General features: G+C 66.2%; 56 protein-coding genes and 1 tRNA gene (2 of these 57 cut by a window edge). 37 read left to right on the top strand and 20 right to left on the bottom strand.

Annotated features, from left to right (window positions below; translation table 11 throughout):
- The 3 genes in view from AB0I14_RS27155 to xerD are tightly spaced (each overlapping or abutting the next) and all read left to right on the top strand, a layout consistent with a single transcriptional unit that may run on beyond the window.
- Positions 1 to 1,221 carry the 3' portion of a CTP synthase gene (locus tag AB0I14_RS27155; protein WP_358028454.1) on the top strand. The gene continues 555 nt to the left of window position 1, outside the view, so only the last 1,221 of its 1,776 coding nucleotides appear in the window; its start codon lies off the left edge, out of view; its stop codon occupies positions 1,219 to 1,221.
- Entirely contained in the window at positions 1,214 to 1,834 is a 621-nt protein-coding gene (locus tag AB0I14_RS27150; RefSeq protein ID WP_358028452.1) for an NUDIX hydrolase, read from the top strand. The genes AB0I14_RS27155 and AB0I14_RS27150 overlap by 8 nt, the downstream gene beginning before the upstream one ends.
- The gene (gene xerD / locus AB0I14_RS27145) at positions 1,831 to 2,787 is read left to right on the top strand and encodes a site-specific tyrosine recombinase XerD (protein WP_358028449.1); all 957 of its coding nucleotides are present in this window, start codon (positions 1,831 to 1,833) and stop codon (positions 2,785 to 2,787) included. Before AB0I14_RS27150 ends, xerD begins: the two co-directional genes overlap by 4 nt.
- On the opposite strand, the gene AB0I14_RS27140 is transcribed toward xerD, so the two are convergent.
- The gene (locus AB0I14_RS27140; RefSeq protein WP_358028448.1) at positions 2,784 to 3,536 is read right to left on the bottom strand and encodes a class I SAM-dependent methyltransferase; all 753 of its coding nucleotides are present in this window, start codon (positions 3,534 to 3,536) and stop codon (positions 2,784 to 2,786) included. The genes xerD and AB0I14_RS27140 overlap by 4 nt on opposite strands.
- Before the next feature lie 153 nt (positions 3,537 to 3,689).
- Here AB0I14_RS27140 and AB0I14_RS27135 point away from each other — a divergent pair, with 153 nt between their 5' ends.
- The 9 genes from AB0I14_RS27135 to AB0I14_RS27095 all read left to right on the top strand — a co-directional run bounded on the left by AB0I14_RS27135 (position 3,690) and on the right by AB0I14_RS27095 (position 11,222).
- A complete protein-coding gene (locus AB0I14_RS27135; protein WP_358028446.1) occupies positions 3,690 to 4,574 on the top strand; it encodes a ParA family protein in 885 nt (294 codons plus the stop codon).
- 8 nt (positions 4,575 to 4,582) lie between these two features.
- Positions 4,583 to 5,440 carry a segregation/condensation protein A gene (locus AB0I14_RS27130; RefSeq protein WP_358028510.1) on the top strand — a complete coding sequence of 286 codons (858 nt, stop codon included), beginning with the start codon at positions 4,583 to 4,585 and terminating at the stop codon, positions 5,438 to 5,440.
- An 8-nt stretch (positions 5,441 to 5,448) separates the two neighbouring features.
- Positions 5,449 to 6,186, top strand: a complete 738-nt coding sequence (scpB, locus tag AB0I14_RS27125; RefSeq protein WP_358028444.1) for an SMC-Scp complex subunit ScpB — start codon at positions 5,449 to 5,451, stop codon at positions 6,184 to 6,186.
- Between the two features lies 1 nt (position 6,187).
- Positions 6,188 to 6,928: a pseudouridine synthase gene (locus AB0I14_RS27120; protein WP_358028442.1), complete on the top strand. Its 741-nt coding sequence runs from the start codon at positions 6,188 to 6,190 to the stop codon at positions 6,926 to 6,928.
- Positions 6,925 to 7,611, top strand: coding sequence for a (d)CMP kinase (gene cmk, locus AB0I14_RS27115; protein ID WP_358028440.1), 687 nt, complete (start codon positions 6,925 to 6,927; stop codon positions 7,609 to 7,611). The genes AB0I14_RS27120 and cmk overlap by 4 nt, the downstream gene beginning before the upstream one ends.
- Positions 7,608 to 9,026, top strand: a complete 1,419-nt coding sequence (der, locus tag AB0I14_RS27110) for a ribosome biogenesis GTPase Der (RefSeq protein WP_358028437.1) — start codon at positions 7,608 to 7,610, stop codon at positions 9,024 to 9,026. Before cmk ends, der begins: the two co-directional genes overlap by 4 nt.
- Positions 9,027 to 9,100: 74 nt before the next feature.
- Positions 9,101 to 9,883, top strand: coding sequence for a sulfite exporter TauE/SafE family protein (locus tag AB0I14_RS27105; RefSeq protein ID WP_358028435.1), 783 nt, complete (start codon positions 9,101 to 9,103; stop codon positions 9,881 to 9,883).
- 243 nt (positions 9,884 to 10,126) lie between these two features.
- The gene (locus tag AB0I14_RS27100; RefSeq protein WP_358028432.1) at positions 10,127 to 11,068 is read left to right on the top strand and encodes a sulfite exporter TauE/SafE family protein; all 942 of its coding nucleotides are present in this window, start codon (positions 10,127 to 10,129) and stop codon (positions 11,066 to 11,068) included.
- Between the two features lie 80 nt (positions 11,069 to 11,148).
- A tRNA-Pro gene (locus tag AB0I14_RS27095) sits at positions 11,149 to 11,222 on the top strand.
- 107 nt (positions 11,223 to 11,329) lie between these two features.
- On the opposite strand, the gene AB0I14_RS27090 is transcribed toward AB0I14_RS27095, so the two are convergent.
- Entirely contained in the window at positions 11,330 to 11,563 is a 234-nt protein-coding gene (locus AB0I14_RS27090; RefSeq protein WP_358028429.1) for a hypothetical protein, read from the bottom strand.
- A gap of 9 nt (positions 11,564 to 11,572) precedes the next feature.
- Positions 11,573 to 11,971: an ester cyclase gene (locus AB0I14_RS27085; protein WP_358028427.1), complete on the bottom strand. Its 399-nt coding sequence runs from the start codon at positions 11,969 to 11,971 to the stop codon at positions 11,573 to 11,575.
- A gap of 154 nt (positions 11,972 to 12,125) precedes the next feature.
- On the opposite strand from AB0I14_RS27085, the gene AB0I14_RS27080 reads away from it, so the two are divergent.
- Positions 12,126 to 12,383, top strand: a complete 258-nt coding sequence (locus tag AB0I14_RS27080; RefSeq protein ID WP_358028424.1) for a DUF3297 family protein — start codon at positions 12,126 to 12,128, stop codon at positions 12,381 to 12,383.
- A 122-nt stretch (positions 12,384 to 12,505) separates the two neighbouring features.
- Here the strand turns inward: AB0I14_RS27080 and AB0I14_RS27075 are convergent, their stop codons facing one another.
- Together AB0I14_RS27075 and AB0I14_RS27070 are read right to left on the bottom strand one after the other, a co-directional pair.
- Positions 12,506 to 12,862, bottom strand: a complete 357-nt coding sequence (locus tag AB0I14_RS27075) for a hypothetical protein (protein WP_358028421.1) — start codon at positions 12,860 to 12,862, stop codon at positions 12,506 to 12,508.
- Entirely contained in the window at positions 12,859 to 13,596 is a 738-nt protein-coding gene (locus AB0I14_RS27070; RefSeq protein ID WP_358028418.1) for a hypothetical protein, read from the bottom strand. The genes AB0I14_RS27075 and AB0I14_RS27070 overlap by 4 nt, the downstream gene beginning before the upstream one ends.
- A 213-nt stretch (positions 13,597 to 13,809) precedes the next feature.
- On the opposite strand from AB0I14_RS27070, the gene AB0I14_RS27065 reads away from it, so the two are divergent.
- Both AB0I14_RS27065 and AB0I14_RS27060 read left to right on the top strand, forming a co-directional pair.
- Positions 13,810 to 14,109, top strand: coding sequence for a hypothetical protein (locus tag AB0I14_RS27065; RefSeq protein WP_358028415.1), 300 nt, complete (start codon positions 13,810 to 13,812; stop codon positions 14,107 to 14,109).
- 124 nt (positions 14,110 to 14,233) lie between these two features.
- Positions 14,234 to 14,710: a hypothetical protein gene (locus tag AB0I14_RS27060; RefSeq protein WP_358028412.1), complete on the top strand. Its 477-nt coding sequence runs from the start codon at positions 14,234 to 14,236 to the stop codon at positions 14,708 to 14,710.
- A gap of 6 nt (positions 14,711 to 14,716) precedes the next feature.
- Here the strand turns inward: AB0I14_RS27060 and AB0I14_RS27055 are convergent, their stop codons facing one another.
- The 3 genes from AB0I14_RS27055 to AB0I14_RS27045 form a co-directional block, all read right to left on the bottom strand.
- On the bottom strand, positions 14,717 to 17,602 hold the full coding sequence (locus AB0I14_RS27055; protein ID WP_358028410.1) for an MMPL family transporter: 2,886 nt from the start codon (positions 17,600 to 17,602) through the stop codon (positions 14,717 to 14,719).
- On the bottom strand, positions 17,599 to 18,045 hold the full coding sequence (locus AB0I14_RS27050) for an MmpS family transport accessory protein (protein ID WP_358028408.1): 447 nt from the start codon (positions 18,043 to 18,045) through the stop codon (positions 17,599 to 17,601). Before AB0I14_RS27050 ends, AB0I14_RS27055 begins: the two co-directional genes overlap by 4 nt.
- Before the next feature lie 174 nt (positions 18,046 to 18,219).
- The gene (locus AB0I14_RS27045) at positions 18,220 to 18,792 is read right to left on the bottom strand and encodes a hypothetical protein (protein WP_358028405.1); all 573 of its coding nucleotides are present in this window, start codon (positions 18,790 to 18,792) and stop codon (positions 18,220 to 18,222) included.
- Positions 18,793 to 19,221: 429 nt separating this feature from the next.
- Here AB0I14_RS27045 and AB0I14_RS27040 point away from each other — a divergent pair, with 429 nt between their 5' ends.
- The 5 genes from AB0I14_RS27040 (at position 19,222) to AB0I14_RS27020 (ending at position 25,286) form a co-directional block, all read left to right on the top strand.
- Entirely contained in the window at positions 19,222 to 20,586 is a 1,365-nt protein-coding gene (locus AB0I14_RS27040) for an FAD-dependent oxidoreductase (protein WP_358028402.1), read from the top strand.
- Positions 20,587 to 20,655: 69 nt separating this feature from the next.
- Entirely contained in the window at positions 20,656 to 21,963 is a 1,308-nt protein-coding gene (locus tag AB0I14_RS27035; protein ID WP_358028399.1) for a hypothetical protein, read from the top strand.
- Positions 21,963 to 22,901, top strand: coding sequence for a glutamate ABC transporter substrate-binding protein (locus AB0I14_RS27030; protein WP_358028396.1), 939 nt, complete (start codon positions 21,963 to 21,965; stop codon positions 22,899 to 22,901). The genes AB0I14_RS27035 and AB0I14_RS27030 overlap by 1 nt, the downstream gene beginning before the upstream one ends.
- 1 nt (position 22,902) lies before the next feature.
- Entirely contained in the window at positions 22,903 to 24,900 is a 1,998-nt protein-coding gene (locus AB0I14_RS27025) for a tetratricopeptide repeat protein (protein ID WP_358028394.1), read from the top strand.
- A 65-nt stretch (positions 24,901 to 24,965) separates the two neighbouring features.
- A complete protein-coding gene (locus AB0I14_RS27020; RefSeq protein ID WP_358028391.1) occupies positions 24,966 to 25,286 on the top strand; it encodes a DUF732 domain-containing protein in 321 nt (106 codons plus the stop codon).
- A gap of 1 nt (position 25,287) precedes the next feature.
- On the opposite strand, the gene AB0I14_RS27015 is transcribed toward AB0I14_RS27020, so the two are convergent.
- The gene (locus tag AB0I14_RS27015; RefSeq protein ID WP_358028388.1) at positions 25,288 to 25,926 is read right to left on the bottom strand and encodes a helix-turn-helix domain-containing protein; all 639 of its coding nucleotides are present in this window, start codon (positions 25,924 to 25,926) and stop codon (positions 25,288 to 25,290) included.
- 78 nt (positions 25,927 to 26,004) lie between these two features.
- Here AB0I14_RS27015 and AB0I14_RS27010 point away from each other — a divergent pair, with 78 nt between their 5' ends.
- The gene (locus AB0I14_RS27010; protein WP_358028386.1) at positions 26,005 to 27,219 is read left to right on the top strand and encodes an oxygenase MpaB family protein; all 1,215 of its coding nucleotides are present in this window, start codon (positions 26,005 to 26,007) and stop codon (positions 27,217 to 27,219) included.
- On the opposite strand, the gene AB0I14_RS27005 is transcribed toward AB0I14_RS27010, so the two are convergent.
- From AB0I14_RS27005 to AB0I14_RS26990, 4 genes are all read right to left on the bottom strand, one after another.
- On the bottom strand, positions 27,216 to 27,854 hold the full coding sequence (locus AB0I14_RS27005; protein WP_358028383.1) for a glycoside hydrolase: 639 nt from the start codon (positions 27,852 to 27,854) through the stop codon (positions 27,216 to 27,218). The two genes, AB0I14_RS27010 and AB0I14_RS27005, sit on opposite strands and share 4 nt — an antisense overlap.
- A gap of 72 nt (positions 27,855 to 27,926) precedes the next feature.
- On the bottom strand, positions 27,927 to 29,048 hold the full coding sequence (locus AB0I14_RS27000; protein ID WP_358028381.1) for a patatin-like phospholipase family protein: 1,122 nt from the start codon (positions 29,046 to 29,048) through the stop codon (positions 27,927 to 27,929).
- On the bottom strand, positions 29,045 to 30,151 hold the full coding sequence (locus AB0I14_RS26995; protein ID WP_358028379.1) for an MBL fold metallo-hydrolase: 1,107 nt from the start codon (positions 30,149 to 30,151) through the stop codon (positions 29,045 to 29,047). Before AB0I14_RS26995 ends, AB0I14_RS27000 begins: the two co-directional genes overlap by 4 nt.
- A 7-nt stretch (positions 30,152 to 30,158) precedes the next feature.
- Positions 30,159 to 32,042: a hypothetical protein gene (locus AB0I14_RS26990; protein WP_358028376.1), complete on the bottom strand. Its 1,884-nt coding sequence runs from the start codon at positions 32,040 to 32,042 to the stop codon at positions 30,159 to 30,161.
- A gap of 791 nt (positions 32,043 to 32,833) precedes the next feature.
- Here AB0I14_RS26990 and AB0I14_RS26985 point away from each other — a divergent pair.
- The 13 genes from AB0I14_RS26985 to AB0I14_RS26925 all read left to right on the top strand — a co-directional run bounded on the left by AB0I14_RS26985 (position 32,834) and on the right by AB0I14_RS26925 (position 46,366).
- Positions 32,834 to 33,598, top strand: a complete 765-nt coding sequence (locus tag AB0I14_RS26985) for an ABC transporter permease (RefSeq protein WP_358028373.1) — start codon at positions 32,834 to 32,836, stop codon at positions 33,596 to 33,598.
- A complete protein-coding gene (locus AB0I14_RS26980) occupies positions 33,595 to 34,437 on the top strand; it encodes an ABC transporter permease (RefSeq protein ID WP_358028371.1) in 843 nt (280 codons plus the stop codon). Before AB0I14_RS26985 ends, AB0I14_RS26980 begins: the two co-directional genes overlap by 4 nt.
- Positions 34,438 to 34,442: 5 nt before the next feature.
- Positions 34,443 to 35,765 (top strand): MCE family protein, encoded by a 1,323-nt coding sequence (locus AB0I14_RS26975; RefSeq protein ID WP_358028369.1) that lies wholly within the window; start codon positions 34,443 to 34,445, stop codon positions 35,763 to 35,765.
- Positions 35,762 to 36,790: an MCE family protein gene (locus AB0I14_RS26970; protein ID WP_358028366.1), complete on the top strand. Its 1,029-nt coding sequence runs from the start codon at positions 35,762 to 35,764 to the stop codon at positions 36,788 to 36,790. Before AB0I14_RS26975 ends, AB0I14_RS26970 begins: the two co-directional genes overlap by 4 nt.
- A gap of 11 nt (positions 36,791 to 36,801) precedes the next feature.
- Complete coding sequence (locus AB0I14_RS26965; protein ID WP_358028508.1) at positions 36,802 to 38,082, top strand: MCE family protein; 1,281 nt, start codon at positions 36,802 to 36,804, stop codon at positions 38,080 to 38,082.
- Positions 38,083 to 38,084: 2 nt separating this feature from the next.
- Positions 38,085 to 39,362, top strand: coding sequence for an MCE family protein (locus AB0I14_RS26960; RefSeq protein WP_358028363.1), 1,278 nt, complete (start codon positions 38,085 to 38,087; stop codon positions 39,360 to 39,362).
- Positions 39,359 to 40,480 carry an MCE family protein gene (locus AB0I14_RS26955; protein WP_358028360.1) on the top strand — a complete coding sequence of 374 codons (1,122 nt, stop codon included), beginning with the start codon at positions 39,359 to 39,361 and terminating at the stop codon, positions 40,478 to 40,480. Before AB0I14_RS26960 ends, AB0I14_RS26955 begins: the two co-directional genes overlap by 4 nt.
- Before the next feature lies 1 nt (position 40,481).
- On the top strand, positions 40,482 to 41,939 hold the full coding sequence (locus tag AB0I14_RS26950) for an MlaD family protein (RefSeq protein ID WP_358028357.1): 1,458 nt from the start codon (positions 40,482 to 40,484) through the stop codon (positions 41,937 to 41,939).
- Positions 41,906 to 42,442 carry an Mce protein gene (locus tag AB0I14_RS26945; RefSeq protein ID WP_358028354.1) on the top strand — a complete coding sequence of 179 codons (537 nt, stop codon included), beginning with the start codon at positions 41,906 to 41,908 and terminating at the stop codon, positions 42,440 to 42,442. The genes AB0I14_RS26950 and AB0I14_RS26945 overlap by 34 nt, the downstream gene beginning before the upstream one ends.
- 43 nt (positions 42,443 to 42,485) lie before the next feature.
- Positions 42,486 to 43,064: a hypothetical protein gene (locus AB0I14_RS26940; RefSeq protein WP_358028351.1), complete on the top strand. Its 579-nt coding sequence runs from the start codon at positions 42,486 to 42,488 to the stop codon at positions 43,062 to 43,064.
- Positions 43,034 to 43,534, top strand: coding sequence for a CAP domain-containing protein (locus AB0I14_RS26935; protein WP_358028348.1), 501 nt, complete (start codon positions 43,034 to 43,036; stop codon positions 43,532 to 43,534). Before AB0I14_RS26940 ends, AB0I14_RS26935 begins: the two co-directional genes overlap by 31 nt.
- Before the next feature lie 44 nt (positions 43,535 to 43,578).
- Entirely contained in the window at positions 43,579 to 44,880 is a 1,302-nt protein-coding gene (locus AB0I14_RS26930; protein ID WP_358028346.1) for an acyltransferase, read from the top strand.
- A gap of 85 nt (positions 44,881 to 44,965) precedes the next feature.
- A complete protein-coding gene (locus AB0I14_RS26925; protein ID WP_358028343.1) occupies positions 44,966 to 46,366 on the top strand; it encodes an HNH endonuclease signature motif containing protein in 1,401 nt (466 codons plus the stop codon).
- 228 nt (positions 46,367 to 46,594) lie between these two features.
- Here AB0I14_RS26925 and AB0I14_RS26920 read toward each other — a convergent pair whose 3' ends face one another.
- On the bottom strand, positions 46,595 to 46,900 hold the full coding sequence (locus AB0I14_RS26920) for a hypothetical protein (protein ID WP_358028340.1): 306 nt from the start codon (positions 46,898 to 46,900) through the stop codon (positions 46,595 to 46,597).
- Between the two features lie 187 nt (positions 46,901 to 47,087).
- On the bottom strand, positions 47,088 to 49,370 hold the full coding sequence (aceA, locus tag AB0I14_RS26915; protein WP_358028338.1) for an isocitrate lyase ICL2: 2,283 nt from the start codon (positions 49,368 to 49,370) through the stop codon (positions 47,088 to 47,090).
- Positions 49,371 to 49,586: 216 nt separating this feature from the next.
- Here aceA and AB0I14_RS26910 point away from each other — a divergent pair, with 216 nt between their 5' ends.
- Both AB0I14_RS26910 and AB0I14_RS26905 read left to right on the top strand, forming a co-directional pair.
- Positions 49,587 to 49,742 carry a hypothetical protein gene (locus AB0I14_RS26910; RefSeq protein WP_358028335.1) on the top strand — a complete coding sequence of 52 codons (156 nt, stop codon included), beginning with the start codon at positions 49,587 to 49,589 and terminating at the stop codon, positions 49,740 to 49,742.
- Between the two features lie 33 nt (positions 49,743 to 49,775).
- Positions 49,776 to 50,171 (top strand): DUF4267 domain-containing protein, encoded by a 396-nt coding sequence (locus AB0I14_RS26905; protein ID WP_358028333.1) that lies wholly within the window; start codon positions 49,776 to 49,778, stop codon positions 50,169 to 50,171.
- Between the two features lie 7 nt (positions 50,172 to 50,178).
- On the opposite strand, the gene AB0I14_RS26900 is transcribed toward AB0I14_RS26905, so the two are convergent.
- A complete protein-coding gene (locus AB0I14_RS26900; RefSeq protein WP_358028505.1) occupies positions 50,179 to 51,444 on the bottom strand; it encodes an MFS transporter in 1,266 nt (421 codons plus the stop codon).
- Positions 51,437 to 52,291 (bottom strand): SDR family oxidoreductase, encoded by an 855-nt coding sequence (locus tag AB0I14_RS26895; RefSeq protein WP_358028502.1) that lies wholly within the window; start codon positions 52,289 to 52,291, stop codon positions 51,437 to 51,439. The genes AB0I14_RS26900 and AB0I14_RS26895 overlap by 8 nt, the downstream gene beginning before the upstream one ends.
- A 174-nt stretch (positions 52,292 to 52,465) precedes the next feature.
- Here AB0I14_RS26895 and AB0I14_RS26890 point away from each other — a divergent pair, with 174 nt between their 5' ends.
- The gene (locus tag AB0I14_RS26890) at positions 52,466 to 53,392 is read left to right on the top strand and encodes a hypothetical protein (RefSeq protein ID WP_358028330.1); all 927 of its coding nucleotides are present in this window, start codon (positions 52,466 to 52,468) and stop codon (positions 53,390 to 53,392) included.
- A gap of 5 nt (positions 53,393 to 53,397) precedes the next feature.
- On the opposite strand, the gene AB0I14_RS26885 is transcribed toward AB0I14_RS26890, so the two are convergent.
- From AB0I14_RS26885 to AB0I14_RS26875, 3 genes are all read right to left on the bottom strand, one after another.
- Positions 53,398 to 54,711: a peroxidase gene (locus AB0I14_RS26885; RefSeq protein WP_358028327.1), complete on the bottom strand. Its 1,314-nt coding sequence runs from the start codon at positions 54,709 to 54,711 to the stop codon at positions 53,398 to 53,400.
- 6 nt (positions 54,712 to 54,717) lie between these two features.
- Positions 54,718 to 55,278: a hypothetical protein gene (locus AB0I14_RS26880; protein ID WP_358028325.1), complete on the bottom strand. Its 561-nt coding sequence runs from the start codon at positions 55,276 to 55,278 to the stop codon at positions 54,718 to 54,720.
- 181 nt (positions 55,279 to 55,459) lie between these two features.
- On the bottom strand, positions 55,460 to 56,563 hold the 3' portion of the coding sequence (locus AB0I14_RS26875; protein ID WP_358028323.1) for an AMP-binding protein. 405 nt of this gene lie beyond the right edge of the window; 1,104 of the gene's 1,509 nt are visible here — the last part of the coding sequence; its start codon lies beyond the right edge, outside the window — the gene reads right to left on this strand; its stop codon occupies positions 55,460 to 55,462.

Below are 56,563 nucleotides of genomic sequence, written 5' to 3'. Positions count from 1 at the left end.
TGCTTCTTCCTGCATGTGTCGCTGGTGCCCTACCTCGCCCCGTCCGGTGAGCTCAAGACCAAGCCGACCCAACACTCGGTGGCCGCGCTGCGCAGCATCGGCATCAGTCCCGATGCCCTGATCCTGCGGTGCGACCGGGATGTTCCCGAACCACTCAAGAACAAGATCGCGCTCATGTGCGACGTCGACATCGACGGCGTGATCTCCACCCCGGACGCGCCGTCGATCTACGACATTCCCAAGGTGCTGCATCGCGAGGAGCTCGACGCGTACGTGGTGCGCCGGCTCAACCTGCCGTTCCGCGACGTGGACTGGTCGGAGTGGGACGATCTGCTGCGCCGGGTGCACGACCCGCAGGAGACGGTCCGGATTGCCTTGGTGGGCAAGTACATCGACCTCTCGGATGCCTACCTGTCGGTGGCCGAGGCGCTGCGCGCCGGCGGTTTCAAACACCGCGCCAAGGTGGAGATCCGGTGGGTGGCCTCCGATGACTGCGAGACCGACGCCGGTGCGGCGGCCGCGCTGTCCGATGTCGACGGGGTGCTCATCCCCGGCGGGTTCGGCATCCGCGGTATCGAGGGCAAACTCGGGGCGATCTCCTTCGCCCGCAAGCGCGGCCTGCCGGTGCTCGGCCTGTGTCTGGGTCTGCAGTGCATCGTGATCGAGGCGGCCCGGTCGGTCGGCATCGCCGGCGCGAACTCCGCAGAGTTCGATCCGAAGACCCCTGACCCGGTGATCTCCACGATGGCCGACCAGGAGGACGCCGTTGCCGGCGAGGCCGACCTTGGCGGCACCATGCGGTTGGGTGCCTATCCCGCCGTGTTGGAGGCCGGATCGATTGTGGCGCAGGCCTACCAGGCCACCGAGGTATCCGAACGGCACCGGCACCGCTTCGAGGTCAACAACGCCTACCGGGACCGGATCGCCGAGAGTGGGCTGCGGTTCAGCGGCACCTCGCCGGACGGACACCTGGTGGAGTTCGTGGAGTACGACTCGAAGATCCACCCGTTCCTGGTCGGAACACAGGCTCACCCGGAGCTCAAGAGCCGGCCGACGCGGCCGCATCCGCTGTTCGCCGCGTTCATCGGCGCATCACTCGCCTACAAGGCGGAGGAGCGGCTGCCCGGAATGGAGCTTCCCGAACAGTTCGACGAGGACGGTCGGGAAGTGGAAGCCGGCGAAAGTCCTAAGGACGAAGCCGAAGCCGCTTCTCTTGGCTGAACACGACTTCGAGACCCTGGCCAGCGAAACCGTCTACGTCGGAAACATTTTCGCGCTGCGCGCGGACGAGGTCAGCATGCCCGGCGGCGGGTCGGCCCGGCGTGAGGTTGTCGAGCACTACGGCGCGGTCGCCGTGGTGGCCCTCGACGAGGACGGCAACGTGGTACTGGTGTACCAGTACCGTCACCCGCTGGGGCGTCGGCTCTGGGAACTGCCTGCCGGCCTCCTCGACCTGGGTGGGGAACCTCCCGAGGTGACCGCCGCACGGGAACTCGAGGAAGAAGTCGGCCTGGCTGCCGCGCACTGGCGGGTCCTGGTGGACCTCGATTCGACGCCAGGGTTCTCCGACGAGAGCGTCCGGATCTTCCTGGCCACGGGGTTGACCGACATCGGCCGTCCAGAGGCTGAGCACGAGGAAGCCGACATGGTGGTCGAGCGGGTGCCGCTGGGGGAGGCCGTGCGGCGGGTGTTCTCCGGCGACATCGTGAACGGCATTGCGGTGGCAGGCATTCTGGCCGCGCACGCGCTGCCCGACGCGGAGGCGTTACGACCGGTCGAAGCGGTGTGGACCGACCGGCCGACAGCGTTCAGGCGGCGCAAAGGTCTGTTATGACCACACCGTCGCCCCTCCGATCGGCCCTCGACGACCAAGTACAGGGCTACCTCGATCACCTGACGATCGAGCGGGGCGTGGCGGCCAACACCTTGAGTTCGTACCGGCGCGACCTGCGCCGCTACGCCGAACACCTGACCCAGCGGGGAATCGACGATCTGGCCGCGGTGGCCGAGTCCGATGTCAGCGACTTCCTGATCGCGCTGCGTCGGGGCGACCCGGAATCAGGAGTGACCGCGCTGTCGGCGGTTTCGGCGGCCAGGGCCGTCGTCGCAGTCCGCGGACTGCACCGGTTCGCCACGGCCGAGGGCATCACCCAACTCGACGTGGCCCGCGGGGTCAAACCGCCCACCCCCAGTCGTCGGCTGCCCAAGAGCCTCACCCTCGACGAGGTGCTCGCGTTGCTCGAGGCCGCCGGCGGGGACAGCGAGGCCGACGGCCCGCTGACGCTGCGCAACCGGGCACTGCTGGAACTGCTGTACTCCACCGGCGCCCGCATCTCCGAGGCTGTCGGGCTCGACGTCGACGACATCGACACGCACGCGCGTTCGGTGCTGCTGCGCGGCAAGGGCGGTAAGCAGCGGCTCGTACCCATCGGACGCCCGGCTGTCACTGCGCTCGACGCGTACCTGGTGCGGGGGCGTCCGGACCTGGCCCGCCGGGGCCGGGGCACCCCCGGAATCTTCCTCAACGCCCGCGGCGGCCGGCTTTCCCGCCAGAGTGCCTGGCAGGTGTTGCAGGATGCGGCCGCGCGGGCCGGGATCGCGTCGGCCGTCTCACCGCACACATTGCGGCACTCGTTCGCGACGCACCTGCTCGACGGCGGCGCCGACGTACGCGTCGTGCAGGAACTGCTGGGCCACGCCTCGGTGACCACCACGCAGATCTACACCATGGTCACCGTGCACACGCTGCGCGAGGTCTGGGCGGGCGCCCATCCACGGGCGCGTTAGTCGCCCAGGTACTCCGACTCCAGCACCAGATCGGGCAGCAGCGTCTGGTACTCGGCATGCGTCTTGTGATGGGTGGTGTCCCAGAGTGAGCCCTGATGCGCGCTCACGTAGGCCAGGTACTTCGGGGCTCCCGGCAGCTTCACGTTGTCGGCCACCACGATCGAGCCCCGGTGCAGCCAACCGCGGTCCAGCAGGCTCTGCAGGTCCGGCAGGTAGGCGTTCTTATCGTGATCGAGGAACACGAAATCCAAACCGCCGGTGTCGAACCCACTGGCCGCGAGGGCATCGAGCGTGCGACCGCCGTCGCCGATGGTCCCGACCACGCAGGTGATCCGGTCGGCCACCCCGGCGTGCGTCCAGATGCGTCGCGCGATGTCGGCGTTGGTGGGGGAGAACTCCACCGAGAACACCCGGGCAGCGGGCGCGGCGCGGGCGATGCGCATCGCCCCGTAACCGCAGTAGGTGCCCAGCTCGAGGGCCAGCCGCGGGTTGGCCCGGACGACTGCGGCGTCGAGCAGCGCACCCTTCTCGTCGCCGACGTTGATCAGGAACGACTTCTCGTAGGCGAACTTGTCGATGGTCGAGATGACGTCGTCGAGGTCGCCCGCGCGGGCATTGGCCACGACGTAGTCGGCCGCCGCGGCCTCCCGCCCGTCACCCCACTGCCCGGTGCGGGCGAAGTGTCTGGCGCCGATTCCCATCCGGATGAACGACCACCGCAACAGCGGCAGGCGCTGTTTGAGACTCATGACGCACACCATATGCGCCGGTTTGCCCGCGGGTCTGCCCGTTCTGGCTGCATACCGACGTTAAACTTGCCGAGATATGTGCGCCGAGACTGCGGGATACCTGACCAGGGGTGGTAGGGGTATGGCCGACGAGCACTTGCGCGAGGAGCCGACGTGACCGACGACGGCGGACATGACGGGCTGTTCGAACACAGTTCACCCGAACTCGGCCTGACCGGCCGGCCACCGCGAGACATCCCCGAACCGCCGGCCCGCTCGACGCATGGCCCGGCCAAGGTCATCGCGATGTGCAATCAGAAGGGCGGGGTCGGCAAGACCACCTCGACCATCAACCTTGGCGCCAGCCTGGCCGAGTACGGCCGCAGGGTGCTGCTGGTGGACCTGGATCCGCAGGGCGCGCTGTCAGCGGGCCTCGGGGTGCCGCACTACGAGCTCGAGCACACCGTGCACAACCTGCTGATCGAACCGCGGGTGTCCATCGATGACGTGGTGATCAAGACCCGGGTCAGCGGCATGGACCTGGTGCCCAGCAACATCGACCTGTCGGCCGCCGAGATCCAGTTGGTCAACGAGGTCGGCCGCGAGCAGTCCCTGGCCCGGGCCCTCTACCCGGTGCTCGACCGCTACGACTACGTGCTGATCGACTGCCAGCCCTCGCTGGGGCTGCTCACGGTCAACGGGCTGGCCTGCGCCGACGGTGTGATCATCCCCACCGAATGCGAATATTTCTCGCTGCGCGGGCTGGCGCTGCTGACCGACACCGTGGCCAAAGTGCATGACCGGTTGAACCCGAAGCTGTCCATCAGCGGCATCCTGGTGACCCGCTACGACCCGCGCACGGTCAACGCACGCGAGGTCATGGCCCGCGTGGTGGAGCGGTTCGGCGACCTGGTGTTCGACACCGTGATCACCCGGACCGTGCGTTTCCCGGAGACCAGCGTGGCCGGCGAGCCGATCACCACCTGGGCGCCCAAATCGGGCGGTGCCGTCGCCTACCGCTCGCTGGCGCGTGAAGTCATCGACCGGTTCGGCGCGTGAACGATGTCCTGAACAACCCGACCACCGATGGTGCCGAAGCGGATGCCGCGGTCGGGGAGGAGCCGACCACCGGTGATCAGCAGAATCGCTTCCAGGTTCGGCTCACCAACTTCGAGGGGCCGTTCGACCTGCTGTTGCAGCTGATCTTCGCGCACCGCCTTGATGTCACCGAGGTGGCATTGCACCAGGTCACCGACGACTTCATCGCCTACACCAAGGAGATCGGCGCCCGGCTCGAACTCGACGAGACCACGACGTTCCTGGTGATCGCGGCCACGCTGCTGGATTTGAAGGCGGCCCGGCTGCTGCCGTCGGGCGAGGTACACGACGAGGAAGATCTCGCCCTGCTCGAGGTCCGCGACCTCTTGTTCGCACGACTGCTGCAGTACCGGGCGTTCAAACACGTCGCGTTGATGTTCGCTGAGCTCGAGGCCGCGGCGCTGCGCAGCTATCCGCGCGCAGTGTCGCTGGAGGACCGCTTCTCGGACCTGCTGCCCGAGGTGATGCTCGGCGTCGACGCCGGCAAATTCGCCGAGATCGCGGCCGCCGCTTTCACCCCACGCCCGGTGCCCACGGTTGGCATCGATCACATCCATGCACCCAAGGTGTCGGTGCCCGAACAGGCCCACCGGATCATCGCCCTGCTTGAACAGCGCGGTATCGGCGAATGGGCAACTTTCTCCGAACTCGTGGCAGAGTGCACCGACGGACTCCAGATCGTCGGCCGCTTCCTGGCGCTGCTCGAACTGTTCCGGGCCAGGGCGGTAGCATTCGAGCAACCAGAAGCGCTTGGAGTGCTCCAGGTTTCGTGGACCGGAGATCGGCCGACCAGCGAACATCTGGCAACCGCAGATGCGGAAGAATAGCGAGAACAATGACTGACGAGATCTCCGATTCCGGAGAGCGGTCCGATGATGCCCCGGGTGATGTGATCCCGGTCGGAGATGACCTGGGCATCGATGTGGCGACGGTACCCGAGCTTGAAGACGGTGAACTGGGTGCCGTACTCGAAGCATTGTTGCTGGTGGTGGACACGCCGGTGACGGTTGATGCGCTGGCCTCGGTGACCGAACAGCCCGCCTATCGGGTGATGGCGAAGCTGCGGCTGATGGCCGAGGACTTCGCAGCCCGCGACAGCGGCATCGACCTGCGCGAGGCCGCGGGCGGCTGGCGGATGTACACCCGGGCGCGCTACGCCCCGTACGTCGAGCGGCTACTGCTCGATGGCGCCAGGTCCAAGCTGACCCGGGCGGCCCTGGAGACCCTGGCCGTGGTGGCCTACCGGCAGCCGGTGACCCGGGCGCGGGTGAGCGCGGTGCGCGGCGTCAACGTGGACGCGGTGATGCGGACGTTGGTGGCGCGCGGCCTGATCACCGAGGCGGGCGCCGATCCGGATTCGGGCGCGGCGGCATTCGCCACGACCGAATTGTTCCTGGAACGGCTGGGCCTGTCCTCGCTGACCGATCTGCCCGACATCGCGCCGCTGCTGCCCGATGTCGACGTGATCGACGATCTGAGCGAATCACTCGGCGATGAGCCGCGTTTCGCCAAACTCAACGGTGGCTCGCCCGGCGGCGATCGGCCGATGGCCTTCGATGTGGACAAGGACTGACATGGCTGAAGAAGGCGTACGGCTACAGAAAGTGTTGTCCCAGGCCGGAATTGCTTCCCGGCGGGTGGCCGAGCGGATGATCACCGACGGCCGCGTCGAGGTGGACGGCAGATTGGTGACCGAGCTCGGTACGCGGGTCGACCCGGCGGTGGCCGAGATCCGGGTGGACGGCTCACGGGTGGTCATCGATGACACGCTGGTCTACCTGGCGATCAACAAACCGATCGGCATGCTGTCCACGATGTCCGACGAACGTGGCCGGCCATGTGTCGGAGACCTGGTGGAGCACCGGGTTCGGGGTAACAAGAAGCTGTTCCACGTCGGCCGCCTCGACGCCGACACCGAGGGACTGCTGCTGCTGACCAACGACGGGGAGCTCGCCCACCGGCTGATGCACCCGTCGTATGAGATCCCGAAGACCTACGTGGCGACCGTGATCGGCACGGTGCCGCGCGGACTCGGCAAGAAGCTGCGCGCCGGCGTCGAGTTGGACGACGGCCCTGCTCACGTGGATGATTTCGCGGTGGTGGACACGGTTCCGGGGAAGACGCTGGTGAAGGTCACCCTGCACGAGGGCCGCAACCGCATCGTGCGGCGCATGCTGGCCGCGGTGGATTTCCCGGTGCAGGAGCTGGTCCGCACCGACATCGGTTCGGTGGCGCTGGGGGACCAGCGGCCGGGCAGTATCAGGGCGCTCAGCCGCAAGGAAATCGGCGAGCTTTATCAGGCGGTGGGAATGTGAGCGGATCTCTGGTGGTGGCGGTCGATGGACCAGCCGGGACCGGAAAGTCTTCGGTTTCAAGAGGTTTGGCACAAGCACTGGGTGCGAGCTACCTGGATACCGGTGCGATGTACCGCATCGTGACGCTGGCCGTGCTGCGCGCCGGGGCCGACCTGGACGATGCCGCGGCGATCGACGCGGTGGCATCGGGAGCGGTGATCGGTGTCGGTTCGGATCCCGGTGAGGACCGCGCGTACCTGGCGGGCGAAGACGTCTCGGACGAGATTCGCGGCGACGAGGTGACCCGCGCGGTGTCGGCGGTGTCGGCGGTTCCTGCGGTACGTACCCGGCTGGTCGATCTGCAGCGCGAGTTGGCGTCCTCGGGTGGACGCGTGGTGGTGGAGGGCCGCGACATCGGCACCGTCGTGCTGCCCAAGGCCGACGTCAAGATCTTCCTGACCGCCTCGGCCGAGGAACGTGCCCGGCGCCGCAACGCCCAGAACATCGCGAGCGGTCTGCCCGACGACTACGCGACGGTGCTCGCCGATGTGCAGCGCCGCGACCACCTGGATTCCACGCGTGCCGTTTCCCCGTTGCGGGCGGCCGAGGATGCACTGGTGGTCGACACGAGTGATATGGACCAAACACAGGTCGTGGCACACCTTCTCGACCTGGTGACCCAGCACGCGGGGGTGCGCCGATGAGCGATTCTGATGGTGACGGCACCTGGTCGGACGAGAGCGACTGGGAGTTCAGCGACGAGGTTGCCGAGGTTCTCGAGGAGGCCGCGGCGCCGCCTCCGGTGGTGGCCGTCGTCGGCCGGCCCAATGTCGGGAAATCGACTCTGGTGAACCGGATCCTGGGGCGGCGCGAAGCCGTCGTGCAGGACATTCCCGGGGTGACCCGTGACCGGGTGTCCTATGACGCGACCTGGCTGAACCGCCGGTTCATGGTGCAGGACACCGGGGGATGGGAGCCCGACGCCAAGGGCCTGCAGCAGCTGGTGGCCGATCAGGCGCTGGTGGCGATGCGCACTGCCGACGCGATCATCCTGGTCGTCGACGCAGTCGTCGGTGCAACATCGGCCGACGAGGCGGCGGCCCGCATGCTCCGTAAGTCGGGCAAGCCGGTTTTCTTGGCCGCCAACAAGGTTGACACGCAGCGCGGTGAGTCCGACGCCGCGGCACTGTGGTCACTGGGCATCGGCGAGCCGCACGCGATCAGCGCCATGCACGGTCGCGGCGTGGCCGATCTGCTCGACACGGTGATGGAGAAGCTGCCCGAGGTCTCGGAAGTGGGCGGCAGCGGTAGCGGTGGTCCGCGCCGAGTGGCACTGGTGGGCAAGCCGAACGTCGGCAAGAGCTCACTGCTGAACCGCCTGGCCGGCGACGAGCGTTCGGTGGTGCACGACGTCGCAGGCACGACAGTCGACCCCGTCGACTCGCTGATCGAATTGGGCGGCAAGACATGGCGTTTCGTCGACACCGCGGGTCTGCGTCGTAAGGTCGGGCAGGCCAGCGGACACGAGTTCTACGCCTCGGTGCGCACCCATGGCGCGATCGACGCGGCCGAAGTGGCGATTATGCTGATCGATGCCTCCCAGCCGCTGACCGAGCAGGACTTGCGGGTGCTGTCGATGGTGATCGAGGCCGGGCGTGCACTGGTCGTCGCGTTCAACAAATGGGACCTGGTCGACGAGGACCGGCGGTACCTGCTGGACAAAGAGATCGACCGTGAGCTGGCGCAGGTGCAGTGGGCGCCGCGGGTCAACATCTCGGCCATGACCGGCCGGGCGGTGCAGAAGCTGGTGCCGGCCCTGGAGACGTCACTGGCGTCCTGGGACAAGCGGATCTCGACCGGTCAGCTCAACAACTTCCTCAAAGAGATCGTGGCGGCAACGCCGCCGCCGGTGCGTGGCGGCAAGCAGCCCAAGATCCTGTTCGCCACCCAGGCGGCCACCCGGCCGCCGACCTTCGTGCTGTTCACGTCGGGGTTCCTGGAGGCCGGCTACCGCCGGTTCCTGGAGCGTCGCCTGCGTGAGCAGTTCGGTTTCGACGGCAGCCCGGTGCGGATCAATGTGCGGGTCCGCGAGAAGCGCGGGGCACCCAAGAGGCGCTAGCCCGTGATTTGGGTGCGTTCAGCGGCGGTGGGCGCCGGTAAACGCACCCAAACCGCGTGGGTAGGGTGGCCTGAGTGTCCGTCACCCACATGATCCTGATCGCGCTGGCCGGTGTCGGGGCGGGCGCGATCAACGCCATCGTCGGGTCCGGCACGCTGATCACCTTTCCCACGCTGGTGGCGCTGGGGATTCCGCCGGTCACGTCGACGATGTCCAATGCCGTCGGTCTGGTCGCCGGCGGGGTATCGGGCACCTGGGGCTATCGCCGAGAGCTGCGGGGCCAGTGGAAGCGGTTGCGCTGGCAGATCCCCGGATCGCTGATCGGTGCCGGGCTGGGCTCGTGGCTGCTGCTGCACCTGCCGGAAAAAGTGTTCGTCACGGTGGTGCCGGTCCTGCTGATCCTGGCGCTGGTCCTGGTGGTCGTCGGCCCCCGGATTCAGGCCTGGGTACGGCAGCGGGCCGAGGGGTCGGGGCAGTCCGCCGACCATGTCAGCCCGCGTCGGATGGCCGTTCTGGTGATCGGCACGTTCGCCGTCGGTGTCTACGGCGGCTACTTCACCGCAGCCCAGGGAATCCTGCTGATCGCGGTGATGGGAGCGTTGCTGCCCGAGTCCATCCAGCGGATGAATGCCGCCAAGAACCTGCTGTCGTTGTTGGTCAACATCGTCGCGGCGCTCGCGTACACGATCGTCGCGTTTGACCGGATCAGCTGGGCGGCGGCCGGCCTGATCGCGGTCGGTTCTCTGATCGGCGGTTTCCTCGGCGCGCACTACGGACGCCGGCTGTCGCCGAACGCGTTGCGCGCCGTGATCGTGGTGGTGGGACTGATCGGCCTGTACCGGTTGCTGAGCCTGTAGGGCCGGGCCTTGCCTGTCCGAAGCCTCAGGTAAAGTCGCGTCAACTGTCGAGCAGGAAGGGGTGACCGGTGGCCGAACTCGCCTACCGCACCGCACCGTCCGCTCTGGCTGCCCTCGAGCCCTTCTGGCCGTCGCGCCGGTTGATGGCTTTCGACGAGTGGTGTCGCGCGGGTCGATAGACACGCGCCCAACCTTCCGTCGGGTCACCCGGGGCGGTGACCACAATCGAAAGCAGCCGAACCAATGCGTTCGCTTCTGATCTTCACGCTCGTCGGCCTCGGGGCCCAGTTGGTCGACGGTGCGCTCGGGATGGCCTTCGGTGTGACCGCCTCGACCCTGCTGGTGCTCAGCGGGGTGGCTTCGGCACAGGCCAGCGCTGCGGTGCATCTGGCGGAGGTCGGAACCACGCTGGCGTCGGGTCTTTCGCATTGGCGGTTCAAGAACATCGACTGGAGCATCGTGCTCAAGCTGGGTGTGCCCGGAGCGATCGGCGCCTTCGTCGGGGCGACAGTGCTCTCCTCGCTGTCGACCGAGGACGCCGCGCCCCTAATGGCCTCGATCCTGCTGGGCATAGGTATGTATGTGCTGTTGCGATTCTCGTTGGGCTCGCCGCCGGTTTTCCGTGCGGGCCGCACGTCGCACACCGCGAAATTCCTCACCCCGCTGGGTTTGTTCGGCGGCTTCATCGATGCATCCGGTGGTGGCGGCTGGGGTCCGGTGACCACCAGCACGCTGCTGTCGCAGGGCAAGACCGCGCCCCGCACTGTGATCGGCTCGGTCAGCGCCTCGGAGTTCCTGGTCGCGGTGTCGGCATCGCTGGGCTTCCTGGTCGGGCTGCGGCAGGACTTCCTGCACAACCTGCCGATCGTGGCGGGCTTGGCGGTGGGCGGTGTGATCGCCGCACCGCTGGCGGCCTGGCTGGTGTCCAAGGTCAGCCCGGCACTGCTGGGTACCGCGGTGGGCGGCGTGATCGTGCTGACGAATGCCCAGAAGCTGCTGAAGTACTTCGGTATTCATGGTGCGGCTTCGACGGTCATCTACGTCACGATCGCCGTCGCCTGGGCCGGGCTCGTGCTCTACGCCTGGCGCACCTCCCGGGCGCCCGAATACCTGCCCGAGGAGCTCGACGCCGAGGAGCCTGCCGAGGAAGAGCTGGCAGACGAGCCGGACACGGCAGCACGGTGACGCGCAGGGGGAGCGATTGGGGCGAAACCGGGTCTCTACGGTAAGCTTTCGACTCGCTGCCGGTGTAAGCCGGAAGCAAGCGGGCTGTGGCGCAGCTTGGTAGCGCACTTGACTGGGGGTCAAGTGGTCGCAGGTTCAAATCCTGTCAGCCCGACAGATGAAGTGGCAGTTCAGAGGCGGTTTTCGAGAAATCGAGAACCGCCTTTTTCATACCCGTTGGCGGCATGGATGCCAATCCGTCGAGTACCTTCCGGTTGATAGTCAGCCCAGGCCAATTCCCAAACCGAATTCGAAGTCCACGTTGACGCCCGGCACACCGGTGACGGTGTCCGCGTTCCCGTTCGGGCTGCCGACGCAGTAATCGACCTCGACGCCGTCAACGACGTCGCTGGTGCAGGTCGCGATCGGTTCGGCCGAGGCACTCGGCGCGCCGACGACGGCGGATAGGGCGAGCGCGCTCGCTGCCATCGCCAGCCGCTCGAATCGTGTCTGCACAGCGGGCTACTACGCGAGCAACGAGTGGTACAGCTCGAATGAGGCCTGTTCGACCCAACCGTGCTGTAGCTTGCCGTCGGCCACAGACCAGACGGCTGTGCCGGTCATGGCGATCGGCTTACCGTTGGGTTCGGTGCCGAGAATGCCGTTGTTGGTCCCCGTCAGTATCCACCTGGAGGTGACGCGGGTGCCATCCTCGTTTTGAAAGGATTCGACTGGGTTGACGTGCAAGTCGTTGACGTGATCGAGGAATTGCTGCACCCAATGTTTGACCTCGTCCAGTCCAGAGATTTTCTGACCGCCAGCTTCGATGACGACGTCGGCGGCGGCGAACCGGCCGACGGCATCGGCTTCGTGGGCGTTCCAGACGTCGTCCCAAAACGCCCTGACGATCTCAGTTGATCGCATGTCTGAACGATCCCACTCTTCTGCCGTGGCCGTAGGGATTTCGACATGTGCGCGCGGCCCGCCAAGACCTACGCGGAACCCGCTACTACAGGGTCGCGTACGTTCTTAGAGAATCAAATCCAAGAACCCAACGCAGCATCCAACGAAAGCCATCATGTCCCAGGATCAGAACACAGACGTCCCACCGAATCACCTCTCCATCGATCCGCGCAGCGCCTTCTATAGCGAAGAGGCGCTCCGCCGCGACGTGGGTATTCGCTTCAATGGCGTCGAGAAAACCAATGTGCACGAATACAACGTGGCCGAGGGTTGGGTGCGTGTGGAAGTCCCTACCGCCAAGGATCGCCGCGGAAATCCGATGGTCGTCAAGCTCAGCGGCACGGTTGAACCTTATTTCCGCCTAGCGAAATAGCGGACGCCCTTGGGGTACCGGGGCGGTTTGGGTTCGTCAGACTCAGTCACGTTTTCCGCCCGCACCGACGCACGTTTCGGTTGCGGGTGTGGGTGCGCAACCGAGCGGAACCTGTGCCCGAACTACCCGGACGCTGCCCGACGGACCTCGGCTTCTCCGGACACCAACTCCAAGCTGTCACCGATGTCCACCGTCACCTCCGCCGTTGCCTGGAACAGACCGTAGAAGTCGTCGGTCCTGGCGAACGTGTGGGCGCGGGAGTACAACGGATGCACGTCGAACACTCGCACCCGAAGCTTCTCGCGCGTGAGTCTGCCCAATTCCCGGCCGGATTCGGGGTCGGTGATCACCTGATCCGACTCGGACTGCACGGCAAAGACCATGCCCGGTGTCACACCCGCCTCAGCTCCACGATTGATGACCAACGTGTAGTCGTCCTCGATGAGGGCGACCTGACCGGAGAGGGTGGGCTCGGTCATGATGCGGCCAGGGAATTGTTTTCGCGCAACGATTTTGACGCGGAGCCGACCCGGATTCGGGGCCGCGAGTCGTGGTCGTCCACGGACAGGAGCGCGTCGACATGGCTCGCTGTGTCCTGCTCCGTCCCGAGCGTGAGTTCGACGGCGGTCTTGGCCTGGAAGAGGGCAATCATCGCGTGTTGTTGACGCTCGGCGCCGAACGCGTTGAGGGCGAGGGTGAGCTTCTTGTCGACGTATTCGATCGACCGCTGCAGGTCCGGCGCCGAGGTGGCCACGGCCGGCGCCCCTACGGCCGTGCTTTCCGCGCGCGGCGCGGGCTGCTCATTGAGCCCGCTGTACCAACGGTGCCCAAGCGCACCGAGGGTGATCGAGCACAGCGGGATCACCACGACGATGCACACCAGGCCGACGGTGCCTTCCAGCGCGATCGCCCCGACGACACCCAGGAGCGTGAGTACGCCCGTCAGTGCCAGCACGCGCACGGCCGGTGGCACCGCATCGATCGCCAGTGCCAGCTGCCTTACGGTGCGGGCGACATATCGCGCAACGCCGGCGATAAACGCGATGATGGCCGTGCCGGCTTTGAGTGCGATCCGTCCGACCTCGTCGGCCTGCTTGCGCGTCACCGGAGGCTTGGGCATCGTCCAGACGCGCTGCTGCTCAGACGGCGAACTGGCAACTGCTTCGGGTTTACCGCGCACCTCGTCGGCTTCCGGCTCGGACGTTGGGGGCACCGGCACGACGTTTGTCACATTCGCATCAACAACCACATCTGCATCATCGCGCCGGTTGCGTCCGACGCCTGCTCCGGCGCGCCGAAGATCTGCAAATCCACGGTGTTGATCTCATGGCAAACGTGAACACGTCCTGGCCTCGGAGCGACGGTTCGATATCTGAACGTCGCGAATCCCTTCCTCGGCACGGCCGGGCCGCGCTATGAATCAATGGTGAGCAACCACCACGTGAATCTGACCCCCCAGGAAAACTCGTTGATCGACGAGAGCCATCCCGAGGCTCTGGCCCGCATGGACGAGAAGTCTCTGAAGGAATTGCTGAGCCGGCTCAGGCAAGCGCGTGAGAAGAACTTCAGCCTGTTGCGGCGCCAGGGTGCGGCGCGGGTGGAGGCGGAAGGTGGCCGTGGCGCTGCCCAACCGGCCAACGAGAAGCGCGGCGAGAAGGTGGACGTCTTCGATGAGGCGCTGGCGAGGGTGAGCGAGCGCCTGGAAGACATCAGCGACGCCGAATAGGAGTCGTCGGACTTTCCTGCGAAAGACCTGTCGGCGCTGTCTTCCCGGGTCGAACCTGCGGTAGCGTCGTTAGTGGTTCTAGGTAATCCTGCGACGATCAGTCGGGAAGCAGAGGGCAGCCACGATGGATCTCGGGATCTGGGGTGACCTCACGATTCTTGCCGGCGTGGTGGCGGTGACGTTGGCCGCGTGCGTGTTCGTCTACCTCCGCCGGTTGGAGAAACGAACCCCGGCTTCATTGGGTGAGAAAGTGGGCGCCCACAAGGCGGTGCTCGCCAAGCTGCGCAAGCGCGAACCGATGTCGAGGGACGAGTTCGACTATGCGACCGAACTGGTGAACGACGCTCGATCACCGCTTGCCTACGCGATGCCGGCCGTCCTTTTCACGATGGGCTTCTTCTACGTGGTCGGCTGCCTGTACATGTTGCACCGAGACGGCGGCAACCCGTCCTTCCGGACGTTCATCGGCGGGATCCCGATGTTGACCTCCATGAACATCGCCGCTCAGCTCCGCCGGGTCGCGGGGCTGAAGGGGAAGCTGCGGGACGTTGAGGTGACGGATGAACCGTCGGACGAGCTCAGTCTTGCTGAGAGAGGCTGACTTTCGTCATTTGTCGGGGTGGGACGGAGCTGCCGCGTCGTCGTCCTCCCACAGCAGGAGCTGACGAACCGCTGCGCGTGATCCGTACGGCTGCAGCATCTGACTCGCCGGCCGCGGCCGCACCCGAAGGGGCCACCAGAACCACCGGCCGAGCAGTGTGGCAATGGACGGTGTCATGAACGACCGTACGATCAGCGTGTCGAACAATAGACCGAGGGCGATCGTGGTTCCGATCTGACCGAGAACGCGCAGGTCCGCGAAGATGAACGAGGCCATGGTGGCTGCGAACACCAGCCCGGCCGAGGTCACCACGGCGCCGGAGCCGGCCATCGACCGGATGATGCCGGTGTTCAATCCGGCGTCGATCTCCTCCTTGAACCGGGAGACGAGTAGCAGGTTGTAGTCCGACCCCACGGCCAACAACAGGATGACCGCCAGCGCCAGCACGATCCAGAACAGATCGATGCCGAACAGGTCCTGCCAGATCAGCACCGAAAGCCCGAACGAAGCGCCCAACGACAGCGCCACCGTACCCACGATAACGAGCGCGGCGACGGCGCTGCGGGTGATGAACATCATCACCAGCAGAATCAGGCTCAGCGCGGCGATGGCGGCGATCATCAGATCGTATTTGGCGCCGTCCTGAATGTCCTTGTAGGTCGACGCAGTGCCGGCGAGGTAGATCCTGGATCCGGCGAGCGGTGTGCCCTTGACGGCTCCCTGGGCGGCATGCCTGATGGCGTCGATGTGCGAAATGCCTTCCGGCGTAGCGGGATCGCCCTCGTGGGTGATGATCATGCGGGCGGCCTTGCCGTCCGGTGACATGAACAGTTTCATGCCGCGCTGGAATTCGGGGTTGGTGAACGCCTCCGGTGGTAGGTAGAAGGAGTCATCGGTTTTCGAGGCGTCGTACGCCTGGCCCAGCGCGGTGGCGTTCTGGAGCGCGGCCTCCGTCTGGGCGTTGATGCCGGAGGTGGTGGCGTAGTTGGTCAGGGTGAGGTCGCGGTTGGTCTGTTGACTGGTGATCTGCGGGGGGATGAGCGCGAGCAATTTCGGTTGCAGTGCATCCAATTTCGAGATGCTGCCCGAGACGCTGGCCAGTTGATCGGTCAGCGCGTCGACACCGTCGAGCGCATCGAACACCGACCGGATGGCCGCGCACATCGGGATGTCGAAACAGTGTGGCTCCCAGTAGAAGTAATTGCGCAGCGGGCGGAACTGGTCGTCGAAGTCGGCGATCTTGTCGCGCAGGTTCTGAGTTGTGGCGACGGTCTGCTGGAAAGCCCTGGCCTGCTCGTCGGTGACGGCGGCCGACTGTTGTTGCAGGGCGTACTGCTGGCGCAGAATGTCGATCGAATTGTTGATCACGTCAACCTGTTTGAGCAGATCGGCACCGCGGGCCTGCTGGAACGGCAGGTTGTTGATCTGTTGTGCGCTGCCCGCGCTGATCTGGAACGGGATCGACGTGTGGTCCAGTGGGGTGCCGAGCGGCCGGGTGATCGACTGGACCTGGGCGATGCCGTCGGTGTGGAAGACCGCCTTGGCGACGCGTTCCAGCAGGATCATGTCGGTCGAATTGCGCAGATCGTGATCGGCTTCGACCATCAACAGTTCGGGATTCAGCCGGGCTTGAGAGAAGTGGCGTTCGGCAGCGGCGTACCCGACGTTGGCCGGAGCACTGGCGGGCATGTAGGGCCGCGCGTCGAAACTCGTCTGGTAGCGCGGCAGGGCGAGCAGGCCGATGAGAGCAACGGCGATCGTCACCGCCAGGATGGGGCCGGGCCAGCGCACGATCGCCGTCCCGATGCGCCGCCAACCCCGAGTGCGCATCGGCCGGGCGGGCTCGAACAGACCGAAATGGCGGCCGATGACCAGCAGTGCCGGTGCCAGGGTCAACGCCGCCGCCACTGCGACCAGGACGCCGGTGCCCGCGGGGACCCCCAGGCTCTGGAAATAGGGGAGCCGGGTGAAGGTCAGACACAGCACCGCGCCGGCGATCGTCAGCCCCGAGCCCAGGATGATGTGCGCGGTTCCGTGGTACATCGTGTTGAACGCTGTGACGCGATCCTGCCCGGCATGACGCGCTTCGTGGAACCGGCCGAGGATGAAGATCGCGTAGTCGGTGCCGGCGGCGATCACCAGGAGTGTCAGCAGATTGGTCGAATACGTGGACAGCTCGATGATCCCGGCGTTCGCGAGCACCGCGACGACACCTCGGGACGCGGTCAACTCGATCATCACCGTGAAGATCACGAAGAACACCGTGGTGAGCCGTCGGTAGAGCGAGAACAGCATCATCGCGATCACCCCGATGGTGATCAGTGTGGTTTTCAGGGTGCCGTGGCGGCCCACCTCGAACTGATCGGTGACCAGGGGCGCGGCGCCGGTGACATAGGCCTTGACGCCCGGTGGCGGTGTGGTCTGGTTGACGATGTTGCGCACTGAGTCGACGGACTCATTGGCCAGCGATTCACCCTGGTTGCCGGCGAGGTACACCTGTACCAATGCCGCCTTGCCGTCGGTGCTCTGCGAGCCGGCCGCCGTCAGCGGATCTCCCCAGAAGTCCTGAATGTGCTGAACGTGTTTGGTGTCCTGGCGGAGCTTCTGGATCAAGCCGTCGTAGTAGTGGTGGGCATCGGCGCCGAGCGGTTGATCGCCCTCCAGGACGATCATCGCCGAACTGTCGGAATCGAACTCGTCGAAGACTTTGCCGATCCGCTTTGCGGCTTGCAATGACGGCGCGTCCTGGGAGCTCAGCGACACATTGTGCGATTCGGCGACGGTCTCGAGCTGCGGCACGAAAACATTCGTCACCACCGCCAGGCCGAGCCAGAACAGCGCGATGAGCGCGGAGAACCGCCGGATGAAGTCCGGAACCCGGTGGGTGTTCATCCGGACTTGTCCAGGCACGAGGTGTAGGCGTTCAAGGTGTTCACCGATCTCTCGTCCTTGATCACGTCGTCGATCTTGATCCGGCACCCGATCGAACTGCTGTCGCCTTGGGCCTGGACGTTGACGAACACCGCGGGCTGCGTGGTGGTCGTGTCATACGCCCACGGCAGGGTGACGTCGTCGGCGCGCTGCGGTTGGGCGTTGACGTCCAGGTAGGTGATGGTGGCCACCGTGCCGGGCGGGCCGAAGACCTCGATGACCACATGTTTGGGGTTGAACGGAACGATGTCGTTCACCGAGCCGCTGGGTGTGGACGTGACGTCGTGGGAGGCGAAGATGCCGTGCAGCCGGTACACAACGAATCCAGCCACCAGCAGCACCACGACGGCCACCAGCACCATCCAGCGTTGACCGAGTCGACGAATGAACGAAACCCGTTGCATCCGTGACCCTTTCGTAAGCGGCGACCAGGCGCGGACGGTAGGGAGAGCTCCTCTAGGACGGCTAATCAACTAGGTTGACGTTATGGCACCCAGCCGGACACCACAACCATGTAGGTCCGGAATGTTCCTGTGTGAAAGCTGGGAATGCGGACGGCAACGCCGCGACCGCAGGGGCTACGTCAGATACGTTTCGTGCCCGGTGGGGAATCCGCCGCCGTTGGTGGCGATGTGCACATGGTCGAAGTGGTTCGCGGTGTCCCCGCCGCGGTCCGACATCATTCTGGGCGCCTTGCCGCGAGAGTAGATGTGCTGCCGGAAGATCACGTGGTTCACGCCGAACCGATCCGCGTTGTCGAGGGCATACGCGACGATCCGGTCTCCGAGCGCTTTACCTTCCGGGGTGGCGTAATTCGGGATCATCACGTCGATCGCAAGTCCATTGGGGTGCCACTTCATCGAATCGGCCCGGACCCCACCGATGTCGAGAATCTGGGGGAATCGCGCGCTGACCGCGCGGGCCGCGAGGATGGTCTCGACCTGTAGGCCCCTTTCGGAGGCCCGGCCGGCGGGCAGTGGGAACCTCATGTTCCGTCGCACGGCGCGCTCGGCCGGCACTGCCGGTGCCGCGGGGGCGGCGGCCGGCGTGACGGCCGGGGCCGCTACAACCTCGGCGTCGCCCTTGGTGGCCGGCCCGGTGTCTGCGCCGACGACGATGAGTGCGGCGGCAGGCACGACGACCGCAGCCATGGCTGCAGATCGGCGGCGCCGATCCTTTTTCAACTGGTGTCTACCCACGAGGACCGGACCCTACCGGCGGGCGGAACGATCCCCGGAATCGCGAAGTTCTCTGGTGCTGTCGATGGCAACCACTTCGGCGGTCATGCGTCAACCACGGCTTGACGCCCTGGGGTGCCGGGAGAACCGGAGGTGAACAATGGGCCAACTCCGGAGAATTAGCAGTTCAGACATCATTGCACAGTCGGCTGACGATCCAATTTTCAGGGTGTCGGTTCGGTGTTGGGGGTGGCCCTGGCCCGGCTCGAACGCAGTGACCTACGCCTTGGGTGGCAAAATTTATGGCATTTACCACATCTGTCGGTCAACAGTGCCTCCGGAGCGGCTGACGACGGCGTAATTTGAGCGAATCTGGCCCGTCGAAAACGGGGAGGGTGACCCATGACAGATGTCGACTGCTGTGTAGTGGGAGCGGGGTTCGCCGGCCTTACCGCGGCCGTGCGACTCAAGCAGGCGGGCCGCTCCGTGGCCTTGCTCGAGGCGCGTGACCGGGTCGGCGGCCGCACGTTCACCGAGGTGCTCGGCGACGGAACGTGGATCGACCGCGGCGGGGCCTGGATCGGACCGGGGCAGGACCGCATCAAGGCCCTGATGGCCGAGTACGGCGTCGAGGAATACAAGGAGTACGTCGACGGCGACGCGATGATGATCCTGGACGGCAAACAGCACCGCTATTCCGGCACGATTCCGTGGGCGATGAGCCCGTGGGCGATCGCCAACCTCGGTGCCGGACTGCTCGAGGTGGAGCTCATGTGTAAGACGATTCCCTTCGAGGCCCCGTGGGAAGCGAGGAAGGCGGTCGAGTGGGACCGGATCAGCTTGGGGGAGTGGATCAACCGTCATATGCGTTCCAAGCAGGCGCGCGAGATGATCGACATGGCGCTCGCCGGCATCTACACCTCGGCGGCCTCCGAGGTGTCGTTGTTGTGGGCGCTGCACCAGATGGGATCGGGCGGCGGGCCGGGCTTCGTCATCTCCAATCGGGGCGGAGCCCAGGATGCGCGGGTATGCGGCGGCATGGGCGCAATCTACGGGCCGATGGCCACAGAATTGGGTGGGGCGCTGCATCTTTCGCAACCGGTGCACCTCATCGCGCAGGACGACGACGGCGTGACGGTCCACGCCGGGGACATGACGGTGCGGGCCGGGCAGGCGATCGTCGCCGTCCCCTTGGCAGTCGCGAGCCAGATCGTCTATGAGCCAATGCTTCCCGTGGATCGAATGTTCCTCCATCAACGGATGCCCAGCGGCGCGGTCTTCAAGATCTCGGTTGTCTATGACACGGCATTCTGGCGCGAGGACGGTTTGTGCGGACAGTCCGCCGCTCCCGGCAGTCCTGCCACGCTGACCATCGACGCCTGCACCGACACCGGCACTCCCGGAATCATGTGCGTCATCACCGAAGGACCCGCTGCCCGTCGGCTCGGGCTTCTCGACGCCGGCGAGCGCAAAGCCGTGGTGATCGGTGAGTTGATCGAGCGGTTCGGCCCGAAGGCCGCGTCACCGGTGAGCTATCACGAGCAGAACTGGACGGTCGAACGGTATTCGGGTGGCGGGATGATCAGTCACGCCCCGCCCGGAGTGCTCACGGAGTTCGGGCCCGCGCTGCGGGCCCCGTGCGGACGGATCCACTGGGCCGGCACGGAGAGTTCGGCAGTCATGTGCGGCTGGATCGATGGTGCGGTTCGGTCGGGCGAACGCGCCGCCGCGGAGGTGTTGGCTGCCGAGAGCGTGGCGGCAGCCTGATTAGCCCGCGTAAGGCGTTGGCGGGGGTTACCGTGCAATTCGGACCTGCCTGCGGCGAGGTGATGTCGAGTGCACAGCGGTGAGTTGGAGAGTCGGCAGACGCTCACGCTCGACGAGTCCGTGCTGGCTGACGCCGAGGAACAAGACCGGCCGGTCCTCGATTTCCTGCGGGCCACGCCGGGCCGGATAGCAGTGCTGGCCGTGGTTCTGATTGCGGCAGTTCTCACCGTGGGCGTCGCGGCGTCGGTGACGGAGTCCAACCGGCAACGCCAACTGGAGACCTTGCGGTCGCACACCGAGCCGCTGGCCGATGCCGCGCAACGGATCTACAGCGCGCTGTCGTCCGCCAACACCACCGCGGCCACCGCGTTTCTGGCCGGTGGCGTCGAACCGCGCGCAGTCCGCGAGCGCTACGACGCGTCGGTCGGGGAGGCATCGGCCGGGCTGGTCACCGCATCGAATGGGGTGTCACCCAACGACATCCAGTCGCTGACGTTGCTGACCGACCTGTCCAACCAGCTGGCGGTGTACACCGGCATGATGGCGACCGCTCGTGCGACCAACCGCGACGGCCGCCCGATCGGCGTCGGGTACCTGAGCGAATCGTCCACGCTGCTGCAGCAGTCCATCCTGCCCGATGCCGAGCGGCTGTACCGGACACAGGCTGACGCCGTCACGTGGTCGGGAAGATCGGCCACCACACCGTGGGCGTTGATCGAGGGCGCCGCGCTGGTGGTGGGTTTGTTGGTACTCGCGCAGGTCTATCTCGCCAGGCGCAGTCATCGGCGCCTCAACCCCGGCCTGGTGGGGGCGTCGGTGCTGATGATCGTGCTCGCGGTGTGGTTGGCGGTGTCCGGGCTGGTGGTGACGCACGCGGTCAGCAGTGCCCGCACCGAAGGCGGTGAGCCACTGGAATCGGCGGTGACCGCCCGGATTCTGGTCCAGCAGGCCCGTGCCGACGAAATCCTCGGGCTGCTCAAACGCGGCTCCGACACGCTCTCCGACATTCGATTCGAAGAGCGCACCACCGATGTCCGTCGGATTCTCGACAAGCACCCGGTGAACGGGGCGCAGGACGCGCTGCGTGGCTGGAAGGAATCGCACGCCCAGGCCCGGAGCCTGCTCGGCATCGGCGACTACGCCGGGGCCGTGGCGATAGCGCGCGATGGTGGGCCGCAGCACTCCACGGCCCAGTTCAGCCGGCTCGACGAGGCGTTGGGGGAAGACATCGCACGATTGCGCGATCGGCAGCGCGACGGCATCACCCGCGCCTATGCGGCGCTGAGCGCGCTTCCCGCAGGTGCCGCGGCGATCAGTGTGCTGGCTGCGCTTGCGGTTGCCGCCGGTGTCGCGCCGAGGCTGAGCGAGTACCACTGATGCGGGCCGTCGCCGGACTTCTCCTCGCCGCGGCCGTCGTGGCGGGATGTTCCACGGCGCAACCGCTTGTCCAGGTGTCCGCCTCGCTCACCACGCTGCCGCTGCCGAGCGGCGCCGCCGTGACGTCACAGGTGCCCGGCGCACCGGTCGAGAGTTGCGATGCCACAGCGAGTTTGCGCCCTTCGGCGGTGTCCGGCCCGGCGGTGCAGGCGATCCGGCAGCGGGGCCGGCTGGTGGTCGGCATCGACCAGAGCACCAATCTGTTGAGCTTTCGCGATCCCGTTTCGGGTGAACTGCAGGGCTTCGACGTCGATATCGCCCGCGAGGTGGCCCGCGACCTGCTCGGTGATCCCGCCAAGGTGGAGTTCCGCCTGCTGACCTCGCCCGAGCGCATCAGCGCTTTGCAGGACGGCACCGTCGACATCGTCGTGAAGGCGATGACGATCACCTGTGCTCGCGCGGAGCGGATCGCCTTCTCCACGGTGTATCTCGACGCGCACCAGCGGCTGCTGGTGCCGAAAGATTCGCCGATCGAGGGACCGGGAGATCTGGCCGGGAAACGGGTGTGTTCACAGGTGGACACCACCTCGCTGGCCACGGTCGCCCGGGTGGCGCCCGAGGCGACCCTGCTCGCTGTTCAGAATTGGGACGACTGCCTGGTGGCGCTGCAGCAGGGGCAGACCGATGCGGTCAGTACCGACGACTCGATACTTGCCGGCATGGCGGTGCAGGATCCCAACCTGCAGGTGGTCGGCCCCAGCCTCGAGGACGAGCCTTACGGGATCGGGATGAACAAGTCCCGGGAGGATCTGGTCCGGGCGGTCAACGGCACGCTGGAACGGACGCGGCGCGACGGCACCTGGTTGTCGCTGTACCGGAAGTGGCTCAACGTTCTCGGCGTGGCGCCGGATCCGCCGGAGCCGAGGTACCGGGACTGACATGGCAGGGGAAGAGGGCACGCGAGCCGTCCTGGTGACCGAATCGGCACCGGTCAAGACCGAGGGCACGGCCACCCGTCCGCGGTTGCGTACCGGCCGGCGGCGCATAGGCGATGGCCTGGTTGAGATCCCGATTCGTGAGGACATCGAACCCGCCAGTGCCATCCTCGCCAATCCTGTTGTCGCCGAGGCGAAACGGGAGTGCGCTGGCTGCGGGCGCCCGGTGGGGCGGGGGAGCGCCGGACAGCCCGGCGCCTGCGACGGCGTGTGTCCCAAGTGCGGCACCTTGTTCTCGTTCTCCCCGCAGCTGGAGAGCGGTGAGTTGGTGGCAGGACAGTACGATGTCCAGGGCTGCATCGCGCACGGCGGTGTCGGTTGGATCTACCTCGCGATCGACCGCAATGTCAGCGATCGGTGGGTGGTGCTCAAAGGCCTACTTCAACCCGGAGGGCAGCAGGCACAGGAGATCGCTGTCGCCGAACGGCAATTCCTCGCGATGGTCAACCATCCCGGCATCGTCAAGATCTACAACTTCGTCGAACACCCGGGGTTTGACGGAAGCCCGGTCGGTTACATCGTGATGGAGTACATCGGCGGAACCACGCTGGAAGCCGTTGCGAAACAGCAGGCTACCTCGGGCGGAGAAGTCGCACAGGTGATGCCGGTGGAGCAGGCACTCGGTTATCTGCTCGACGTCATGCCGTCGCTGTCCTACCTGCACTCACTCGGCCTGGTGTACAACGACCTCAAGCCGGAGAACATCATGCTCACCGAGGACAATATCGAGTTGATCGACATGGGTGCGGTGTCCGGCGTCGAGGAATTCGGATACATCTACGGCACCAAAGGATTTCAGGCACCCGAGATCGTCCGGACCGGACCCACTGTCGCCACGGACGTCTACACGGTCGGCCGTACGCTGGCCAAGCTGACCGTCGACCTGCCCAACGACCGCTACGCCGAGACATTGCCCAAGCGTGACGAGGTTCCGCTGTTCGGACGGTACGAGTCCTTCTACCAACTGCTCGTCCGTGCGACCAACCCCCGTCCAGCACAACGGTTCTCGTCGGTGGATGAGATGGCCGACCAGTGCAGGGGTGTGCTCCACGAAATCCTCGCCGAGCAGACAGGTGCACCGAGTCCCCGGACGTCGACGCTGTTCAGCCCGCCGCATTCCACCTTCGGTGCCGATCTGGCGTTGCGGGGCACCGACGTGTTCGTCGACGGTCGTCGACGAACCGTTGCGCTGGACGCCCGCGACGTCGCCGGCGCCCTGCCCGAGCCCGTGCCGGTCGAGGAATCGGACGACGACTGGCGAATCGAGTGGGACGACGGGATCAGCGGACTGCAGACCGGTGATCTCGGGGAAGCCCTGGCATGTTTCGAGCGCGTGGTCGCCCTGCTTCCCGGTGAAGCCGCACCCAAGCTGGCGGCGGCCGCGACGGCGGAACTGCTGCTGGACACGGACGACGCACCGGATGCGGAACGATTGCGGCACTTGGCCGAACGGGACTACCGCACGTTGTGGCGCACCGACCACGCGATGGTGAGCGCGGCGTTCGGCCTGGCCCGCGCCCTCTTCGGCCGCGGCGATCGGGTGGGAGCGATCGAAGTGCTCGACCAGGTCCCGGTGACCTCGCGCCACTACGGCGAGGCCCAACTGACGTCGGTGGTGCTGCTGCTCGAGGGGCGGCCCGGTGCGGAGATCACGGAGGCAGACTTGCGCGACGCCGCGCGGCGTGTGGGCGGCCTGCCCGAGACCGAGGCACGCGTTCTGCAGATCCGCGCGTTCGTCCTCGGTGTTGCCCTGGACTGGCTCCGCTCGGGCGCTGTGAGTGCCTCCGGCGAACCGCTTCTCGACCATGCCTTCGACCAACGGGGTCTGCGTGTCGGTGTCGAGGAGGTGTTGCGGGAACTGGCGCGACACTCGCCGCGGCGACGCCACCGCTACCGGCTTGTCGACGTGGCGAATTCGATCAGGCCTCCGAGTTGGATGTGAGCGCACGGCACTGTTGACGGCGCGCGTCCGCTGGATCCCGAACCGAATCTGACACAGTGACGAGCATGAAGTCGTTGATGATCCCCGTGGTGGCAGCTGTGGCCGGGCTCGTCTTGGCCCCGGCAGCACTCGCCGATGATCAGGGCTATCTCGCCGAGGTCTCCGCAGTGGGTCTGCCGGTCTCCGATGAGAACCGTGACGTTCTGCTTCAGCTCGGACAGCAGGCATGCCTGACGGCGCACGAAGATCCGTCGATGCGTCCCGATGATCTGGCCATGCAGATCGCCGAGGCCCGGTCGGCCTATCCGTTCGACAAGGCCAGGCTCGTGGTGTCCGCGGCGCTGCACAACTACTGTTCGGATGTGGCGGTGCCGGCAGGCGCCTGAGCTAGTCGCCCGACCGCGTGACCCCGCGCACCACGGCAACGCAGAGATCAGCGCATTCGGCCGCGAGTTTCTCCGGCGTTTCGGTGGGATCCTCAAGCCAGGCTTCGATGATCTGGTTCACGCCGCCGACCATGAACTGTGCCCCGCGGCGCAGCTCGGCCGGATTCGGAACGGCCGAGTTCAGTACATCGGGAGCGAGCTGGACGATCAGACCGGTGATCATCTCCAGAATGTGCGTGCGATGCTCTGTCAGTCCGGCGACGCTGCTGACATCGCCGGTGGCGATGCGGTGGATGTGCGGGTCGGCCGCGATGATGTTCAGGAATGCGGTCAGGGCGGAGCGGAGTTTGTCGGTCAGAGTGCCCGGGTCGCCGACGCCGGCGTTCACCAGCGCTGTCAGCAACTGATCCCGCACATCGTCGGAAATTGCGTACAGCAACGCGTCTCGGGTTTCGAATTGCTCGTAGAAGTAGCGTGACGTCAGCCCGGCAGCGCTGCAGACCGCACGTACGGTCACCTCGGTGATTCCCGATTCGCCCCAGATCTGCCGTCCGGCGGCGAGCAGCTTGCTCCGTCGTTCTGTGCGGCGGTCGGCCGCACTGACGCCGCCGTAGCCGCGTACCACCTGTACGCGCTTCATTGACAGCACCCTACCTGCCGCCTACATTCTGACTACGTACGTAGTCAATCGTGTGGGGTGTGTCCCAGGAGGTCTCCGATGAACGTCCCGGCTCGTCATCCCGAACGGCCCCATGCCGTTCCCGGCGCCATGCGGATGTTCGCGACGATGCTGGGCATCCGTAACCCCGACGCCGAGCAGTGGCGTCGGCTCGGAGAGCGGCTGACCGTCGGGGACGAGCCGATGGACCGTCTGGTCGATTGGATGTCGTCGGCGGGGATGGCACAGATGCGTCCCCTATTCGAGAAGGCGCTCACCGAGGGCATCGGCAATGTTCCCGACGCTCCGGAACCGTTGCGCGAGTTCTTCATCGGCGTAGAGAACGTCCCGGACTGGGTGGACCCGGACAAACTGCGCAAAGGCCGGCGGGCGCTGCTGCGGGGCGGATCGGACGGCATGTCGATCGCGCGCGACGTCTCGCTGCTCGGCGGCTACCAGTTCTCCGGGTTCAACAAGACCCTGTTGCGTACTGGTGCCCTGGAGAAGGGATCCAACAAGCGATTCGCCGAGACGATGCAGTGGGCGATGGACGTCATCTCCGACGGAGGTCTGGACCCGCTGGGCGTCGGCTACCGGTCCACCCTGCACGTCCGCTTGATCCACGCATTCGTGCGCCGGCACGTCGCGGCCATGCCCGACTGGCGCGCCGACGAGTGGGGTTTACCGGTCAACCAGACCGATATGGCGGCGACTTTGGTCGGCGCGCTCGTCGCCCCTCCTGTCGCCTCACTCGCAATGGGAATCGTCCCTGCGCCAGGCGAACTCGACGCCATCGCGCATCTGACCCGCTACGTCGGCTGGCTGATCGGCGTCGAGGACGAATGGCTGCCCCGTAGCTTCCGCGAGAGCATCCGCGTGCTCTATCACACCTCCACCGCCCTGGCTGTCCCCGATGAGACCACCCGGCAGCTGTCGGTTCCGATGGCGCAGGACCCGCTGTCATGGCAGTACCGCGGCGTCCGGGGCCTGCGCCGCCGCCTGGCGTGGGCCCAGCATCTGTCGATCACCAGCGCATTCCTCGGGCCGAGCGCCATGCGCATCCTGGGCCTGCCGGTCTACATGCCGCCGTGGTATCCGGTGCTGAAGATGCCGGTCAACCTGATCCGCAGCGTCGCGGCGATGACATCGCCGGGCGGTATGGAACGCGCGGTCGCCCGTGGGCAACGCGAGCAACAAGCCCTGCTACGCACCATCATTGGCGACAGCGCGACCAACATCGGCGAGTCGGCAGTCCAGGTGAGCAGCGCAGCCTAACGGCTCATCGAACCCAGGAAATAGCTCTCGTGCCCGGTGGGATATCCGCCACCGTCGGTGGCGATGTGCACATGGTCGAAGTGATTGGCGGTCTCGTTGCCGTAGTCCGCGGTCCAGTGCGGTGCGCCGATCCCGGGATAGAGGCCCTGACGCCAGATCACATGCAGCACGCCCCAGCGTTGGGCGTTGGCCAAGGCGAAACCGGCGATCTGATTGCCGAGCGCGATGCCTTCCTTGGAGTGATAGTTCGGGATCATCACATCGATCGCCAGACCATTGGGATGCCACTTCAGCGCATCCTGGCGATACCCGCCGATCGTGGTGATCTCGGGGAACATCACGGCGATGGCACGGGCCACCCAGATCGTCTTGATCTGCAGCCCGCTCTCGGGTGCCGGACCTTTCGGCAGGGAGAACTGGAAGTCGCGTGCGACGACGGGAGCGCTGGCGGCGACCAACTCGGCCTGAGCGGGGACCGGCGCCGGTTGCTGACTGCTGGGCGGTGTTGCCGATGGGACCCCCGGGCAGCACTTCGACTCGGTGTTCTGCGCGTACACCATGCCCCCGGCGAGGGTGACCGAGGCGGCAAGCGCCAGCAAGCGTCCCCGGCCGCCGGCGAAGAGTCGTTTCCCCACGGCAGCAATCTACTGCGGTCGCCGCCGCGGCGGGCAATGTTCGCCATCCGTGTGGTTACTGTCCATTAGCTGTCAGCCCACGCCCTCGGTCGGGTAGGGATACCCGGGAGGGTCGGAAAGCCCCGGGTCGACATAGCTGCGCAGCGCCGCATCGCACGCCGCGTAGCCCCAATTGACCAGTTGCCGACGCAGAGTCGGGTCCATCTTCTTCAGCCGGGTGGGTGCCGTGGACAGGAGCTTGGTGGCCGCGTCGCTCGCGGGCAGCGCCGGACTGTGCTTCGGGAACCGTGCGTACTCGGTGTTGATTGCCATGAAGGCCCCGCGGCGCTGCTTGGAGGCCAGCAGTCCGACGATCTGGCGTCGACGCAATCGGCGGACCTCGACATCGACTGTGTCCAGTACGCGCAACGTGGCCCGCACCCAATCGCGTTTGGGGTTGGGGTCGACCTTGAACGTGCCGCCGCCGTCGCTGACGAAGACGGTGGCACAACGCTTCACCACGGGTTCCAGGCCGAGGTTGTCGAAAACACCGCCGTCGGTGAGCTGCAAGGTGGGCTTGCCCGGGATGTCGAGCAGGTTGGGTGACAGAAACGGCGGAAAGGCCGAACTGGCGGTGACGGCATGGGCGATCGCAAGAGTCGGGTTGGCGATGGATTCGGTGCGCCAGTCACGCATGTACGGTTGGCTGAACCGCCACGCCGATCCATTGCTCAGATTGGTCGACAGGATCACAAACAGTGGTCCCTGACCGTTGTGGGGGAGATCCTGCAGCGTCGCGCCGTGGAACAGGTGTTCGTCATAGGCGCGCTGTACCCGCCGTGAGATCCCCCCGGACATCAGCAGCCCGCCCAGCACCGCCGGACGGTCGACAGTGTGGCCGGCGAGGTCCATGACCGGCTCCTCGACCTCGCCTACGAAATTGCCTGCGACACCATCGTTGTCGAACTCGAGCCGGCGCCAGGCCAAACCCAGGACGGCGGCCGTGATCGAGCCCCCGGACACCGAGGCCACCCGGGTCAGTCGGGCCAGCCACCCGGTCTCGTTCAGTCTGCGCAAGGTACCCAGGTGAAACAACATGGCCCGGAAGCCGCCGCCGGACAGGCACAATCCGACACCATCGCGCGGGCCGACGGTCGGCAGATCGAGTACGTCGGGTAGGTCGCCGTCGTCGGTAATGCTCGTCGGCTCGGTCATGCCGTCGCCGAAACCCGTAGTCCCGTGCGCCCGTTCGCCGGCAGGACGAATTTGGCACCGACATCGGCCGCCCGCTCCTGCCACGGCTCGGTGAACTCGCTGCGGTAGTTGCAGTAGAACGTGGGAAGGTGAGCCGAGCCGACGATGATCCGCGCGATCGCGGCGTGATCCGGATGCGCGAAGTTGTCCCCGTTGGTCGAGATCAGATATCTCTTGGCGGCGATCGCGTCGACCAGTTCCTCGGTGACGTTGGCCCGGCTTCCGTGGTGCGGAAGCTTCACCAGGTCCAGTCGAACCCGTTCTTCACCAACCGTCGTGGCGTACTTGCTCAAGGACTGCACGAGTACATCGGAGTGGGCGTCGGCGCCCAACAAGGCGCGCCGGCCCTCATATTCGACGATGAACGCAATGCTCGATCCGTTGGCCTCCGAGTTGTCGGCGGTCGACGCTGCCGCCATCTTCCGCAGAATCTGGTCGGTGAGCTTGTTCGGCAGCGGCGGGACTTCCTTGTGGCGTATCGGCGGTGTCCGCGCTTCCAGCGGGGTTCCCTCGCCGGGCACCAGACCTGCCGCGGTGACCACCGATCGCCATTCGGTCGCCATCTTTTTCAGCTTCTGCCCGGTGGGGGACAGTAGATGGATGGCGGCACCGCCGGGCAGTTGGATGACGGGGAGCTCCGCAGCCGTCGCCGAAACTACCACCGGCCCACCGACTTTGTCGCTCACCCGGTTGGGGAACGGTTTGTTCCACCGGAACGGACCGTCGTTGATCCGCTGGGTGAGTCGCTCGCCGTCGACGGGCCCCAGCACGCTGCCGCCACGTTCACAGTGCACGAATCCGTTGAACCAGATGTCCCGGATCCGTTGGCGCAGATCAGGATCGGCAAGGATGTGCAGGCTCCCGCCGATGTGATCCTCGTCGACGTGGGTGATGACCATCGCCTCGTAGGTCTGGTCGGGCCGGGCCTTGAGGCGTTCGCGTACGGCATCCCACGAACGTGCGGTGCCGCCGTCGATCAGAATCCGGTGTGTGTCCGCGCTGGTGCCGTACTCGACGACGAGCGCATCGCCGTGACCTCCGGGCAGCATCTCGATGGCCAGCATGATTCTCCTAACCGACCAGCTTGAGGTCGATCTCACCGACGGCGACCAGTAGCAGGCCCACCAGCAGCCCGTTGGCGATCAGGTCGCGTCGGGCTTGGGTCAAGGCCGATCCCAACGTGAGCCCGCTGCCTGCCGCACTTGTGAACAGCGCGGAAACGACCGCGATACCGGCTCGGGAAGCGTGCTCGCCCTTGAACTTTGTCAGGGTCGCCACCACCGCTGCGGCACCCATGAGAATGAATGTCGCGGGCAGCGCGCCGAAGACGTCGCCGGATAGCGCGGAGTCGCAGGCGAGCAACAGCACGATCGGCGCGGGATTGGTGGGGATTCCGAGCTCACGTTCCGAGATGTCCGGTTGGGACAGCGTCGAATGCTCGCCGATTTCGATTCGGAACTCGGACTGGGCCTGGTCCGTATGGCCCAGAACCACCAGCAGTTGCGGGTTGGTCTGCTTCACCGCGGTACGCCACTTCGGCCACGTCGTCACACGCGTGCAATTTGTGTCACCCACCCGCTGGCTGAGCGCGGACTGCAGCAGGGTCGACGGCAATTGATTTTCAGGACTGCCGACGTCGGCGCGATCGGCCGCAGCGTAGACGACAGGCCGCAACGCCAATTCGGCCAGTTTCGGGCGTGATTCGGTAGCGGGTACCGGGCCGAAGCGCACCGTCCGGGCGATGACGCGGTTCATGCCCCAGAATGCCCACGGGCACACCCGACGCCTGGAGCGCCGCCTCGTACACGGTTGATTGGCAGCCTGGCCCACGCAGTCGCAGAGGGACGCAGTCTCGGTCGGAGTAGGGCCGTCGTAGGCGAGCTCGAGGGGCAGGATCGACCCGTCGTATCGCACCATCACGGAGATGGTGCGGGCGTCCCGCAGGCCGAGTTCCCCCAGTTTCTTGGCGAATTGGCTGCCGCGCCGGGCGAGCAGGATCAACAACCTCACCGCTTCGGGGTCGGTGATCGATCCAGGGGCAGAGTCGGTGCCCAACACCTGCGACGCCACCTGCTCGAAAGCCTTCGACCAATTATCCGCGCCGTCAAGGGGAATGCCGTCGGCGTGGGCGGTACCCCGTAGGGACAGCGTCACACCGTCGTCGTTGAGCGCGACGTCCGCACCGGTGACCGCCGTGGGTTCCGAGGGAGAACTCAGGCCGATCGGCCAGAACTGGATCTCGTCGTCCGGCAGCACACTGCTGCGGACGACGGCGACGATCCGGCCGGCGCGGACCGGCCGATTGCGGTACAGGACAGTGATATTCAGCTCCAGAATCGTCCCGTCGTCACCGGCACGCACGGGGAATGCCGCCGTGGTGCTCGGTCGGGTGCGGTCCTGCGGCAAGACCATGGGCCGGGTGGCGTGAAATGTTCCATCGTCGCTGGTGACATCGATGATCAGGTCGGCCGCTCCGTCCGGGTCGAACTCGACGTCGTCTTCGTCGAAGTCGATGCCGCGTTGACCGCGGCGGGGGACGGATATCCGCACCGCGAGCGTGTGGTCCTGTCCCGGCGACAGCACCGTGCAGACCGCGCCGTCGCGGAAGATCTCGGCGATCAGCTGCCGGGGAGTGTCGGTGGCTGGGTCAGTGGCAGGCGGCTGCTCCTGGACGCCGAGTTCGGGTTGGTCCGGGGGTGCGACCTGAACCACCTGGCCGCCCGGCATCGCCCCGTCGGCGACGACGATCTCGGCGCCATAGCCGCCGCCATAATCGCCGGCGTAGCCGTCGACATAGGCGTCCGAGACCTGGATGATGTCACGCCAATCAACGTCAGTGGTGTCGAATGCCGCCGCCACATCCGGCATGGAGGCCATCACCTGCAGGCCGGTGATGTGATCCCATTGCGCCAGCCGAACGGCGTCTTCGGCGGTGGATACCCGGACATAGAGCACCGAGACATCGTGGTCGTGGGCGTGCCTTGCGGTCTTCCGCCACGCAGTATGGAGCCGGGGTGCTATTCGTGCCGTCAATTCCAGATCCGGCGCTACCCAGTACGGTGGCTCCGTTGGCCCGCCGGGGCCCGAATCCGCGCATATCTGGATCAGTTCATCCAGCCTGTTGAACAGTTTGTCGACGTTCAACTGCGGCGCCAGAGAGTCGTTTCCCGTCAGCAATCCGGCAGCGAACAATACGTCAACGGGTATTGCTCCACCGGAGGCCATCACCGGAATCTCCTACTCGACGGGTCGATCAGGAACTGATCAAAGTATCCATGGGAACAGCTTGTTTGTCCGCCATTCAGATGAGGGCAGGACATTCGTCGAAACCATCTGCTTCTGCTTGCAAATAAATGATTGAATGCCATTTATGTGATGCAGGCGAACAATGGCATGCCGCAATTTCTGGTCGGTAACCGAGGCTGTCTCCCGGGCGCGGTGCAATCCGGGTGATCCCAGCGCAACGCTTGAGATCTTCGTGATTCGATCGGCCTGAGCTGAACTCCGTGCAAAGCGCATGGCCAGCAAGTATCGATAATTGACGGCGCTGTTTTCCGCTGGTTCGCGTTGACAGCTAATTGCCTTGTTCCTAATGTCCCGCCCAACCTGGCCAACGATAGGAATGACTGTGGGATCCGCACCGGAGTGCTCGCGCAGCGAGGCAATGACGCCGCTGTTGTCGTCGCGTGTCGACGTCCCACGGCGACCGGGGTAAACCCCGTGCCTCTAATTTTCGGCGCCCGGTCATGACAGCAGTTTCCTGGGCCAAGCCGGCTTTCGCAGTCGGCGATTTCGTCGTCCTCGCGGGTGAAACCTTCGCTGCGATGGTGCGTCGACCGTTCGCCTGGCGCGAGTTGCTTGATCAGATCTGGTTCGTGGCCCGGGTGTCGATCGTGCCCACCGTGGTGTTGTCCATTCCGTACACGGTGCTGATCGTGTTCACCCTCAACATCGTTCTGCTCGAGGTCGGTGCGGGTGATCTGTCCGGAGCCGGTGCCGCCCTGGCTTCGGTGACCCAGGTCGGCCCGGTCGTCACCGCCATCGTCGTCTCCGGCGCAGCCGCCACCGCGATGTGCGCGGACCTGGGGGCGCGCACGATCCGCGAGGAGATCGACGCCATGAAGGTGATCGGCGTCAACCCGGTGCAGGCACTGGTGGTGCCGCGGGTGATCGCGGCGACTTTCGTTGCGCTGATGCTGTATTCGGTGGTCGCAGTGGTCGGCCTGACCGGCAGCTACGTGTTCGTGGTGTACGTCCAGCACGTCACGCCCGGAGCGTTCGTCGCGGGTTTGACGCTGCTGACCGGCCTGCCGCAGGTCGTGGTGTCTCTGGTCAAAGCGCTGTTGTTCGGGCTGTCGGCCGGCCTGATCGCCTGCTACAAGGGGTTGTCGGTGGGCGGCGGCCCGACCGCTGTCGGCAACGCGGTCAACGAGACCGTGGTGTTCGCCTTCATGGCGCTGTTCTTCATCAACATCCTGGCCACTGCATTCGGCGTGAAGGTGGCGCCGTGACAACCACTTCCGAGGACCGTGGACCGGAGATCCTGAACCGGGCCGTCGACGGCACGCGCCGTGTGGGGGAGCAGACCGCCTTCTACGGCCACGCGCTGTTGTCCACCGGTGATGCGCTGCGCCGCTATCCGGGCGAGGTACTTCGCCTGATCGCCACGATGGGCATGGGTACCGGAGCGCTCGCGGTGATCGGCGGCACCGTCGTGATCGTCGGATTCCTGACCCTGACGACCGGCGCCCTGATCGCCGTCCAGGGCTACAACACGCTGTCCAACGTCGGAATCGAAGCTCTCACCGGGTTTTTGGGTGCCTTTCTCAACGTCCGGTTCATCGCACCCGCGACGGCGGGTGTGGCACTGGCCGCCACGATCGGTGCCGGGGCCACCGCGCAACTGGGTGCCATGCGGATCAACGAGGAGATCGACGCGCTGGAAGTGATGGGTATCCGGGCGATCACCTACCTGGCGTCCACCCGCATCGTCGCGGGAGTCATGGCGGTGGTGCCGATCTATACGGTCGCGGTACTGATGTCGTTTCTGGCCACCAGATTCGGCACCACCATCATCTACGGCCAATCGCGCGGCGTGTACGACCATTACTTCACCACGTTCCTGCATCCTGCCGACCTGCTGTGGTCCTTCACCGAGGCGCTGGCGATGGCGGCGGCGGTGATGGCAATCCATACCTACTACGGCTACACCGCCACTGGTGGACCCGCGGGAGTCGGAGAGGCGGTCGGTCGCGCGGTCCGCACATCGATCACCGCCGGAGTATTCATCCTGTTGACCATCACACTGTCCGTGTACGGGCAGTCCGGCAACTTCCACCTGTCGGGGTAGCCGCGATGACCAATTCGCCCCGGCGAGAGAAGGTCGACCCGATCTGGTGGGCTCCGGTTCTGTTCCTTGTGATCGTGGCCGTGACCGCTCTGACCGCGCTGTTGTTCACGGGCAAGCTGCGCCGTACGGTTCCGCTCACCCTGGTTTCCGATCGGGCCGGCCTGGTCATGGAGGACGGTGCCAAGGTCAAGCTGCGAGGTGTCCAGATCGGCGAAGTCTCGTCCATCGCTGCCGAATCGGGAACAACCGGCGGAGCCGGCGCAAGGCTCAGACTCAAGATCGATCCGGACGACTTCGACTATCTGCCTGGCAACGTCGAGGCGGAGATCAAATCCAGCACCGCATTCGGCGCCAAGTATGTTGACCTCATCGTCCCGGCGGTCGGTGCCAGTGCCGAGCCGCTGAGACCCGGTGCGGTTCTGCACTCACGCAACGTCACCGTCGAGGTCAACACCGTATTCGAGAACCTGCAGTCCGTCGTCACCGCGATCGACCCGGCCAAACTCAATGCGGTGCTCTCCGCCGTCGGCGAATCGTTGCGGGGCAAGGGCGAAACCATCGGCCAGGCCATCACCGACGCCAACAATGTGCTGCTTGCGGTGAATCCCAGGATGGACACCATCCGTCAGGACTGGCAGTTGTTCGGCAAGACTGCCCAGGCATACTCCGTTGCCGTACAGGACATCCTGTCGACCCTGGACGCGTTTTCCACGACGTCGAACACCATCAGCACCCACGCCCAGGCGCTGGACCAGCTGCTGCTGTCTGCGGTCGGCTTCTCCCACTCGGGTATCGATACGCTCGGCGCCAATCAACCCAACCTCGTGCGTGCGCTGAACCTGCTCGATCCGACCACCGCACTATTCATGAAATACTCACCGACCTATACCTGCCTGTTCCAGGGAGCCGTGTGGTTCCTCGAACATGGCGGCCGGGATGCACTGGGCGGCAACGGGAAATCGGTGATAATGGACGCGGCCCTGCTGGCCGGCGACGACCCCTACCGCTATCCGGACAACCTGCCGGTGGTCAACGCCAAGGGAGGGCCCGGTGGCAGGCCGAGTTGCGGCTCGCTGCCGGACGTCAGCAAGAACTTCCCGGTGAAGTATCTGGTGACAGACACCGGATTCGGCACGGGACTGGACGTCCGGCCCAATCCGGGCATCGGGTTTCCTGGCTGGGCCAATTATTTCCCGGTCACCCGCGCGGTGCCGGAACCGCCGAGCATCCGCTATCCAGGCGGCCCGGCGCCGGGTCCGTTACCGCCGTTCCCGGGTGCACCGGCCTACGGCGCACCGGTGCCCGCGCCACAGGAGGGACAGCCATGAAACGCGCTACGGTTCGCGTTGCCACGCGGGTGCTGCTGTTCACGGCACTGAGCCTGGTCTTCACCTTCATCCTGGTGACGGTGTTCGGACAGTTCCGCTTCGACTCACGGGCGTCCTACAGCGCGGTGTTCACGAACGTGTCAGGGCTCAAGGGCGGCAACTTCGTCCGCATCGCCGGTGTCGAGGTCGGCAAGGTCAAGGACCTCACCCTGCACAGGGACGGGACGGTCACCGTCGACTTCGCCATCGACAAGACACTGACGGTGACCGAGGGAACCCGCGCGGCGGTGCGTTACGAGAACCTCATCGGCGATCGCTACCTGTCCCTGGACGAGGGGCCCGGATCGGTTCGCAAACTGCAACCGGGGCAGTCGATTCCGCTCGACCGGACCGCGCCTGCTCTGGACGTCGACGCCCTGATCGGCGGGTTCCGCCCATTGTTCCGTGCGTTGGATCCCGACCAGGTCAACGCGTTGTCCGGGGAACTGCTGAAGGTTTTCCAGGGACAGGGTGGCACCATCTCGTCGGTGCTGGCCCAGACCTCGGCGCTGACCACCACGCTGGCCGGCCGGGACCAACTCATCGGCCAGGTGATCACCAATCTCAACACCGTGCTGGGCACGTTCGCCAAGCGAGACGAACAGTTCTCCGAAGGCCTGGACAAGTTGTCGGAGTTGGTCGCCGGTCTGGCCGAACGCAAATCCGACATCGTCACCGGGACAGCCCACATCAACGCTGCGGCCGGTTCGGTGGCCGACCTGCTGGGCACCGCTCGCCAGCCGATCAAAGACACCGTGACCCAGACGGATCGGTTCGCGGGCCAGGTGATGGCCGACCGCGACTACGTGGACGACCTGGTCAAGACCCTCCCGGACGCGTACCAGGTGCTGGCCCGAAACGGCCTCTACGGCGACTATTTCGGCTTCTACCTGTGCGACGCGATTCTCAAGCTCAATGGAAAAGGCGGCCAACCGGTGTATGTCAAACTCGCCGGCCAGGATTCGGGACGGTGCACGCCGAAATGATGCGACTCACGATCAAGCCGCTGGCCGAGCGCAACCGGCCGGTGGTCGGCGCGGTAGCCATTCTGTTGCTCGTCGCGGCAGTGGTGGCGGCCTTCTCCTACGACAAGATCCCGTTCATCAAGGGCACCTCCGACTACTCCGCCTACTTTGCAGAGGCCGGCGGCATCAAAACCGGCAGCGATGTGCGGGTGTCAGGCCTGAGCGTGGGCCGGATCTCCGAGATCCGGCTGCAGGGGACCCGGGTGTTGGTGGACTTCACGGTCCGCGACGGCGTCGAACTGGGCGAGCGCACCGAGGCGGCGATCAAGACCGAGACCGTGCTCGGAACCAAGGTGCTCGAGCTGACCTCGCGCGGAGACGGCACCCTGGCCGGACCGATCCCGATCGAGCGGACCACGTCGCCCTACGACCTGCCCTCCGCGCTGGGTGACCTGACCACCACGATCAGCGGTCTCGACACCACTCAATTATCCTCCGCGCTCACCACATTGGCGCAGACGTTCCGGGATACCCCGCCCGATCTGAAGGTCGCGCTGGAAGGGGTGGCGCGGTTCTCGGACACTCTCAACGCGCGAGACGCCCAACTGCGCAACCTGCTGGCCAACGCCAACAAGGTCACCGGGGTACTCGCCAAGCGCAGCGACCAGATCGCCAACCTGGTGGTAACGACCAATGCACTCTTGGCCGAATTGCTGTCCCAACGCGCCTCGGTCGACGCGTTGATGAACAATCTCACTGCGGTGTCACAGCAGATCTCGGGCCTGGTGGCCGACAACCGCACCCAACTCAAACCTGCGGTCGACAAGCTCAACGGTGTGCTGGAGATCCTGGACAACCGCAAGGGCGAACTGCAGCGCACGCTGTATCTCCTGCGCCGCTATGCGATGTCGTTCGGTGAAGTGCTCGGGGCCGGTCCGTTTTTCAAGGCGTCGGTGGTCAACCTGCTGCCCGGGCAGTTCGCCCAGCCCTTTGTAGATGCCGCATTCTCTGATCTGGGCCTTGACCCGAATGTGCTGCTGCCGTCGGAACTGGTCGACCCGGGTACCGGTCAGCCAGGTACGCCACCGCTACCGACGCCATTCCCACGCACCGGACAGGGTGGGGAACCGCAGCTGAATCTGCCCGACGCGATCACCGGCAACCCCGGCGACGCGCGTTACCCCTACCGGGAACCATTGCCCGCACCGCCGCCGGGCGGGCCGCCACCCGGTCCGCCGGCCTTGGCTCCGGCGCCCGGGGAACTGCCGCCGCCTAGTTTCGGGCCACCTGTTCCTGCCGAGGGTGGGCAGTGACCATGTCGACACGTGCACTGCGGATTGGTATCGCTTCCGTGCTGAGCATCGTTCTGGTCGTGGCGATTTCGGTGGTGGCCACCCCTTGGTGGGACCGGGTCAGGGATAACACCTACACCGCCTACTTCGCCAATACCAACGGGCTCTACACCGGGGACGAGGTGCGCATCCTCGGCGTGGCGGTGGGAACCGTCGAGAGCATCGAACCCCAACCCGACGCGGCCAAGGTCACCTTCACCGTCGACAGGCAGTACCCAGTGCCCATCGACGTTCAGGCGGCGATTCTGTCACCGTCGCTGGTCAGCGCCCGCGCGCTTCAACTCGTTCCCGCCTATGAGAGCGGGCCGAAACTCGCTGACGGCGCGACGATCCCACGGGAACGCACCGCGGTTCCCGTCGAATGGGACGATCTGCGCCAACAATTGGAGAAGCTCACCGACTCGCTGCAGCCCACCGATCCGGGCGGCCCCAGTGCGGTCGGCGAGTTCGTCAACAGCGCGGCTGACAATCTGCGGGGCCAGGGTGACACCGCACGGGATACGGTGATCAAACTTTCCCAGGCGGTTTCGGCGCTCGGCGATCACAGCACCGACATCTTCAGCACCGTGCGCAATCTGCAGCTGTTGGTGTCTGCGTTGTCCTCCAGCAGCGACCTGCTCGCGTCGTTCAACACGAACCTGGCCGATATCAGCACCGTGTTGAGCAACACGCCGGGCGAGGTGTCAGACGCCACCCAGGCCCTCGACACCGCGGTCAACGACCTGCGTGGGTTCGTCGCCGAGAACCGCGACGGGTTGGGCGTTACGTTCGACCGGCTCAACGCGATCACCGCCGCGCTCAACGACAGTCGGGCCGACATCAAGCAGGTCCTGCACATCGCGCCGACGGTGTTCCAGAACTTCATGAACATCTACCAACCTGCGCAGAGTGCGGTGACCGGCATCCTGGCGCCGGTCAACTTCGCCAACACCGTCCAGTTCATCTGCAGCGCAATACAAGCCGCATCCCGTAAGGACTGGGAACAATCGGCGAAGTTGTGCGTGCAGTACCTCGCGCCGATCATCAAGAACCGCCAGTACAACTTCCCCCCGCTCGGGATCAACCCGTTCGTCGGGGCGTCAGCACGGCCCAACGAGATCACCTACAGCGAGGACCGGCTCAATCCGCACCTGCCGCCCCCGCAGTCGTCGGCACCGTCGTCGGCACCGGAGCCCGCGACGATCCAGACCGATCCGGCCCTGGGACTGCCGGGCCTGATGGTCCCCGGGGGCACCCCATGAGGCGGCTGGCGATCACGGCACTTGTCATCGCGTGCCTGTCGGCAACACCGGGATGCGAATGGCGGGGGCTGAATTCAGTGAGTCTGCCGGGCACCGAGGGCAACGACGACGGCTCGTACACCATCAGCGCGCAGCTGCCCGATGCCGTGGTGATCCAACAGAACACCCGGGTACACGTCGGCGACGTCAACGTCGGGAACGTCACCAAGATCGAAGTCCAGGACTGGCATGCCCTGGTGACCATGCGCATCGACGGTGGTGTCCACCTACCGGCCAACAGCACCGCCAAACTGGGCCAGACCAGCCTGCTGGGCTCCATGCACGTCGAGCTCGCCCCGCCGGCCGGCGAGTCGCCGCACGGCGAACTCACCGACGGCTCGGTGATCCCGCTGTCGGCGGCGGCCACCTATCCGACCACCGAACAGACGCTGGCATCGGTGTCGGTTCTGCTCAACGGCGGCGGGCTGGCCCAGCTGCAGGAGATCAACCAGACCTTCGCCAAGGCCCTGGCCGGTCGAGAGAACGACATGCGTAGTCTGCTCGGCCAGCTGGACACCTTCATCACCGCACTCAACGCCCAGACCGACGACATCATCACCGCCACCGAACACCTCAACTCCCTGGCCGGCCAGGTGGCGGCCCGAGACGACACCGTCGACACCGCACTCACCACGATCCCGAAGGCACTCGCGGTGCTGTCCGAGCAGCGCACCAAGATCGCCGACGCAGTCGACGCGCTCGGAAAGTTCAGTGCCATCGCGACATCGACCGTCGCCCAGACCAAGGAATCGCTCGTCAACAACCTGCGCAATATCGCGCCGGTGCTGAGGGAACTGGCCAACGCCGGGCCCGCACTCACCCGCGGTCTGGACTTTCTGTCTACCTATCCGTGGGTCAAGAGCACGGTGGCCAACTGGTTCCGCGGCGACTTCGCCAACATCACGCTGGTGGTCGATCTGACGCTGAGCCGCATCGACAGCAGCCTGTTCACCGGGACCAGATGGGAAGGCAACCTCACCGAACTCGAGATGCAGTGGGGCCGCACGATCGGTCAGATGCCCAGCCCGTACACCGCGGGCAATCCGCTGATCGCTCCCTACCGGTGGGGAGCGTACTGACATGATCCGGCTGTCCCGTCAGGTGTGGATCCAGTTGGCGATCCTCTCGACGATCACCGTCATCGCCTTGAGCGTCATGGCATTCGGCTTCGTCAAGGTCCCCGCACTACTCGGATTCGGCCGGTACACGGTCACCGTCGACCTTCCCGCGGCAGGCGGGCTCTATCCGACATCGGTGGTCACCTACCGCGGAACCGAGATCGGCCGGGTCGAGTCGATCAATGTCACCCACCAAGGTGTCGATGCCGTGCTGACCCTCGACTCGAACATTGCGGTGCCCTCGCCGGTTTCGGCCGCAGTGCACAGCCGGTCCGCGATCGGGGAACAGTTCCTCGAGCTGACCCCGGATCAAGGTGCGCAGGGCACTTTGCGTGACGGTGACGTCATCGGTGTGGACAAGGTGCGCATCCCCGCTGACATCGCCAATCTCCTCGATGCGACCAACAAGGCTCTGCAAGCCATTCCGCCTGACAACCTGCGCACGGTGGTCGACGAGTCGGCCAAGGCCGTCGGTGGGCTGGGGCCTGAACTGTCCCGCATCGTCGACGGGTCGACTGCCCTGGCGATCGAAGGCGGAAAGACGGTGGATCCGCTCGCGCAGTTGATCGATCAGTCGCCGCCGGTGCTCAATTCTCAAGTGCAGACGTCTGATTCGATCGCAACGTGGGCGCGGCGGATGGCATCGATCACCGGACAGCTCAAAAGCCGGGACGCCGAGTTCGCGAATCTGCTCACTGCTGGAGCTCCCGCGCTGGGGGAGGGCAAGGCGCTGTTCGACCGGGTGGCACCGACCCTGCCGGTCCTGTTGGCCAACATGGTGAGCCTCGGTGACATCGCGGTGACGTACCGCAACGACCTGGAACAGTTGCTGGTTCTCTATCCGCAGGGGACAGCCGTCATGTCGGCGATCACCCTGGCCAACGCCGACACCAAACAGGCCTACCGAGGCATCTACCTCGACTTCAACCTGAACCTGAATCTGCCGCCACCATGCAATACCGGATTCCTCCCGGTCCGCCAGCAGCGGTCGCCGTCCGATCAGGACTACCCGGAACGGCCCGCGGGTGAGTTGTACTGCCGCGTGCCGCAGGACTCGGACCTCAATGTGCGTGGTGTGCGCAATATTCCGTGTGAGACCAAGCCATGGAAGCGCTCGCCGACCGTCGAGCTGTGCGAAAGCGACCAGGAGTACATCCCGCTCAACGACGGACTGAACTGGAAGGGCGACCCCAACGCGACATTGTCCGGTCAGGGAGTACCGCAGTACGCCCCGGGCACGGATCCGCGTCTGCCGCCCCCAGAAGGCACCGGCACCGCACCGCCGGCGGCCTACATCCCCTATGACCCGGCCACCGGAACGTATCTGGCACCAGACGGCAAGGCCTACACCGACCCCGACCTCGCCGACAGCACGGAAGGCAAGACATGGCAGAGCATGCTGACACCGCCGAACGGTTAGACGTCGCGGACCCCGGAAACCAGCCCGGTATCCGCGTTCCGATCGCTGTGGCGCTCGTCGCAGTGGCGGCGCTGACGGCGTTGACCGGCTGGCTGGGCTATCGCGATCGGCAGGCCCAAGCCGCCCAGGAGCAGCACAACCTGTTCGTGCAGGTGGCGCGCCAAGCGGCGGTGAACCTGACTTCGATCAGACACGACGAAGCCGACGCCGACGTCCAGCGGATTCTGGACTCGGCAACCGGAACATTCCGCGATGACTTCGAGAAGCGGTCGGCGCCGTTCGTGGAGGTCGTCAAGCGGACCCAGTCGACATCACAGGGCACCGTCGCCGAAGCCGGCCTGGAATCGGAGGTCGATGGCGTGGCCCGGGTCCTGGTCGCGGTATCGGTGAAGACCACGAACAGCGCTGCCCCCGAACAAGAGCCGCGCAGATGGCGGATGCGGATCAGCGTCGAGCAGGTGGGTGATGACGTCAAAGTGTCGAATGTGGAGTTCGTGCCGTGACCGAGTGTTCCCCCCCCCCCCCGAAACCGCAGAGGAGCTCGCCATGACCACCGTCACTGAGCTGGAGACCGACGAGCCCGTCGTCGACGAAACCGACTCCGCCGCACCCGTTGATCCCGTCCAGGACGACACCGAGCCGGCGCGCTGGACGCGGGTGCTCGCCTTCGCCGTGCTGCCGGCCCTGGCGCTGATCCTGGCGCTCGCCGCAGGCTTCCTGAAATGGCAGGACAGCACCGCGAGGTCGGCGCAGGCAGCCGCCGCGGAGTCCGTCCGCGCCGCCGGCGAGAGCACCGTGGCGATCCTGTCCTATCGGGCAGACACCGTCGACACCGAACTGCCTGCGGCAGCGGAGCGGCTCACCGGCGCCTTTCGCGACCTGTACACGCAACTGATCGACGACGTCGTCATCCCAGGGGCCAAACAGCAGGTGATCTCAGCGGTTGCCACGGTGCCGGCGGCCGCGCCGGTAACGGCGTCGGCCCGGCACGCGGTGGTCCTGGTTCTGGTCGATCAGACCACCACGATCGGCACCGGGCCGCCGACCAAGTCCACCTCCAGCGTGCGCGTCACCCTCGACAAGGTCGAAAACCGATGGCTCATATCGCAGTTCGAACCGGTCTGATCGCTGTCGTCGCGGCCCCGATCGCGCTTTCCGGCGCATGGGGTCCGGCGTCCGCGCATGCCGACAACCAGAGACTCAACAGCAGCGTGGTCGTCAACGTCTACACGATCCAGCATCAGGCGGGCTGCACGAATGACGTGAAGTCCGATCCGAAGCTGAGGTTGGCGGCCGAATGGCACACCAACGATCTGCTCGACAATCGCCAGCTGGATGACCATCTCGGCTCCGACGGCTCCGCACCCCAGTCACGTGCCGAAGCTGCGGGATTCCGTGGTCGGGTCGCCGAAACCGTGGCGATCAACCCGGCACTGGCGATCACTGGCGTCGAGATCCTCAACCAGTGGTACTACGACCCGGTCGACCTCGCGATCCTGTCCGACTGCGCCAACTCCGCCATCGGCGTGTGGTCGGCCAACAGCCTGGACCGAACGGTGGTCGTGGCGGTGCTGGGTCAACCGAACAACACGTAGTACTACCCATCCGCGCAGTGCCATGTGACCGGCAGACTGAGGCCATGCCAATCGATGAGGTTGTCCCGACCTCGGACACCGTCGCCCACGACACCAAACCCGACCGCGACCGCGCCGTCGACGTGGCGCGCCTGGGCGCCCTGCTTGTGGTGATCTTCGGGCACTGCGCGCTGCTACTGGCCACCATCGACTCCGGTGGCGTGCGGGTCGGCAACATCCTCGGCGCCTTGCCGTCGCTGGCCCCGGTCACCTGGGTGCTGCAGGTGATGCCGCTGTTCTTCATGGCCGGTGGGGCCGCGGGTGCGTACAGCTGGCGCGACGGACGACCCTGGGGTGAATGGCTGCTCGCCCGCGCCCAGCGGCTGTGCCGGCCGGTGTTCTGGTACCTGGCCGTGTGGACGGTGGTCCTGCTGGTGGTGCGCGCGACGATGGGAGCCTCGTCGGCGTCGGCGCTTGGGCGCGAATGCGTGGCGCTGTTGTGGTTTCTGGGTGTCTACCTGGTGGCGCTCGCCTTCGTCCCGGCACTGATGCGCCTGACCACCGGCCGGTCGTTGGCGTGGGTGGTCGCCGGCTTGCTGGCCGCGTCCGGAGTGGTGGATGCGATCCGGTTCGCGGTGGGAACGCCCGAAGCGGGCACCGCCAACCTGATCATCGTCTGGCTGATCCCGGTCGTGATCGGGGTGGCCTACGCGCGTCACCTGATCTGTGCACGGCGGGCGCTGGCGATTGCGGTCGTCGCGTTCACGGCGCAGGTAATCCTCGCTCTCACCGGCATTTACGACGTGTCCCTCGTCGTCACCGGAACCGAGCACGTATCCAACGTATCGCCGCCGACGCTGCTGCTGGCACTGCACTGCATCTGGATGCCGTGCCTGTTCATCGCCGCCGCAAACCCGATCCGCCGCTGGGCCGCCCGTCCGCGCGTCTGGTATCTGGTGGCGACGGGCAACGGGGGAGCCATGACGCTCTACTTGTGGCATATCCCGGTGATCGCCGTCGCCGCGTTCAGCCTGCATGCTGCCGGCCTTGATGCCTTCGATCCGCATGCGCCGGGCTTCTGGGCCCACTTGGCCTTGCGGGCAGTGGTTTTCGGCGTTCTCATGGCGGTTGCTTTCCGACTGCTGTCGCCGCTGGAGCATCGCCCGCTGCCGTGGTGGGACGGCCGAGTTCAGATCAGCGGAGCCAGGGCGGTACTGACCGGTGCGCTGCTGTGCGTCGCCGGCGCTGCGTTGACACTGATGGCCAAGAACGGTCTCGACGGTGTGCTGGGATGGTCGGCGCTCGGCGGATTCGTCGTCGCGTGCGTCGCTGCCCGGGCCAGCGCGGGGCGGTCTGTCAAGGCCTAATTCCCCTGTGCGGCAGCATCTGTGGATGAATCGTGCGTTGTGGATAACTTCTCCGGGCGTCGGTTGATGGCGCTAGAATTCGAACATGCTTGCGAACGCCGTTTCGAATCGGGAGACGGTGCTGGCCGCCTACGCCGAGTACGACGCCGCGTGTGCCACGATCGCCACCCTGTCCTACGACGCCATGAGCCTGCCCGAACTGCTCGACCTACAGTCGCGCCGCGAGCACCAGCTCCGGTGCGCCCCGGTCGTGGATCACCGCCTGCTCGCCGAAATCCAATCCCGCACCACCGCGCAGGAAATCGGCGCCAAGAATTGGGCCGACGTGCTGTCAATCCGGTTACGCATCAGCAACAAAGAAGCCAAACGCCGCATCAACGAAGCCGCCGACCTCGGGCCGCGCAGCACCGTCACCGGTGAATCGTTGGGCCCGGTGTTGCCGGCCACCGCCGCCGCCGTTGCCGGTGGCCACCTGAACACCGAACACCTCGCGATCATCCGCAAGTTCTTCGCCAAACCCCCGGTACCCCTCGATGCCGCCACCCATGCCCAGATCGACCAAGATCTGACCCGCATCGCCACCGGCAACAGCCCCGAAATCCTCAAACAATGCGTCGAGCGCATCGCGTTCCTGCTCAACCAAGACGGCGACGAACCCGTCGACGAAAAATGCCAACGCCGCCGCGGTGTCCGCCTCGGCCCACAGGACGTCGACGGGATGTGCAGACTTGAGGGTTGGCTGACCCCGGAAGCCGCCGCCACCATCACTCCGATGCTCGCGAAATACGGTGCCCCGGGCATGTGCAACCCGGCCGACGAAACCCCGTGCACCACCGGCACGCCCAGCGCTGAAGCCATCGCCGCCGACACCCGCACCGCCGCCCAACGCAACCACGACGCGCTACTCGCCATGGGCAGGAGCATGCTGTCCTCCGGTGAACTCGGCCAACACAACGGACTACCGGTCACCGTCGTGGTGTCGACCACGCTGCGCGAACTCGAAACCGCCACCGGTATCGGTTCCACGACCAGCGGCATCCAATTGCCGATCCGCGATGTCATCCGGATGGCTGCCCACGCCCACCACTACCTCGCAGTGTTCGACAACCACCGCGTGGTGCCGCTCTACTTGGGCCGCAGCAAGCGCATTGCCAGCCCCGCCCAGCGCCTCGTCCTGCACAACCGCGACGGCGGCTGCACCCGACCCGGCTGCACCTGCCCCACGGACCGCTGCCAATGCCACCACGCCAAAGCCGATTTCGCACAAGGCGGTCGCACCGACGTCACCGACCTCACCCTGGCCTGCCCTAAAAGCAACCGACTCGTCCACGAAGGCGGCTGGAGCACCCGCATCCGCGATGACAGCCGCATCGAATGGATTCCACCACCACTACTGGACACCGGCCAAGACCGCACCAACCACTACTGGCACCCCGAAGACCTCTTCCACGCGCCCGAAGAAGACGGCAAGGAAGACGATCCCTAGGTGGCCTGATCCGTGGCGGGCGCCGACACGCCTCCGGCCCCGATGCCGACCAGGAGGCGGGAGTCGGCGCCCTCGTCGTGTGGACTGCGCGGGTGCGCGCGGAGTTTCGTTGGTGCGAACCAGGACCGTCGCCACGGGTGAGGTCACAAACAGCGCCAGAGCTCAGTAGGTTTGCCGAGCTTGGTATGTCCGGACCGGCTACCGGGTGGCGAAAATCCTTGGCGGAGATCAGGGTCGCGGTGTCACCCCAGGCGACGGGCTCGGCATCGTGCCGCCGGGGCCCATCATGCCGCCCGGCCCCATCATGCCGCCGGGACCCATCATCGGGCAGGAACTCGCCGGCCGGTCATCGGACTGCCCGCGGTACCCCCCGTGGTGATAGCCCTGGCCCGCACCGAGCATCAGCCCGCTGAAGAAGATGACGGCGACGATGAACAGGATTCCGGCGACAATGCCGACCACGGCCGCGGCCTGGCCGAGTCGGCTGGGCCGGCCGTCGGATGTGTCGGTTCGGGATCGAGGTGCTTCGGTCATGTCTGCGGCCCTCCTGAACGAATTCGGCTGTCGCCAGTATGCGCCGACTCGAAGGGCACCAATAGGGACGTTTGTCATCGATTCGGGCCGTACTGACTGGCTCTGGCTCTAGCTCTGCATCGGATTCCAGGGCCGGGTGGCCATCACACATGCGTCAGTGATGCGCCGCTGAACTCCGCGAAAACCGTCAGTCCTCCTTGCGGATCAACCGTCCCAGCGCCTCACGATCGGGTGCCAGCAGTTCGTCGATGCGGGCCTGGTTCACGTCGGCCACGATGATCTCGCCGACCTCCTGGTACACATCGCTGAAGATGCCGTGTGCCTTCATCTTCTCGGTCTGATAGACGTTGTCCTCCGTCGGCGTCACGTAGTAGACGATCTCCGGCTTGAACCGGTGGATCAGCCACACGTGGATCAGGTCCATGAGGCGCTTCTTGCGAAGCTTCTCGGCGAAGGTGTTCTGGTCGCGCACCGTCAGGATGTTGCGGCCATGCCGGTCTTTGATGGGGTCGACGACGACGTTGGCCAGCGGCTCCTCGCCGTCGCCGTAGATACCGAGGTCGAGCACGTCCGACCCGGCGCGGCGCGGCCGCAGCTGCACCCGCAGGTTCTCGCCGATCTTGTAGTAATCGCCCCACATCGCCAGCCACTCCTCGAGGAGCTTCTTGGGCACCTCGGTCTGCACCAGGTGCTGGTGCTGCGTGGAGCCCGCGCCCATCGACTTGGTGGTGGCGGTACGGCCCGACGAGGCGGCCAGCGCGGCGTCGCTGCGCGGACCGCCGACCAGCGTCTGTGGTGTGCGGTAAGGGGATTCGACCAGACGCATCTTGCGTTGCAGCCGCGCCAGTGCCAGCATGCCCTCCTGGCGCAGGGAGGTCGCGAACTCCTCACACGCCACGCCGTCGACCTGGTGGCCGCCGTAGGTGATGAAGTTGAAGACGAACCCCATCTTGCCGAGTTCCTCAGGGAACGCCCGCATCTCGTCATCGGTCATGCCGGTGGTGTCCCAGTTGAACGACGGTGACAGGTTGTAGGCGAGCATCTGGTCGGGGAACTCGGCGTGGATCGCGTCGGCGAACTGCTTGGCGTCGGCCAGGTCGGCGGTCTTGGTCTCCATCCACAGGATGTCGGCGAAAGGCGCGGCCGCCAGCGACTTCGCGATCGCATATGGAATGCCGCCACGGACCTGGTAGTAGCCCTCGGGGGTCTTCACCCGCTCGCAATCCCAGGCCACGTCGGCGCCCAACTCGCGCGCTTTTTCCTGCGCCGTGTACAACGACGCCCGCGCGGAGAAGCCGCGCCAGTCGGCGGCACTCATCGCGGCCGGCTCACCCTCGCGTTCCCGGTACTCCAGAAGTTCGGCGACCGCCTCGCCGTAGGTGTTCAGCCCGGCGTCGGCCTGCCATGCTTCGACGAACGCCGACTCGACCTTGTCGAACAGGGCATCCACCGAGTCCCCGGCGGTGTGCCCTTTGACGGCCTCGGCGATCGTGGCTGTGATGCCCTCGCGGTCCAGCCAGGACTCGGCGGTCGCATACTCGCCGGCCGGCAGCGCGTAGAGCAGGTGGCCGTTGAGCTCGGTGAGTCCGAGGTCGTAGAAGCGTCGCACCATGGCCAGGAAGCACGACTTGTAGGTCGGCACCGACAGGTTCGTCGCCCCGAGCAGGAACGGCTGGTCGCGCTCGTCGGCGCGGCCGTCGATCAGGTTGGCCGCCTCGGCATCGGTACGCGCCACGATGATGCCGGGCACCCGCATGATGTCCAGCTGGAACCTGGCGGTGTTGAGCCGCTTGATCTGCTCATCCGAGGGCACCAGAACCTTGCCGCCCTGGTGGCCGCACTTCTTGGTGCCGGGCCGCTGATCCTCGATGTGATAGCCGGGCACCCCGGACTCGACAAAGCGGCGGATCAGGTTACGGACATGCGGATCGCCGCCGTGACCGGTGTCGGCGTCGGCGATGATGAACGGCCGGTAGTCGACAGACGGGGTCGTCGCACGCTGCTCCGGTGTCATCCGCAACCGCAGGTACTGCTGATTGCGGTCGGCGGTCAGCAGCGCCCGCACCAGGCCGGCGGCCTCGTCGGGCACCTGGCTCAGCGGATAGCTGGCCAGGTCGGGTCCCGGATCTTCACTGATCGAGCCCTTGGCCGAGGTGGCCCACCCGCCCAGGTAGATCCCCCCGATGCCCATCCGTTTCATCACCACCGCCTGGCCCGGTGAATACGGCCCGAAGGTGGTGATGCTCTTCTTCTGGCTGAACAGTTCGCGAAGATGCGGAAAGAACGCGGTCGCGGCCTCGCGGGCAACCGGATAGTCGGACGGGATCGTGCCGCGTTGCTCGGCGACCTGACGCGCCGAATACAGTCGGACGATGCCCTCGAACCGGGGGCTGTCGATGTACGCCTGGGTGGCTGCGACATCGCTCTCGAATGACGAGTCGGTCTGTGCGTCGGCTTCGATGGTGGCCATGTGTGCGCTCCTGAACTCGGGTACCTCCGATTATCGCGGCGCGCGGCGAGCGATGGACCCAGTTGGGCAAATCAGCGCGTGGTCCCTGTTTGCCCGCACCGCAGTTGCCGGTGCGCAATGTCGAAAGACAGCCGAGATCAAGGTGTTTCACAGGTGGTGTGTTTGCCTTCGGTTGATATCGGGGCGGCCTGGTCACCACGGTCCTAGGATCGGTGGATGTCGAAGTTCACAAGGAAGGTGAAGTCACTTTTCAGCAGGCGTCGGCCGGTCACGGCTGAGGACGCCGCCGAGATAAACGACTGGGTAGGCGAGGGCGGTGCGTTGCATCCCGACGGGCCGCCGGAGATCATCGATCCGGAGAAGAACCGCTGACTTTCGACCGGTCCAGGCTCTAAGCTGCACGGCATGTCGATAGACCGGGCTGCGCTCGCCGCCGGTGCCATGCGATTCGCGTCGGGCGTCTCGTTTCTCGTCGACCCGCTGCGGGCCAACCGGCTCTGGGGCGCACGGAACGAACCCGACACCACGGCACAGCTGCTGTTGCGGTCGATGGGATACCGCGACGCGCTGATCGGCGGGCTGCTGCTGACGGCGGGACTACGCGGCAAGGACACCCGCGGCTGGTTCCTGGCCTCCGGCGGTGCCGACGCCGCCGACCTGATCGGCGGCCTGGCGGTCCACGACCGAATGCCACGATCACAGCAGGTCATCGGCCTCGGGGGAGCCGTGGTCGGTATCGCCGTCGGGCTGTGGGGCGCCACCCGCCGCCGGGAGCGCGCGACGGACCGGGCGGCAGACTAGGCCGGGCCTAGGTACCGGCCTCGACGATGTCGCTGCGGTACCAGCGGGCGGCGATGAGATAGCAGCCCATGGCCAGCAGTTGCAGCGCCGGTACCAGGATCAGCAGGGCCCGGCCCAGCGCGTGCACGCCGAGGTCGGCGGTCAGCGCGTCACTGATCAGGCCGGTGACGAACGGGCCGATGGACCCGAGGGTGGCGTTGAAGAACAGGAAGATCGCCGACGCGGTAGCCCGTTGCCCCGGCAGGACCAGACGGTAGATGGCCGCGATGGACGGAGCCAGGTACGCCGTGCCGATGACGTAGCTGAGCGCCAGGAACCACACGCACGCGAGGCGACTTTCGACGGTGAACGCCAACACCGAAGCCGGCAGCAGCAGCGCGGTCGTCGCCACCACGATCCACAGCAGCCAGCGGGCATCGCGCACGGCCAGCCGATCGGCCAGCCGGCCCACGATCAGCAGCCCGAGCACCCCGGCCAGCCCGGTGGCCAGGCCGTACTCCCACCCGACCTCGCTGAGCGACATGGACCGCGTCCGCATCAGGAAGGCCGGGGAGAATGTGGTCAGCGAGTAACCGGCGGCCGAGACGAACGCGGTCCCGCCGATGACGGCCAGGAAGCTGCGTTTGCGCAGCAGGCCCCACCACTTGACCGTCGTGTCCTGTTCCTGGCGTACCGCAACCGGCAGCGATTGGCGGGCACCGACGATCAACAGCACCAACGGGGCGAACACCACACTGAACGCGCCCATCACCACGAAAGCTGTCCGCCACCCCAGGTTTTCGGCCAACAGCCCGCCGCCGATCAGGCTGGCGCCGCTGGCCAGCGGGATCGCGAACGTGATGACTGCCAGCGGTGCCGCGCGACGTTCCGGGGCGAAGTTGCGGGCCACATAGGCATGTGCTGCCGGGGTACTACCCGCCTCGCCCACCGCGACGCCCACCCGAGTGAGCGCGAGCTGAAAACCAGATTGCACGGCACCGCCGAGCATGGTCATGGTGCCCCACAGCGTCAGGCAGGCGGCGATCACCGCGCCGAACGCCCCGCGGTCGGCAACCCTGGCCACCGCGACGCCGAGCACCGCGTACACGATCAGGAAACCGAACCCGTTGATCACCCCGATTGCGGTGTCCGACAGGGCTAGTTCGTGTTTGATCGGCTCGGCCAGGACCGAGGGCAGGAACCGGTCGACGTAGTTGAGGGTTCCGACCAGGGTCAGCAGCGCGACCGCGGCCCACGCGCGTCGCGGTCCGTGTACGTGGTCCGCCTCACCCATGTCGAACGCCGCGGGCAAACCGCCAAAGGTACCGCGGCAGCCGGCGCAGTGGCACAGCCTTCGGCCACTCCTGGGGGCGGAAGAAGGCGTCGGAGCCCCCGTCGACGAAAACCACACTGCCACAGAGGAAATCGGCCGCATCCGACAGCATGAAACACATCCAGTCGGCGAGGTGGCCGGCGTCGCCGTAGCCGCCGATCGGAACCGGGAACCTCCGCACGGCAGCGCCCTCGCGCGGATCCGCGAGTTGAGCCTGCAGGAGTGGAGTCAGGATCGCGCCCGGGGCCAGCGCGTTCAGTCGGATACCGGCACCTGCCCAGGCCGCGGTGACCGCATTGGTCCGCAGCCAGCGGCTCACCGCGATCTTGGACGCCGCGTACATGAGGGCCGACCCGTTCCGGCCGAACAGGCGCAGTGAGCGGACCGCCGTGCCGGTGTCGCGTGCCGACAACGCCCGAATGGTCCGGCGGGGAACCATCGGTACCGTTGTCGTCGAATTGCTGGAGATCACCACGACTTTGGCGCGGTCCGCATTGGCGAGCGCGGGCCGCCAGGCGTCGAGGAGCTCGACCACGCCGAGGTAGTTGACCTCGGCGATCAACCGGTTGCGGTCAGCGCCGGGGCCGGGGCCGAGCCCGGCGGCCAGCACGGCCCCGTCGAGCACTCCGCCGCACGCGGCCAGCGCGCCGTCGGCCGCCGCCCGGCGGCCCTGCGGGGTGGACAGGTCGGCAACCACCTGGCCTTCCTTGAGGTCCACACCGATCACGGTGTGTCCGAGGTCCTGTAGCCGTTGGGTGGCTTGCAATCCCATGCCGGATGCGGACCCGGTGACCGCGTATGTGCCGATGATCGCCTCCTTGCCGCCCGAATCCGGGCCGGTTCGGCGGCAAAAATAGCATCCGGGTGAATTCTCGGTGCCCAACCGGTTACCGATCCCTTCTCCCGGATGCCGATGCCTGCGGGACGACTTACGCTCGTCGCGGCCGGGTGCCGGTCACGCGAGGGGAATCGAGGTCGCAGGGTGAAGACAGTGCTGGGGCTGTCGGTGACTTCGCACGGCATCGCCTGGGCACTCGTCGGCGGCGATGGCCGCACCACAGATCTCACCTCGCTCGACGACGACGCCTTCGACGTCGACGCCACCGGTGACGTGACCACCCGGGCCGCTGCCGCTGCCCGCAGCGCCCAGGCCATCGGTGCTGCCAGTGGCCAGAACGTCGCCGCGATCGGCGTATGTGCGACGGGACTGGTCTCCGATGACGGCCACGATGCCGTGGCCCAGCTCCTCGACCTGCTCGCCGACGCGGGATTCGACGACGTGCGGATCGTCCCCGGACGATCGGACACCACCGCCCGGGCCGCGGCACTGGCCGTCGCGACCGACGCGGTCGCCAGGACACCGAGGCCGGCCGCCTTCCGGGCCCCGGCCCCCCGTCGGCACACGGCGGTGCGGGCAGTGGCCGCCAGTGCCGTGGCGATCGCGGCGGGACTACTCACGGTCGGCTCGCAGTTCGTCGAACCGGTGCCGGACCCGGCCGCCGACGACGCCGACATCACCGCTGCGGCGGAGCCGCAACTCGTCACCGTCATCACCCCGCGGGACGTCACACGGACGGTGGCGGAATCGCCTGCCCAGCCGGCCGCCTCGATCCAGGCAGCCGAACGGGCGGAGCGGGTACCGGTCGCCGAACCGGTCGCGGTGGTCCAGGTGCCCGCGCTCGCGCTCGCACCCACGCCGTCACAGACGCCGACCGTGCCGATTCAGCAGCCCGTCGCGGTCACCGTCCCGCACCTTCCGGCAGCTGAGCCGCACCTACCCGTGCCCGCGGCACAGCCGCACATTGCGGCGGACCCGTCGCCGGGGCCGGCACTACCCGTTGCAGTTCCTGCGGCCCAGCCGAGCCCGGCGCCCGCGGCCGGTCTGTGGTTCCTCGGCGCGATGCCCTAGCCGCGCTACAGAGCCGCCAGATACCGCAGTCCCGACATGCCCGGTAGGAAGAAGTAGGCGCCACCCCGAAGGGTGGTGAAGGCCGGAATCCCCTTGTGCACCTTGCGGATCGGACGTTTGGGGACGGTGAAGTCCAGTGTGCCGTCCTGGGTGCCGCAGATCGGGTCGTGCTCGTTGCCCAGTTCGTGGAACGTCTTGTCGTTGATCCATACGTTCTGTGCGAATTCGAACTGGCGCACCAGGTCGGCGCAGACGATGAACGCGGCGATGCCGCGATCCACACCGTCATCGGGTGCGCCGTCGGGCAGTGCGGGGCCGTAGGTGGCGCCGCGCCGGATCATCCGGCGGCGGTTCATGTAGTGCGCGGTGTCCCGTGGGTTGAGCCGGCGCGCATGCGATCCCAACGGGCAGGCGTAGCCGAACGGATCCATCTCCTTGTAGTTGAAATCGTTGTTGCGCATCGGATCCGCGCCCAACTCGGGATCGTCGTGCTCGGGCGCCAGGACCAGCGGTGCGCCGCTGCGCCACCGGCCCATGAACTTCGCGGCCAGCAGTTCCTCGGCCTCCGGCGAATCGGACCGCTCACGAAGGTAATCCCGGAACTCCCCGACGTGCTCCTCGAGCCGACGGTAGGCCATATAGCTGCCGTTGCGCGACAACGCATCCGGCTTGGGCAGTTTCGTAACCGGGCCGTCCTCATCGGGGTAGCCGAGGATGAACTCACCGGGCTCAAGCGGGTCGCCGGAACCCGGCGTCGGCTCCTCCCCGGATCCCTTCATCACGGGTTGGGACAGTCGATCGCGGAACCCGAAATGGTCGTGGGCGTAGTTGAACGGTGGGGTCGCGTTCAGGTCCAGGTAGGACAGGCTGCGCACCCCGGCGGTTCGGTCCAGCAGTTTGTCGTGTTCCTCGATGGAGCGACGGCACTGCTCGTCTGTGCGCGAGAACAAGATCGCGATCGCGTGCAGATCCTCACCGGCGAGGCCGCCCAGCCAGTGTTCGGGCGCGGCTTCGCCGGTGTCGCCCAGGATCGTGGCGCGCTGGGCCATGCCTTCCCGGAACGCATCAGGAAAGGTGGCCAGCGAATCCTCGTCGACGCCGAGGGCCCGCAGCCCGGTCCACGTGAACGCCAGGGTCACCCAACGGTCGGACTCGTCCATGGTGGCCGTCGCTTCCGTGGCCGACTGCACCTTGTCCAGCAGTTCGGCGAGCCAGGCCCGGCCGCCCTCCGGGGTGTCGAACGTCAGGAACTCGTAGCGTCCGGTGATGGCCGGGGTGCGGGTCAGCAGGATGTGTTGGATCTCGTCGAACTCGAGCACGGCGGGTTACTGCATCTGGTCGAGCATGGTGGAGAAGGCCGCCTTGAGTCGCAGTGCCTTCTTGATCTCGTCGGCGGTCACGTACGGGTACTCGCCGTATTCCAGGAAGCTCGGCACCTGGTGGGCCCGGACGAACTCGATGAACGCCTGCGGGTTCTCCTTCCAGTCCTCCGGGAACCCCTCCAGATTGGTGAATACCGTGGTGATGCCGGTGGCGCTGAACAATTGCACCGCGTCCTCGGTGTACTTGTCGAAGTCGGTGTCGAAGATGCCCTGGTATTGGAAATGCAGGCCCGAGCCGATGTCGAACAGTTGCCAACGCAAATAGTGCAGCCGCAGTGGCGCAAGGACTTCGGGGCTGGCGGCGACGGCGGCCTCGATCTGCTTGCCATAGGCACGCACCGCCTCCTCGCGACCCTCCTTCACCTTTGCGATGATGGAAAAGCCATGGCAGGCAGGCGTTCTAGGATAGGTGGGGCCGTATCGACCCTCCTTGAGTTCGAAGTAGCCGTCCGGTGGGATGGCCATCGCGGCGGGCTTGGTCCAGTCATGGTCGTTGGTAGTCATAGTGGAACCCCCAGGTGCACTCAGGTAACGCCGAACGCTAGCACCGTGGCGCCACCCGAAACATGGATTGCATTGACGTGCCGGGAAATTTGCCAAGGTATTTGGTGGAAAACCCGGAAAACGCCAGTGCTCGGCGTAATGTCCGCTATGTCGTAGCCGTTGAGGGGTTGGCCACGGCCTGTTACGTGATCTGGGCACCGCCCAGAACGGCGGTGCGCGCGAAGGCACGAACCCGGTCCTTGGCGACCTTCCCGTTGCCGGTGAGCGGTAGCGCCTCGGTGAACAACACCATCCGGGGCCTTTTGAAACCCGCGATCATGCCGCGCACGTGGCCGATCAACTCGTCAGCGGTCGGCCGGCGCCCCGGCGACGGGACGACCACCGCGCAGACCGCCTCGCCCCAGTAGTCATCGGGAACCGCGACCACAGCGACCTGGTCCACCCCGGGATGTCCGGACAGGGCGTCCTCGACCTCGCGGGAGGACACGTTCTCACCGCCGGTGACGATGATGTCCTTGAGTCGGTCGACGACGAACAGGCGTCCATCGGTATCGGTGCGACCCATGTCGCCCGTGCGTAGCCAACCAGCTTCGGTACTGGTCCCGTCGGGCCAGTAGCGGGGTGTCACCTGTGCGCCGCGTACCACGATCTCGCCCACCTGCCCGGGCGGCAGCAATCCGCCGTCCGGGTCGGTGATGCCGATCTCGACGTCCCGGTGCGGATAGCCGGCGCTGGTGAGCAACTCGGGACGGTCCGCCGCACCGGCGCGATGGTCGTCGGGGCCGAGAAATGTGATGTTCCCACCGGTTTCGGTCATCCCGTAGCCCTGGTGGAAGTCGACGCCGAGAGTGTCGATGGCCCGACGCAGCAGATCGAGCGGCATCGCGGCCGATCCGTACGCGATCGCGGTGAGAGTGGGCAGATCGGTCCCGGTGCGTTCGAGATGGCCGAGCAGCGAGTGCAACATGGTCGGCGCCAGCGAACACGAGGTCACCCCGTGGGTGCGCACCAGGTGCGCGAAACCCTCGGGGCGGAACTGGGCGCACAGGACGACCGTCGCGGCGACCGCATGCTGCACCAACATGTTGTAGCCGGCAATGTGGCACATGGGAAACGGCAACAGGTACACCCCGCCGGGCTGCACCGAGCGGCCCGCCACCGAGCCCCACACCGCGGTGAGGATCGAACGGTGGCTGTGCACAACAGCTTTCGGAACCCCGGTGGACCCGCTGGTGAACAGCAGCCAGGCCGGATCGTCGGGGACCACCTCGTGGTCCAGGGGGAG

The organism is Mycobacterium sp. NPDC050441, from assembly GCF_040655355.1.
Taxonomy (GTDB): Bacteria; Actinomycetota; Actinomycetes; order Mycobacteriales; family Mycobacteriaceae; genus Mycobacterium.
Note: the sequence above shows the minus strand (reverse complement) of the source record. Positions and strands in the feature narration are given on the sequence as shown.

Excerpts from the sequence above, each read along its gene's own strand:
- AB0I14_RS26945 (WP_358028354.1), top strand. The coding sequence starts at position 41,906 with ATGGCAGAGCATGCTGACACCGCCGAACGGTTAGACGTCGCGGACCCC.
- AB0I14_RS26910 (WP_358028335.1), top strand. The coding sequence starts at position 49,587 with ATGTCGAAGTTCACAAGGAAGGTGAAGTCACTTTTCAGCAGGCGTCGG.
- AB0I14_RS27055 (WP_358028410.1), bottom strand. The coding sequence starts at position 17,602 with ATGAACACCCACCGGGTTCCGGACTTCATCCGGCGGTTCTCCGCGCTC.
- AB0I14_RS26940 (WP_358028351.1), top strand. The coding sequence starts at position 42,486 with ATGACCACCGTCACTGAGCTGGAGACCGACGAGCCCGTCGTCGACGAA.
- AB0I14_RS27015 (WP_358028388.1), bottom strand. The coding sequence starts at position 25,926 with ATGAAGCGCGTACAGGTGGTACGCGGCTACGGCGGCGTCAGTGCGGCC.
- AB0I14_RS26960 (WP_358028363.1), top strand. The coding sequence starts at position 38,085 with ATGTCGACACGTGCACTGCGGATTGGTATCGCTTCCGTGCTGAGCATC.
- AB0I14_RS27050 (WP_358028408.1), bottom strand. The coding sequence starts at position 18,045 with ATGCAACGGGTTTCGTTCATTCGTCGACTCGGTCAACGCTGGATGGTG.
- scpB (WP_358028444.1), top strand. The coding sequence starts at position 5,449 with ATGACTGACGAGATCTCCGATTCCGGAGAGCGGTCCGATGATGCCCCG.
- AB0I14_RS27025 (WP_358028394.1), top strand. The coding sequence starts at position 22,903 with ATGGCAGGGGAAGAGGGCACGCGAGCCGTCCTGGTGACCGAATCGGCA.
- AB0I14_RS27085 (WP_358028427.1), bottom strand. The coding sequence starts at position 11,971 with ATGCGATCAACTGAGATCGTCAGGGCGTTTTGGGACGACGTCTGGAAC.
- AB0I14_RS27075 (WP_358028421.1), bottom strand. The coding sequence starts at position 12,862 with ATGACCGAGCCCACCCTCTCCGGTCAGGTCGCCCTCATCGAGGACGAC.
- AB0I14_RS27120 (WP_358028442.1), top strand. The coding sequence starts at position 6,188 with ATGGCTGAAGAAGGCGTACGGCTACAGAAAGTGTTGTCCCAGGCCGGA.
- AB0I14_RS27020 (WP_358028391.1), top strand. The coding sequence starts at position 24,966 with ATGAAGTCGTTGATGATCCCCGTGGTGGCAGCTGTGGCCGGGCTCGTC.
- AB0I14_RS26900 (WP_358028505.1), bottom strand. The coding sequence starts at position 51,444 with ATGGGTGAGGCGGACCACGTACACGGACCGCGACGCGCGTGGGCCGCG.
- AB0I14_RS26995 (WP_358028379.1), bottom strand. The coding sequence starts at position 30,151 with ATGCTGGCCATCGAGATGCTGCCCGGAGGTCACGGCGATGCGCTCGTC.
- AB0I14_RS27010 (WP_358028386.1), top strand. The coding sequence starts at position 26,005 with ATGAACGTCCCGGCTCGTCATCCCGAACGGCCCCATGCCGTTCCCGGC.
- AB0I14_RS26955 (WP_358028360.1), top strand. The coding sequence starts at position 39,359 with ATGAGGCGGCTGGCGATCACGGCACTTGTCATCGCGTGCCTGTCGGCA.
- AB0I14_RS26975 (WP_358028369.1), top strand. The coding sequence starts at position 34,443 with ATGACCAATTCGCCCCGGCGAGAGAAGGTCGACCCGATCTGGTGGGCT.
- der (WP_358028437.1), top strand. The coding sequence starts at position 7,608 with ATGAGCGATTCTGATGGTGACGGCACCTGGTCGGACGAGAGCGACTGG.
- AB0I14_RS26925 (WP_358028343.1), top strand. The coding sequence starts at position 44,966 with ATGCTTGCGAACGCCGTTTCGAATCGGGAGACGGTGCTGGCCGCCTAC.
- AB0I14_RS26905 (WP_358028333.1), top strand. The coding sequence starts at position 49,776 with ATGTCGATAGACCGGGCTGCGCTCGCCGCCGGTGCCATGCGATTCGCG.
- AB0I14_RS27000 (WP_358028381.1), bottom strand. The coding sequence starts at position 29,048 with ATGACCGAGCCGACGAGCATTACCGACGACGGCGACCTACCCGACGTA.
- AB0I14_RS27030 (WP_358028396.1), top strand. The coding sequence starts at position 21,963 with ATGCGGGCCGTCGCCGGACTTCTCCTCGCCGCGGCCGTCGTGGCGGGA.
- AB0I14_RS26935 (WP_358028348.1), top strand. The coding sequence starts at position 43,034 with ATGGCTCATATCGCAGTTCGAACCGGTCTGATCGCTGTCGTCGCGGCC.
- AB0I14_RS26930 (WP_358028346.1), top strand. The coding sequence starts at position 43,579 with ATGCCAATCGATGAGGTTGTCCCGACCTCGGACACCGTCGCCCACGAC.
- AB0I14_RS27100 (WP_358028432.1), top strand. The coding sequence starts at position 10,127 with ATGCGTTCGCTTCTGATCTTCACGCTCGTCGGCCTCGGGGCCCAGTTG.
- aceA (WP_358028338.1), bottom strand. The coding sequence starts at position 49,370 with ATGGCCACCATCGAAGCCGACGCACAGACCGACTCGTCATTCGAGAGC.
- AB0I14_RS27140 (WP_358028448.1), bottom strand. The coding sequence starts at position 3,536 with ATGAGTCTCAAACAGCGCCTGCCGCTGTTGCGGTGGTCGTTCATCCGG.
- AB0I14_RS27045 (WP_358028405.1), bottom strand. The coding sequence starts at position 18,792 with ATGGCTGCGGTCGTCGTGCCTGCCGCCGCACTCATCGTCGTCGGCGCA.
- AB0I14_RS27060 (WP_358028412.1), top strand. The coding sequence starts at position 14,234 with ATGGATCTCGGGATCTGGGGTGACCTCACGATTCTTGCCGGCGTGGTG.
- AB0I14_RS26880 (WP_358028325.1), bottom strand. The coding sequence starts at position 55,278 with ATGACTACCAACGACCATGACTGGACCAAGCCCGCCGCGATGGCCATC.
- AB0I14_RS27080 (WP_358028424.1), top strand. The coding sequence starts at position 12,126 with ATGTCCCAGGATCAGAACACAGACGTCCCACCGAATCACCTCTCCATC.
- AB0I14_RS27040 (WP_358028402.1), top strand. The coding sequence starts at position 19,222 with ATGACAGATGTCGACTGCTGTGTAGTGGGAGCGGGGTTCGCCGGCCTT.
- xerD (WP_358028449.1), top strand. The coding sequence starts at position 1,831 with ATGACCACACCGTCGCCCCTCCGATCGGCCCTCGACGACCAAGTACAG.
- AB0I14_RS26920 (WP_358028340.1), bottom strand. The coding sequence starts at position 46,900 with ATGACCGAAGCACCTCGATCCCGAACCGACACATCCGACGGCCGGCCC.
- AB0I14_RS26985 (WP_358028373.1), top strand. The coding sequence starts at position 32,834 with ATGACAGCAGTTTCCTGGGCCAAGCCGGCTTTCGCAGTCGGCGATTTC.
- AB0I14_RS26950 (WP_358028357.1), top strand. The coding sequence starts at position 40,482 with ATGATCCGGCTGTCCCGTCAGGTGTGGATCCAGTTGGCGATCCTCTCG.
- AB0I14_RS26970 (WP_358028366.1), top strand. The coding sequence starts at position 35,762 with ATGAAACGCGCTACGGTTCGCGTTGCCACGCGGGTGCTGCTGTTCACG.